General features: G+C 46.0%; 34 protein-coding genes and 1 tRNA gene (1 of these 35 running past the window's edge). 13 read left to right on the forward strand and 22 right to left on the reverse strand.

The window, feature by feature from the left end:
• Positions 1-132: 132 nt before the first annotated feature.
• From A3860_RS30530 to A3860_RS30550, 5 genes are all read right to left on the reverse strand, one after another.
• On the reverse strand, positions 133-2355 hold the full coding sequence (locus A3860_RS30530) for a TonB-dependent receptor (RefSeq protein WP_081153855.1): 2223 nt from the start codon (positions 2353-2355) through the stop codon (positions 133-135).
• 96 nt (positions 2356-2451) lie between these two features.
• The gene (locus A3860_RS30535; RefSeq protein ID WP_143774336.1) at positions 2452-2991 is read right to left on the reverse strand and encodes a hypothetical protein; all 540 of its coding nucleotides are present in this window, start codon (positions 2989-2991) and stop codon (positions 2452-2454) included.
• A gap of 77 nt (positions 2992-3068) precedes the next feature.
• Positions 3069-7460: a hypothetical protein gene (locus A3860_RS30540; RefSeq protein WP_081153859.1), complete on the reverse strand. Its 4392-nt coding sequence runs from the start codon at positions 7458-7460 to the stop codon at positions 3069-3071.
• 438 nt (positions 7461-7898) lie between these two features.
• Positions 7899-9332 carry a tail fiber domain-containing protein gene (locus A3860_RS30545; RefSeq protein WP_081153861.1) on the reverse strand — a complete coding sequence of 478 codons (1434 nt, stop codon included), beginning with the start codon at positions 9330-9332 and terminating at the stop codon, positions 7899-7901.
• A 559-nt stretch (positions 9333-9891) separates the two neighbouring features.
• Positions 9892-9966, reverse strand: a tRNA-Val gene (locus A3860_RS30550).
• A 234-nt stretch (positions 9967-10200) separates the two neighbouring features.
• Between A3860_RS30550 and A3860_RS30555 the strand changes: the two genes are divergently transcribed.
• From A3860_RS30555 to aat, 3 genes are all read left to right on the forward strand, one after another.
• Complete coding sequence (locus A3860_RS30555; protein ID WP_317043513.1) at positions 10201-11019, forward strand: helix-turn-helix transcriptional regulator; 819 nt, start codon at positions 10201-10203, stop codon at positions 11017-11019.
• 1158 nt (positions 11020-12177) lie between these two features.
• Positions 12178-12474 carry an ATP-dependent Clp protease adaptor ClpS gene (locus A3860_RS30565; protein WP_081153867.1) on the forward strand — a complete coding sequence of 99 codons (297 nt, stop codon included), beginning with the start codon at positions 12178-12180 and terminating at the stop codon, positions 12472-12474.
• A 133-nt stretch (positions 12475-12607) separates the two neighbouring features.
• Positions 12608-13261, forward strand: a complete 654-nt coding sequence (gene aat, locus A3860_RS30570) for a leucyl/phenylalanyl-tRNA--protein transferase (RefSeq protein ID WP_081153935.1) — start codon at positions 12608-12610, stop codon at positions 13259-13261.
• Positions 13262-13334: 73 nt separating this feature from the next.
• Here the strand turns inward: aat and A3860_RS30575 are convergent, their stop codons facing one another.
• The gene (locus tag A3860_RS30575) at positions 13335-13832 is read right to left on the reverse strand and encodes a hypothetical protein (protein ID WP_081153869.1); all 498 of its coding nucleotides are present in this window, start codon (positions 13830-13832) and stop codon (positions 13335-13337) included.
• A gap of 180 nt (positions 13833-14012) precedes the next feature.
• A complete protein-coding gene (locus A3860_RS30580; RefSeq protein ID WP_081153871.1) occupies positions 14013-15380 on the reverse strand; it encodes an exonuclease domain-containing protein in 1368 nt (455 codons plus the stop codon).
• A gap of 1230 nt (positions 15381-16610) precedes the next feature.
• Here A3860_RS30580 and A3860_RS30585 point away from each other — a divergent pair.
• Together A3860_RS30585 and A3860_RS30590 are read left to right on the forward strand one after the other, a co-directional pair.
• The gene (locus tag A3860_RS30585; protein WP_081153873.1) at positions 16611-19250 is read left to right on the forward strand and encodes a valine--tRNA ligase; all 2640 of its coding nucleotides are present in this window, start codon (positions 16611-16613) and stop codon (positions 19248-19250) included.
• A gap of 133 nt (positions 19251-19383) precedes the next feature.
• Positions 19384-19902: a phosphatase PAP2 family protein gene (locus A3860_RS30590; RefSeq protein ID WP_245843668.1), complete on the forward strand. Its 519-nt coding sequence runs from the start codon at positions 19384-19386 to the stop codon at positions 19900-19902.
• 203 nt (positions 19903-20105) lie between these two features.
• Here the strand turns inward: A3860_RS30590 and A3860_RS30595 are convergent, their stop codons facing one another.
• Positions 20106-22910 (reverse strand): TolB family protein, encoded by a 2805-nt coding sequence (locus tag A3860_RS30595; protein ID WP_081153875.1) that lies wholly within the window; start codon positions 22908-22910, stop codon positions 20106-20108.
• A gap of 204 nt (positions 22911-23114) precedes the next feature.
• Here A3860_RS30595 and A3860_RS30600 point away from each other — a divergent pair, with 204 nt between their 5' ends.
• The gene (locus tag A3860_RS30600; protein ID WP_143774338.1) at positions 23115-23852 is read left to right on the forward strand and encodes a PrsW family intramembrane metalloprotease; all 738 of its coding nucleotides are present in this window, start codon (positions 23115-23117) and stop codon (positions 23850-23852) included.
• Positions 23853-23866: 14 nt separating this feature from the next.
• Positions 23867-24364 (forward strand): GNAT family N-acetyltransferase, encoded by a 498-nt coding sequence (locus A3860_RS30605; RefSeq protein ID WP_081153879.1) that lies wholly within the window; start codon positions 23867-23869, stop codon positions 24362-24364.
• Positions 24365-24450: 86 nt separating this feature from the next.
• Here the strand turns inward: A3860_RS30605 and A3860_RS30610 are convergent, their stop codons facing one another.
• Entirely contained in the window at positions 24451-25227 is a 777-nt protein-coding gene (locus A3860_RS30610) for a queuosine precursor transporter (protein ID WP_081153881.1), read from the reverse strand.
• 344 nt (positions 25228-25571) lie between these two features.
• Between A3860_RS30610 and A3860_RS30620 the strand changes: the two genes are divergently transcribed.
• On the forward strand, positions 25572-28187 hold the full coding sequence (locus tag A3860_RS30620) for a YfhO family protein (RefSeq protein WP_081153885.1): 2616 nt from the start codon (positions 25572-25574) through the stop codon (positions 28185-28187).
• A 63-nt stretch (positions 28188-28250) separates the two neighbouring features.
• Positions 28251-29189 carry a glycosyltransferase family 2 protein gene (locus A3860_RS30625; protein WP_081153887.1) on the forward strand — a complete coding sequence of 313 codons (939 nt, stop codon included), beginning with the start codon at positions 28251-28253 and terminating at the stop codon, positions 29187-29189.
• 91 nt (positions 29190-29280) lie between these two features.
• Here A3860_RS30625 and A3860_RS30630 read toward each other — a convergent pair whose 3' ends face one another.
• The 7 genes from A3860_RS30630 to A3860_RS30660 all read right to left on the reverse strand — a co-directional run bounded on the left by A3860_RS30630 (position 29281) and on the right by A3860_RS30660 (position 41658).
• The gene (locus A3860_RS30630) at positions 29281-30030 is read right to left on the reverse strand and encodes a LytR/AlgR family response regulator transcription factor (protein WP_081153889.1); all 750 of its coding nucleotides are present in this window, start codon (positions 30028-30030) and stop codon (positions 29281-29283) included.
• Between the two features lie 150 nt (positions 30031-30180).
• A complete protein-coding gene (locus A3860_RS30635) occupies positions 30181-33066 on the reverse strand; it encodes a sensor histidine kinase (protein WP_081153891.1) in 2886 nt (961 codons plus the stop codon).
• 9 nt (positions 33067-33075) lie between these two features.
• Positions 33076-35973, reverse strand: a complete 2898-nt coding sequence (locus tag A3860_RS30640) for a sensor histidine kinase (RefSeq protein ID WP_081153893.1) — start codon at positions 35971-35973, stop codon at positions 33076-33078.
• 9 nt (positions 35974-35982) lie between these two features.
• Positions 35983-38880, reverse strand: a complete 2898-nt coding sequence (locus tag A3860_RS30645; protein ID WP_081153895.1) for a sensor histidine kinase — start codon at positions 38878-38880, stop codon at positions 35983-35985.
• Complete coding sequence (locus tag A3860_RS30650; RefSeq protein WP_081153897.1) at positions 38877-39881, reverse strand: glycosyltransferase family 2 protein; 1005 nt, start codon at positions 39879-39881, stop codon at positions 38877-38879. Before A3860_RS30650 ends, A3860_RS30645 begins: the two co-directional genes overlap by 4 nt.
• Positions 39881-40831, reverse strand: a complete 951-nt coding sequence (locus A3860_RS30655) for a glycosyltransferase family 2 protein (protein ID WP_081153899.1) — start codon at positions 40829-40831, stop codon at positions 39881-39883. The genes A3860_RS30650 and A3860_RS30655 overlap by 1 nt, the downstream gene beginning before the upstream one ends.
• Before the next feature lie 11 nt (positions 40832-40842).
• Positions 40843-41658 (reverse strand): FkbM family methyltransferase, encoded by an 816-nt coding sequence (locus tag A3860_RS30660; RefSeq protein WP_158085417.1) that lies wholly within the window; start codon positions 41656-41658, stop codon positions 40843-40845.
• Between the two features lie 105 nt (positions 41659-41763).
• Between A3860_RS30660 and A3860_RS30665 the strand changes: the two genes are divergently transcribed.
• The 3 genes from A3860_RS30665 to A3860_RS30675 all read left to right on the forward strand — a co-directional run bounded on the left by A3860_RS30665 (position 41764) and on the right by A3860_RS30675 (position 50567).
• Positions 41764-42567, forward strand: a complete 804-nt coding sequence (locus A3860_RS30665) for a class I SAM-dependent methyltransferase (RefSeq protein WP_081153903.1) — start codon at positions 41764-41766, stop codon at positions 42565-42567.
• Positions 42568-42575: 8 nt separating this feature from the next.
• Positions 42576-43751, forward strand: a complete 1176-nt coding sequence (locus A3860_RS30670) for a glycosyltransferase family 9 protein (protein ID WP_081153905.1) — start codon at positions 42576-42578, stop codon at positions 43749-43751.
• A 186-nt stretch (positions 43752-43937) separates the two neighbouring features.
• On the forward strand, positions 43938-50567 hold the full coding sequence (locus A3860_RS30675) for a LamG-like jellyroll fold domain-containing protein (protein ID WP_081153907.1): 6630 nt from the start codon (positions 43938-43940) through the stop codon (positions 50565-50567).
• 145 nt (positions 50568-50712) lie between these two features.
• Here the strand turns inward: A3860_RS30675 and A3860_RS30680 are convergent, their stop codons facing one another.
• The 3 genes from A3860_RS30680 to A3860_RS30690 all read right to left on the reverse strand — a co-directional run bounded on the left by A3860_RS30680 (position 50713) and on the right by A3860_RS30690 (position 53377).
• Positions 50713-51534 (reverse strand): LamG domain-containing protein, encoded by an 822-nt coding sequence (locus tag A3860_RS30680; protein ID WP_081153909.1) that lies wholly within the window; start codon positions 51532-51534, stop codon positions 50713-50715.
• Positions 51535-51649: 115 nt separating this feature from the next.
• Positions 51650-52459 carry a LamG domain-containing protein gene (locus A3860_RS30685; RefSeq protein WP_081153911.1) on the reverse strand — a complete coding sequence of 270 codons (810 nt, stop codon included), beginning with the start codon at positions 52457-52459 and terminating at the stop codon, positions 51650-51652.
• Between the two features lie 153 nt (positions 52460-52612).
• Positions 52613-53377: a menaquinone biosynthetic enzyme MqnA/MqnD family protein gene (locus tag A3860_RS30690; RefSeq protein WP_245843669.1), complete on the reverse strand. Its 765-nt coding sequence runs from the start codon at positions 53375-53377 to the stop codon at positions 52613-52615.
• A 59-nt stretch (positions 53378-53436) separates the two neighbouring features.
• Between A3860_RS30690 and purB the strand changes: the two genes are divergently transcribed.
• Positions 53437-54783, forward strand: coding sequence for an adenylosuccinate lyase (gene purB / locus A3860_RS30695; RefSeq protein WP_081153915.1), 1347 nt, complete (start codon positions 53437-53439; stop codon positions 54781-54783).
• A gap of 68 nt (positions 54784-54851) precedes the next feature.
• Here purB and A3860_RS30700 read toward each other — a convergent pair whose 3' ends face one another.
• The 3 genes in view from A3860_RS30700 to A3860_RS30710 are tightly spaced (at most 49 nt apart) and all read right to left on the reverse strand, a layout consistent with a single transcriptional unit that may run on beyond the window.
• Positions 54852-55700: a TylF/MycF/NovP-related O-methyltransferase gene (locus A3860_RS30700; RefSeq protein ID WP_081153917.1), complete on the reverse strand. Its 849-nt coding sequence runs from the start codon at positions 55698-55700 to the stop codon at positions 54852-54854.
• Between the two features lie 49 nt (positions 55701-55749).
• Complete coding sequence (locus tag A3860_RS30705) at positions 55750-56772, reverse strand: GNAT family N-acetyltransferase (RefSeq protein WP_081153919.1); 1023 nt, start codon at positions 56770-56772, stop codon at positions 55750-55752.
• Between the two features lie 43 nt (positions 56773-56815).
• Positions 56816-57671, reverse strand: partial view of a peptide chain release factor 3 gene (locus A3860_RS30710; protein WP_081153921.1) — the 3' portion only. Its footprint extends 740 nt past the window's final position; 856 of the gene's 1596 nt are visible here — the last part of the coding sequence; its start codon lies beyond the right edge, outside the window — the gene reads right to left on this strand; its stop codon occupies positions 56816-56818.

Consider the following 57671-nt stretch of genomic DNA (forward strand, 5'->3'; position numbering starts at 1 on the left):
CACGGGCTTTGCACAGCGCGATAGAAATCTGTCCAGTTGACCCGTCTAAAATTTACGAGCCCTTTCAAATCATTGGATTTGAAGGGACTTTTTGGTTCGAAATATTCTTGAATTTGGAATACGTCTGGTCGGTTAATTGAAATTGTATCTCAGCTCCAATCCTCCAAACACCACGGTGTTCAGTGGTGCAGGTAAATAGGCATCGGGCAGTTGGTTTACAAAGATCATTAACGGGTATTGCACTTTGGTAATGTTGTTCACCCCGAAAGATGCATCCAACTCAAAGCGCCTCATAATATTCCGGTGAAAACCAATTTTACCATTAAGCAGGTTGTAGGAAGAACTCTTGTTTGCTCCATCAGATGTAATGAAAACATCACTTCTGTAAGAATACATCATGCTTGCATACAGGCCGGGCTTTGTGGTAACGTCAATCCCCGCATTTGTCGTGATCTTTGGCACTCCGGCCACTGATTTTTTGCTATAATCTGTTGTGGTGATATTACCCGTGGTGGTACCTGTTTGAAATATAAAGTTATTGCCATAGTTAAAATCTGACCAGGTAAGGTTGGCAAAAGGGGCCACGCTGGTAAACAAACCGTGACCGTCTTTCACTACAAACCATTTTAACGAAGTTTCCATTCCGTTGTGAACCTGATCTCCGCCATTCACTACATAACTATAAGCAGTTGTAGTGCTGTTCAGCTGCACGGCAACTGTCGTCATCTTGTTGCTGAATTTTGTATGGAACAGGGAGAGCTGATAAGCCAGCCTGCCTTTATACAGGGCGCCTTTTGTTCCTATTTCAAACTGATCGCCCACCTCGGGTTTCAATGAACTGTTTATTCTACCGGAAGCCGGCGTAGCAGGTGCCGTCACTACCGGCGTGGTGATAAAAAAGTAAGCGCTTGCCGGGGCTTTATATCCCCTGCTGTAAGCTGCATATACAGACAGTTCCTCGTTAAATACTTTGTTGATCGCTACATGGGGCGATACCATTTGCTTATAGGAGGTATCGTAGTGCGAAGGTTTGGCTGCTGTTTCGGGGTTGAAACGATCATCCAACGAAACTCGCTGGCGGCTTACGCCCACGCCTGCAGTCAAAGAAAACTGGTGTGGCAAAGCAAGGGTCCATTCGGTAAATAAAGTTGAAGTACCTGTTACCGTGAACATGTTCGATGTAGAGGCGTTAACCACCCAGTAAGGTTTTCCCAATACCCAGGGCGTGGTGGTGGTATCTGCAGGGTTTTGTTTCATATTATAACCCACGGTTTGCGCCACCTGGCCCTGCATTTCAATACCGGTGATGCCGCTTAATGAAATGGCGTCGTTCAGTAAAAATTTTGTTCCGAATGAAGAACGGAAGCCATAGTTTACCGCTGTTTTATCGGTCCACCCGCCGGCAGAGCTGGCATCGCTTCTGTAACCCGAGCCAAAAACAGCCGTGGTATTGTATATGCTTTCATTGAAATTATACGTATGTTCCATTCCGCCCCTGAAGCTGGAAACATGGCTGTGTCCGTTCCTTTTTATATATTCAATATTGCCAGAATAGTCCTTAGCGGCATATTGATCAAGGGTGAGTTCGCCCAACCGTTCATCATAGCTGTTTGTATAGCTGAAATAAGTGCTTAGCCTTTGTTTCTGATTCAATTCAAATTCCGTCAGCACGTTTACAAAGTCTTTGTTTGATCTGTTATGCATAGAAAAGCCATCCGATCTTTGTTTGGCGTAGCTTACTAACAGGGCCGAATGATCGGTTGCGGTTTGCACGCGCGTAGTATATCGCTGCAGGCCATAATTGCCCACCATAACATCCTGCTGAACGGCTGTCTTCCCTTTTTCGGGTTGAACCATTTTCAAATTCACTACACCGGCGATCGCCTGGCCGTACAACGTACCCGCAGGGCCTTTGATGATCTCTACATTGCCAATTGAACCATAATCTATATCATCCAATAAAGTAATGCCTTCTGCATCTGTTACGGGAATGCCATTAAGATACACTTTGTAGCCCTGCCCGTCAAAATTGCTGCTGATGCCCCGTGCACCACGTGTACCATTGCCATAGCCGCGAATATTGAACTGTTGCCCACCCGATACACTTCTGCGTTGCATCGATACGCCGGGCACATTGCCATTAATGGCGTCATCGAGAAAAATGCCCTGCCCACGCTTTAACTCGGTTGTTTTCAAAGTGGCGATGGATGCAGGCTGATACAGCAAAGATCTATTCTGCCCCGCTGTGGCTGTTATCTCCACAGTATCCAATACTTTTCCTTTTATTGTGTTTTGTGAAAAGGCAGTTGAGAATAAGAAATTAAAGAATGATAAAACAACAAGAGTACGATTCATAATAATATTTTAGAATAAGGCATGGTTATTTTACGATTACCAGTTTTTTAGAGATCACTTCTCCTTTATTACAGATAGATAAAGGTTTGTCTATATCTACACAGCATCCGGCAATTTCAATTCCACCTCATTACCAACAGAACGAACTACTGTTTTTGTTCCTTGTCTGCCCTGCAGCAGCATGTGGCCGGGCTTTATTTTTTGCGGCGGGGGCGCCTGCTTTTCTGCAGGTGTCAGATCCAGGCGCCATAATACATTTCCTTTGGTTAGGATAATCAACACGTGCTCTCCATTGGCTTTTTTTATGCCAGCGTCAACAGATGTGTCTGCAACCGGCATGGCGATAATGGAATAGGTTTTACCATTTTTCCAGGCCTTAAGCCATTGTATTGGCTTTGTGCTTTCAATATAAATCGTGTATAAAGTATCCGGCCCCTGGTGCGTTGGATTGCCCTGAGGATCTACCGCCACAATACCCGGCAAATGTTCAGCCCTGAATGCATAGATGTTCTTAATGCCATCCTTCAGTTGCGCGCCGGCTGTACAACCCGTTAAAATGGTCAACGTCAAAAAAATAACTACGGCCGGAAGTTTGCAAACCCAACGATGGTGTATTATTATAAATGGTAACCTCATCGTATTTCGGAATTTTTGGATTTAGGGATTTTGTGATTTAATTAAATCCCCAAATCGCTAAATCGCTAAATCAGAAATCAGAGTTTTAGTACTTTATTCACGTACAATCTACCATCTGCAAAAGTTCGCAACAAATAAATTCCCGGAAACAGGCGAATACCGGAAAGATCAATTCTTATGAGATTAGAACTTCCGTATTGTTTCCTGAATACAGTAACCCCTCTTAAATCTACTAATTCAAATTGTACGTTCGATTGTGGCTGTTTAGCAAACCGTACGTCTATATAACTATGGAACGGATTGTTCAACACCCAAACCTTTTGATGGTTATTGGGATTTAGTATCAGCACCTTGTCGCTAAGAATATAGCTGCTATCCGTCCGCACTATCTTCAGCCGGTAATAATTCACATCGTCTGCATGCCTGTCGGTAAAATAATAGCTACAGACCGATGCATTCCGACGAAAGGCATTTACCCTGCCAAGTTTGGTGAAGTCTACTCCGTTTTCTGATTTCTGCACTTCAAAATAATCCAGGTTGGGTTGTACACTGGTTTTCCAATGTAACAATACATTATCGCTATATAGTTTACCTTCAAAATCAAGCAACAGCAGTTTTAAAGGACTAACACCCGGAATACCCGCACCAAAACCCGCCGCGCCGCCGGAGAAGGTATAGCTCAATGTATAATCATTGCCATAAGATCCATGCACCGGTGTAACCACAGTTACCTTACCTGCCACCGATGGATCGGCAGGCGTTACCTGGTTGATGGGCACATTGGCTTTAACAAGCTGGATGCTATCCCACGACTGATGCATAGCCGCTTCCCATGCAGCTTTTTCATCTGCACTATAATACAATGTCAGCTGATATTGTCCGGATGTATCGGTAGAAGATGGGGTAATATAAAATGTTTTATTCATAAGCCGGTTAGCCGCCGAATCGCTCCAGAAAGGTGTGGCGCCCAATCCTGCCCGGTCAATAGCAACAGAGGTGCAACCAAAATCAAAACCGTTCAGCGAAGTAAGCCGGGCCATCAACTTGCCGTTTGTGCTGTAATAATAAATGCTATTGTCGGGCGCCAGGTAATTGGTTGATCCTGTATTGACGGTTGTTTCAATTGTTACACCGGCCTGAATGCCTGTTAATATAATATCCGGACGGATATAAAATCCACTTACAGAATTATAAGCAGCATCCAGTGAACATCCTACGCCGGTAGACGTCCGGTTCCAGATGCCCATCACATCAGTAGTGACGTTGGTGGAAACATAATCGCCGCTGCCTGAAAAAGCAGTTCCATTATCATAACAAATTTCAACAAGCAAATTAGAAGTGCCGTCCCAATAAAATGGTGTATTAAAAGTAAAGGTATTCATCCCTTGTACGGTAGAATAAGTTTGTGAATAACATACCGTAGCACCTGTTTCAAACACCAGTGAGCCTAAATTCGTACTCGTTGTATTCTTTAATGAAATAGTAAGGTTCGAATCAGGCAGCGTACTTGTTTTCGTTAACACATTAAAGCCTAACGAAGAAATATTTCCCGCTTTAAAACCCATGGCCGTGAGCTCGGAAGCAAGATAGATATACTGGCTTTTCGCTTTCTGGAAGCTGCTGCGGAAAGGTTGAATGTAGCCGCCCGACAGATCGCCGGCTCCTATTGTAGCTGTGCGCACAGCACCAGGCATCAGGGGCGCCGCATCGTTATCAGCAATAAAAAAAGTATATGAAGTACTGCCGGGGGGTACCAATGCATTGGTATGGCCGGCAATAGTATAATTTAACGTAAAAGACTCCGTGCTTTCTATATTGCCATCGTCGTACACCCTGATAGTTATATGCTGTGCCGTTGAAGAATCGGTAGCAAACGTTATTTTATTGGAAGGCGATGTAAAGCTGCCATTGGCAGTAAAATCGAAATCAATGCCCTGTTTAGCACTGCCGCCCGCTGCTACTGTTACAGTCGCTGTAGCATCGCCAGTGGCCGGCATATCTATCGTCATGTTCACCGTGTAATCAGTGTACCCACGGCAACCTGCGGTGGCTGAAGTTGCTTCCTGTTGTGTTGTATAGGGATATGCAAACCGTACAAACGGAGCAGTGGCCGGGATGGTGGTGGTCCACAAACCGCGACCATGGGTCGCAGCGGCCAGAGTACGGTCGCTTCTCCGGAACTGCAGCATATCTGTACGTACAACGGGGAAATTGGCGTCCTGTGTCCATACCGTGGCAGATCCGTTGATCAGATCCGTTTCGTAAACACCCATATCGGTAGCAATGATGGCCTGCGTGTTATCGTCGGGATAAAACATAGCCCACCGCACGGGAATATCGGGCAGGTTACCTGAAATATTGCTCCAGCCCGAACTGCCACCACCTGTAGTGGTCACCCACACATGAGCCGATCCATAGTTGGAAAACGTAGCAATCAGGTTGCTGTCATTAGTACCCATAGCTACACACGAAACGGTGGAAGCTGCACTCATGCTGCTGCCGGTAATATCGGTAGCCACGGGTGAAGCGGCATTAGCATTATCGACCTGTAAAATTTTTGTAGAACCGGTTCCCAGAAATATACGGTTCGGCGTATAGGGCGAAACAGATACATGCGTAACCAGACCCGATGCAAGTGCAGCAACGGTAACAGGCGTGAACGTACTGCCTGTTTGCGGGTTTTCCCATCGCACATACTGACCTGCGTTGCCCGCTGTATACATTTTATTATTCAGGTCGTCGTAGTCGGTTGGATTGATGAATCGCCCAACTGTGCTGGAATAATTAACAGAGCTCCAGGTACTACCGCCATTGGTGCTGCGCCTGTACTGGCTATATACATAAGATCCAAACTGGTATTGCGGCTGATCCTGATCGATATGCACAAAGGCGCCGTCGCCACCGGTAATTTCAATGGAACCACCCAAACCCGGGCTGGTTAGCTGGTGGCAGCCATTATCCTGCGCCCCTGCCAGAAAATAATTGGTAGTACCGGGATGTATGGCGCAGGAATAGAACTGTTTCAATCGCAGCCCCACATTGCGGTCGCTGAAAGTAGTGCCGCCATTGGCCGAATAAAATATACCGCCGTCGCTGCCTACCAATACCTGGTTGCCTGCCCATGCCACAATGTGTTGATCGGCATGAACATAATTGCCCGTAGTACCTACCCAGGCAGATATGCGCGACCAGGTAGCGCCCCCATCAGTGGAACGGTAACAGTTCAATCCGCCCGCAATGACATTATTAGGGTTGGCAGGATCTGCGCCGATAGCCAGGTTATACCACCCCTGCCCCGAGCTGAGATCGTTGGTACCTGAAGCAGCAGGTGGAGAAGTAGTTGTTGGTGACCAGTTGGCGCCACCATCAACCGATTTATATATCTGCGGTGTTTGAAAGGCAGCGTTCGCATTCAACACATATAAGGTATTGCCGGAGCATGTTATTTCGCAGTTGTATTGCACGGGCGTGAACGAAGTTGTGGGTGCCGTCCAGGTAGCGGATGTAACCGTGGCCGGGTTATCGGTAAAGCGATAACCGGCAATAGAAGCTGCCGTATTGTAATAACCACATACAATATGCATTCTGCCGGTGCTGCTCAATTTCATTTCGGTTACCCGTGCGCTTAGTCCGGAGGGCGTTATATTGGTCCAGGTATTACCGCCATCAGCAGAGCGTTGAATGCCTGCGCCGCTTCCAATAGTAGCAACATAGACATTACCTAACGTGTCGCAAATAACCTTCGACACGTTCCAGAAGTTGGTTGTGGCAGGCAATACACTCCAGGTTACGCCGTGATCGGTACTTTTCCATACACCGCCACCACGAACTGCATCGGCATTAAAAGCCTTCTCGCCGGTACCGAAGTACATGATATTTGGATTGGAAGGGTCCTGGCAAATAGAAGCGATGGCGAGGTTGCCAAAGAAGTCATTCACCAGCGACCAGCTTGCCGGCGATGCAGTAATATCGTTCGTTTTCCAAACTCCGCCGTCGATACCCCCTACCCACACTGTTTTGTGGTTGGTATCTGCAATGTCGACCCATATGGCGCGCATACGGCCGCTGGTAGCACCATTGCCGGCACGTGTATTTCCGTTGCTGGGGCCGGTGGCGTCTGTATTAGGACCTCTTTCGATCCATGTTAGTGAAGAAGCGGTAGTGAGGCGGCCGGTGGTTTGCATTTGCCGGCTTCGTTTACGCATCAGCTCGTTGTAGGCATTAACAAGTCTGTACTTAGGTACATAGCCGAGCGATACATCTTTTGTCTTTTCAATTTCCTGTTGCTGGGCTTCCCAAATTCCATCTTCATCTTCTTCTTTCCCTTCCGTTCTTTCGTCGTCATCATCTTCATTATGATCTTTTCCGTCATATGAATCTTCGTAATGGTGTCGTGCCTTTAGCTGATAAAGGCTAACGCCTGCAACACCAACAGCAGCGCACAGGCACAACAGGATAATTTTTCTCATAAGTAAGGTTGTTACTGGGGATTAGTGCAGTCAGGATAAATTTAAATAATTAAAGTAATTCAACGATGCACAAACGAAAAAAACAAAGAAGAAGTAAGAGGGATTAGTGTTTTTTGTAATAGGTGGGCGCGATTCCGAAAACTCATCAGCAATTTTTCCGTTCCCAAGTGTTGTATTATATTGATGAAAAAAATAATTGCTTTCACAAAGCACTGACGAACCTGCATGAGTTTATTGATGTACCATGCTACACCTCACGGACTTTGCACAGCGCGATAGAAATTTGTCCAGCTGACCCGACTTTATGCGATTTTGCTTGATTTTGAACGAATGCAATCAATTATTATCAGGAACAGGCACTACCACTTTCGGTTTGGGATGGTAAAGGGGGATAGAAAACATTTCTATTTTTCTATTGTATCCCCCTCCCCTACCTATTTATTTCGTTAAGATCATCTGTTTGGTGTCTATTCGCTGACCATCTACTGTTAGGGTGTAAAAATAACTACCGGCAGCCAGTTCCCCGGCATTTATAGTTACCTGACCTTCGCCATAGCTTTTCAGGGGAATGTTTTTTAATATTTGTCCGTTTACAGAACTTACAACCAATTGTGCATATTTGATCGTGGGCGGAAGATAATAACTGATTACTGTATTATTATTAAACGGATTAGGGCTGTTTTGTTTTAAAGCAGGCAAGGCGCTGTTGATGGAAGTTGCAATGATGCTGTTCTTCAGGTTGGTTAGTTGTTGCAACATATCATTGACCTGGGATTGCAGCGCAATGATTTGTGCTTTTAAGCTATCATTCACATTACTTAATTCCTGCACCGACTGCACCAATGGCGTTACAAATTCTGCATACCGAAGCCCATAAACATCATTTTCGTTCTTAGGTTTGTCTACACCGTCAAAGTCATATCCTGCTTTTTCAGCGGCAGCAACTACATCCTGGGCAATAAAACCGGTATGAAGAATTTTTTCACAGGCAGTAATGGCTGCATCCATTTCGGGCATGTTCCGTTTTTTTCCATCCTTATCAGTAATTCCATTCGGATGCAAAAATTTGTTAAGCGCCGAAGTGTTAAGAGTATAGGTAACGGGTTTCAACAGCTTAATAAAAACCAGCCCCGGTACATTGGATTGTATATTGGATTTAAATCTTCCATCCGAAAGTGTTGTCCAGTCTACTATACCGCCTATACTTGTAACAGCTGAATTACCAAACCGCATTTGGTTAGAGGCTAATATCGTTGCGGTATTTCCTATTGCCGTTGAATTTGAATAGGAGGCCCAGGTATTAAAATCTGCCGCATATCCTATTGCTGTATTAAAGTCGCCGCCTTCAGATTTGCCAAGTGCATTAGCGCCAAATCCCGAATTACCTGTACCGATAGTATTATAAAGTGATCCATAACCGGAAGCCGTATTATCAGTACCACTAACATTCAAGACTAATGATGATACGCCGGTTGCTGTATTGAATTCGCCATCTGCATTCCAGTACATTGATTGAGAGCCAACACCTACATTGTAGCGGCCTGTATAATTATGACTCATGACATCATCGCCCAGTGCAATGTTTGAGTAGCCGGTTGTATTCAAAATTAAAGCCTGGTATCCCATTGCAACATTAAGCGTTCCGGTAGTGTTATCACGTAACGAATGAAGACCAAGTGCCGTGTTTTTTAAATTGTAATCAATTATACCCGAAGCCAAGTTATTTGTTCTGAAAACGAGTGGCTTTGCATCGGTGGTACCAATAAAATTAGTAGCAGGATTAGTGCCGGCATTCCCTGTAAGGCTCCATTGCGCCTGTGCGGCAGTGGCCATTAATAAAATAGCAACTAACGTTGTTCTTTTCTTTCTCATAGTTAAGTGAGTTGATAATTAAGGTTTAGGATAATAAAAGAAAGTGCTGGTACTGTGTTAACAGTAAACCTTCCTATATTTCATTATTTAGTAGTGAGTTTAACAGTATACCCTTAGGAAAATTCCGCGGAAACAAAATCAGAAGCGTTCCCAGGTAAGTAGGTATGAACGTGATTGTTATTACTGCCGTAAATTATACTAAAAAAATCAATAAGCAACTAATCATTATAGTTGTACATTTAAATTTCTTTCGGCATGCGGATAAAAGAGATGAACACGGCAGACATATTTTAAATTCCGCCATAAACACAAAGCTTCAACGTAGTAACCTAATCTGATACCAGGTAAAAGGCTTTTACAAGTATCACATGCGAGTGGTAGACCTTCTCTTAGCGGTCAATTCTTTCTTATCACGAAGACGGATAGTGAACTCTGGTTGTTGTTCAGGCAAGGGGCTAACAAATCCCCCAACTTTTCAACCTGATCCGATGCGCTGAGCCAACTAAGCTAAACTCATCCCAATAAAAAAAGGCTCACATTTCTGTGAACCTTTTTTCTGTGGGAGTTGACGGGCTCGAACCGCCGACCCTCTGCTTGTAAGGCAGATGCTCTGAACCAACTGAGCTAAACTCCCTTATTTTTTTGCTTGTTAACTATCAACACTTTAGAACTTGTTTCCCAATCTTTTTTTCTTCGCTACCCTTATTCCGTTTTGGGAGTGCAAAGATAAGGGTTGTCGAATTTCCGCCAAATTTTTTTTGCCCTGATAATGAATATTTTTTGCATTTTTTTGAACGGGAAGCACCTCCACAAAAAATCTATAACTTACAGCTATCCTTTAAAAATCTTACCTATTCATTTTGCTAAAATGAACTATCGCATTATACTTCCGCCAGAAAATTTAAAGCCCTTCGTGAAGTACTTCTGGGTACTGGAAAATAACAATAATGCTGCCGTAACGTTTAGTCCGCTCGCCGATGGCTGCCCCGGCATTATGTTTCAACCTGCCGATAAAGGCTTATTTTCTATTGAAGATCAAAAACAACCTGAAATATTCCTGTACGGACAAACCATTGAACCAATAAAAATGGAACTATCAGGAAAGGTAGATACGATTGGCGTAATATTCCATCCCCATGCCCTGCAATCGGTTTTCGGCATCGATGCCCATGAGCTTACCGGCACCTGTGTTGATCTGGGTCTGTTGCAACCCAAAAAAGAACGTTCATTGCTTGAAAAATTGCAGGCCGCAGCAACAGTGGAAGAAAAGATCAGGCTGCTTTGCGGCAGTTTGACTAACTCTTTACAACATACCGGCGATAAACAGGATGCCGTTATCAGGCATGCCGTGGCGGAGATCCTTCGCGGCAAGGGGGATGTTTCTTTTGCCACATTACAACAACAACTACGGCTTACCGAACGAACGCTGGAACGCCGGTTCAAACAGGCGATCGGGGTCTCGGCCAAATTGTTCTCCCGCATCAGCCGGTTCCAGCAATCACTCAGCCAACTCCGGAATAGCAACTATCAGAAATTATCTGATATCGCCTATGAGAACGGGTATGCCGATCAATCGCATTTCATTCGAACCTTTAAGGAGTTCACCGGTGTTTCGCCTTTTGATTATCGAAAACAGCTGAATGAAGTAGCAGAAAATTTTGCCGCACATAATAAAGAGGATGAATAGCCGCAGCTATTCAAAAATTTTATATAACTTTAAATACCTGTTTTCATTGGCATTATCGCAGAAAATTCTTTTGAAAAATCGAGGCAGGAAATCGAAGGTCAACAAGGACCAGCCCCAACAGGAATCCATAAAACCTTCCAGCAATTCTTAAAACCCTTCAGCAATTCGCAAAAGCTTCCCGCAATTCAGAAAAGCCGGAAGGAACTCGCAAAATCTTTCAGGAAATCAGAAAAGCCGCAGGGAAATCGCAATTCCTTCCGGGAATTCAAAAAAGCTGTAGGGAATTCGTAATTCCTTCAGGGAAATCAAAAAAGCTGTAGGGAATTCGTAATTCCCTCAGGGAATTCAGAATAGTTTGTACAAAATGGTGATAATCAGCTTACCGATGGCTTAAAGTTGAAAACTTTATAAATAAAATACGTAACTATAGACCTCATATTGCTTACCTGACCATTAAAATACGCAACTATAGACCTCATATAGCCTACCCCACCAATAAAATGCGCAACTAAAGATCTTATATAGCTTACAAGTCCCAAAAAATATGCAACTATAGATCTTAGATAGCTTACCAGCCCAATAAAGTACGCAACTATAGTTCTCAAATAGCTTACCCGCCCAATAAAACCCGCAACTGCAGGTCTTCCCAATGCACGCTGCCTTAAAAATTGGCAACAAAGCCCCATAATAAACAAACCCTTCCCGCATTACAGTCTGCATATGGTGTCAAACGAAACGACAAAATTCTTTTGTGCCGCAATATTGTTCTTTATGAAGCTACGCCGGTCTTCAATCAGCTCGCATTAACCCCATCCCGTTAAACAAACAGCTAAACGAAAACAACAAAGGAGCACATTTGCGATAAGCCTGCCAATAATCAATAAGCCAACCAATACCCCCAACCACCCATCCTCGTTACCCAATACCCCCTCCTCTACCCGGCAGGCGCCGGTCCATTTCATATCATTAATAACCTGATATGAAGCAACAAAATGCGGGTATTTATGCATGACAGAATGTAGCTTTTTTGCATTTTCCCCGGTTTACCCCCTCTAAATGAGCCAATTACGTGAAAAACACCCATAATTAAAAACCCGTAAATTGGCTTGCGGCGCGTAGGGTATTTTTATAAATTTGTAACGGAATAAACCACATTATATGGTTATCGAAGGATCGGTAAAACCACTTTACGAAGAAGAAACCGATGTGCTTACCACACTCGACGAACCGTACAGTCTTATTGTATGGAACGATGAGGTGAACACATTCGAATGGGTCATTGAAACCCTGGTAGAAGTATGCGGCCATTCAACCGAACAGGCCGAACAATGCGCGTATATCATCCACTTTCAGGGAAAGTATGCCGTAAAACAAGGCTCATATGATGAATTAAAGCCCCAGTGCGATGCCATCACCGAACGCGGCATCGGCGCCACCCTCGAAGTGCTGGCCTGAACCTCAGCCACCGCACAATCAACCTGTTTCGCTAACCTTGCTTGCCATCGATTGCCTTCCCGATTGTTATCGGGGCCCAAAAACATACATTCTCCTTTTTAATTATTTTTACGGCAACCAACCAAGTTCCGGCATGCCATTATTCGCTTTGGATAAAGAGATCATTTTTCCGCCTGTTCATCTGGCCGAGCCTGATGGATTGCTGGCTGTTGGCGGCGACCTGTCGACCGAACGCCTGCTGCTCGCTTACAGCCAGGGCATTTTTCCCTGGTACGAAGGACAACATATTTTATGGTGGTGCCCCAATCCGCGTTTCATTTTAACCCCCAATACCCTGAAGGTGAGCAAAAGCATGAAACAATTATTCAAAAAACAGGCTTTTGAATTCTCCATAAACCAGGCATTCGAAGAGGTTATCAGTAATTGTAAAAGTATAGACCGGGCCGGACAAAGCGGCACATGGATCACCAATTCCATGAAGGAAGCCTACATACGGTTACACCAGCAGGGTTTTGCGCACAGCGCCGAAGTATGGCAATACGGTAAACTGTTGGGCGGTTTGTATGGAGTACGATTGGGAAACGTGTTCTTCGGCGAAAGCATGTTCAGCAAAGTAAGCAATGCCAGCAAATATGCATTCATAAGCTATGTGCAACAGCTACAGGAGGAAGGTGTTCAGCTGATCGATTGCCAGGTATACACCGAACACCTGGAGAGCCTGGGGGCGCATATGATAGCCCGGGAAGATTTTGTGCAATTACTACAAATGCTGATACCGCAACCATAGCCAAACAACGGGCAGCCGGCCATTAACCAAAGCGTTAAAACAGTTGATCGCCAACTGCCCATTGATAGTGAAGCTACTTATAGTAGGTAGCCACTGAATAATGTTTCAGGGAAGTTACTTTCAGCTGATCATCTTTCACATACACTTTTTTGTACTCACGAAACTGATCGTGGTTATCCATAAAACCAACGATACATGAATATTTATCGCCCCCTTTTTGGATCACCGGCTTTGGCACGGTGCCAACGTTGGGCAAATTCAATGTATCGTCACCTTCCATTTCTTCGTACTTTAATTTCATAACGTACTGAAAGGTTTTGGTCGTTTCATACAGCTTTACAGAAAAATACCAATCGTTTAACGGGTTTTCCGTTTTTTCTTTGTACTCCGCTACCGGTTCGGCACTCACCGTTGTGCGGTACATGGGAACATTTACAGGAGGTGGTGTTTTAATGGCCGGCGTCTCTTTTTTTTCGGCCCCATTGGCCCCCGCGGCGGCTACATTGTCGGGTGCTGTCTCATGACACCCTGCTGCGAGCAAACAGCATAATAACAAATTGCATCTTTTCATAGTGTGGGTTATTTGAACAAAAAATAAATAAAAACAGGAACCTGAAAAAGCGTTGTCGCAAAATGTTCACAAGTTTAATACCAAAATAAGCCCATGACGAAAAATTACGCATAGATAATGCAGTAATTACGGGGAGAATAAAGAATTAAAAAAAGAAGCAGTGCAGCAGGAGAATGGGAATTAAAAAGAAATTTTCTTATGCGGGTTCCGCTCTGCATATTGGTACACCAGTCCTCGAATGTAATCATTCTCGGGGTAGCGCGTGAGATAGGTCTTTAATTCTTCGCGGCTGGTAATGCCCACCCCTGCAGGAATATAGCCCATGCCATAGAACTTTCCTTTTTCCATCAGTATACAACTCTGTTCATCGCGTTCATGACCTGCATCCACCACGGCAAAACTCGGCAACCATTCTTCCAGCCATTCCAGGGCTTCCCCTACCCGCTTGTTGTATGCAGCAGCCGGTTCCCTGTGGTCACAGGCGCCAAGGCAGGTGGAGTCTTCTGTTCCCGTACATGGCCCCGGCGCGGTTTGCATAAAACATAACTTCGAACATAAAGAAAATCGTTGAATCAATTGCCTCACCAGCTGATGCCCTTCGGTAAGCAGGTTGAAAGTATACAGCGGTTGCATGTGCTTTTTCTTTTTATCGATGGCCAGCCGTAAATAGCCGCCACCATCTTCAAACATATACAACCCAAAAGAGGGGGTGAACCGTTTCTGGCTGTTATTGAATTGGGGCCATAACCGTTTTATCTCAACGCTTTCAAGGATAAAAGCCATGAGTTCGGTACTGCACGACTTATACGTAATGCTGTATATATTCCGCAAAAAATCCTGCCGCTGTTTACCTGCGCCATTATGCGTGAAGTGACTGCTGACGCGGTATTTCAGGTTTTTCGCCTTTCCCACATAGATCACCTTGCCGGTTTGATTATGAAAATAATAAACCCCGGGTGTATACGGCAACTGGTCAACCTGTTCTTTAGGCAAATTGGGCGGCAATGCCTGTTCCTTTGCACCGCGTTTAATGAACTGCTGTATATGTGGCTCTGCGTTATGTTGCAGCAGGTGTTCAAACAAACGCACCGTGGCATCGGTATCGCCACCCGCGCGGTGCCGGTTAAAAATGGTGATATCAAACTGGCGGCAAAGATTGCCTAAACTGTAGGAAGGCAGGCCGGGAAAAACTTTTTTCGACAGGCGAACGGTGCACAGCTTGTTACAGCTGAGCTCGTACCCTGCTGTGTTGAAATGATGCTTTAAAAAAGAGTAATCGAAATTTACGTTGTGCGCTACAAAGATCTTATCGTGCAACAGCTCGTACAGTTGCGGGGCCAGTTCATCAAAAGAAGGAGCGCCGGCCACCATATCATTACTGATGCCCGTTAAAACCTGTATGTAATATGGAATGGTTCTTACCGGCCTTATAAGGCTTTCAAAACGTTTTATAACAGATTGTCCATCATGTAACACAATAGCAATCTCTGTTATATCGTTATTTGAAGCGTACCCGCCGGTAGTTTCTATATCAACGATAGCGTACATAGATTAATCGTAAAGTTACAAAGAACGAACGAATCCGGCCAATTGGCGAATGAACAGTCTTTAATCCATAATAAACTGATTATAAGCCAGTTTATAATCCTACCCCATGAGTGTTTAATCCGTTTCCCACATTGTTAAACCTCAAAAAAATCCGTTGTCTATGCAAAAATTCAACATGCATGATACCGGAGAAAAGAGGACTATGGTTGCAGTAGTGGTTTTATTCTTCGCTGCACTGGTTCTGTTTTCTTACTGGTATACCCAAAGCTAATTGCTTAACCATCATCTGAAGTACAGCGTCCTTTAGTATGAAGCGCACGGAATTAGCTGCAAGCAACAAGTGTAAAAGCTCAGGCGCAGATGACCGTCACAAAACACGCCCTGCAAGCTTATCCGCATGAAACAACACGAGCTGCCAACCACAAACGATCAGCTTTAAGCCATTTTGTGGGCACTACTCTCCTTGTGCTTCATACTTTTTTCCAGGACATTAGACCCCATTCCGGGAAAAAATCCCAATTTGAACAACTATCTATAACGGTTAACCCCTATTTATACGTTTTAGGTCCTACTTATTACAATTACACCTGCCATAGGCCCGGTATTTTCACCATTTTATATATGAATGATTTGCAGTTTTAAACGCTGTGTATTACATTTGTAGTGGCTTTCATCACAACGCCTGGCATTTTTATATCTAACCGGATTATATCCTTCCTGAATCACCGAGGCTTTATTAACTTTTTACCCTTGACTTCGTAAGCCTGTGAAAACCGATTGCATGATCGTACTACGGATTTATAACTCTAAAAAAAACGTAGCGTATGAAAAAATCAGAACATCACTTTCATCTGGGCGAAAATGGTAAGGTAGCATTATTGGCAATAGGTTTTCTCTGCTTTATTATGCTGTTGTCATACCTGTATTGGTATGCCTAAACCTTAGCCAAAACCTTACTGGAACACAAAAAGCTTTCCGATACCTAATGGTATTGGAGTGAGAGACATTTTGTAAGCATTCTGCGGAGAGGCGGGGTGCTTTTTTTGTAGGCGCTCCTGCCCCCTAAAAGGGCAGCCGTTGCTGTTTTTTCATTACACAGAACCTATTGAACCTCCTTCAGAATCTCATGTTCAATTCCTCATTTTCCATTCCTTATCCCATCATCCCTGCCTCCAATTTATCCCGGTCAATTTCCTACCTTTGCCCTCCCTTAAAGGAGATTACATATCTATGGAACTAAGCAAGAACTATCAGCCCGAAGTGGTGGAGGACAAATGGTATAAACATTGGAAATCAAAGAGATATTTCAATAGCACCCCCGATGAACGTAAATCGTTCACCGTGGTGATACCCCCGCCCAACGTTACCGGGGTGTTACACATGGGGCATACGCTCAATGAAACCGTACAGGACATCCTCGTGCGTAAAGCCCGCATGAGCGGCCTCAACGCCTGCTGGGTGCCCGGCAGCGACCATGCCTCTATTGCCACCGAAAGCAAAGTGGTGCAAATGCTCGAAAAGGAAAAAGGCATCAAAAAAAGCGACCTCACCCGCGAAGAGTTCCTGAAATATGCGTTCGAATGGAAAGAAAAATACGGCGGCATCATTTATCACCAGATAGAAAAACTGGGCTGCAGTGTTGACTGGGACCGGGTTTCCTTTACCATGGACCCCGACTATTACAAAGCCGTTATCAGGGTCTTTGTTGACCTCTACAATAAAAAAATGATCTACCGCGGCGCCCGCATGATCAACTGGGACCCCGCCGCCAAAACAGCCTTAAGTGACGAGGAAGTAGAGTACAAGGAAGTTCAGGGTAAGCTGTATTACGTCACGTATCAGGTTGCCGATGAAAACGGCTCCCCTTTAGGGGCCGGGGGTATTACCATTGCCACCCAACGCCCCGAAACCATTATGGGCGATACGGGGGTATGCGTAAACCCCAACGACGAACGCTTTGCCCACCTCAAAGGCAAAAAAGTGATCGTTCCCCTGGTGAACCGCGCCGTTCCGGTGATCTTCGACGAATATGTTGATCCCGCCTTCGGTACCGGCGCCCTGAAAGTTACCCCCGCACACGATATCAACGACTATAACCTGGGGCTCAAACATAACCTCGCGGTTATTGATACCCTGAACGAAGACGGTACGCTGAACGAGGCCGCACAGGTTTGCGTGGGCATGGACCGCTTTGCTGCCCGTAAGAAAGTAGTGGAAATGCTGCAGCAACAGGGTCTGCTTGTAAAAGAGGAAGAATACACTACCCGGCTTGGCTTTTCGCAACGCAGCATGGCCGTGGTGGAACCCCGCATCTCGACCCAATGGTTCGTAACCATGCGTTCCCTGGCCGGTAAAGCCCTGGATGCCGTAAACAGCGGGGAAGTAAAAATTCACCCCGGTGACAGGTTCACAGCCACCTACCGGTACTGGCTCGAAAATGTAAAGGACTGGTGCATTAGCCGCCAGCTGTGGTGGGGGCAGCAGATACCAGCCTTTTATGCGCCCGATGGCACTTTCGTGGTAGCCGAAACAAAAGAAGCTGCACTGGAAATTTTCAATAAGCAATCGGCGGCCCTTTTGACCATTGACCAACTTCGCCAGGATGAGGACGTGCTCGACACCTGGTTCTCGAGCTGGTTATGGCCTATTGAAGTGTTCAAAGGCATTACCAACCCTGGTAACCCCGATATCAATTACTACTATCCTACTTCGGTACTGGTAACCGGGCAGGACATCATATTCTTTTGGGTGGCCCGTATGATCATGGCCGGCATGGAATACATGGATGTAAAACCCTTCAGCGACGTATACTTCACCGGTATGGTGCGCGATAAACAGGGTAGAAAAATGAGCAAAAGCCTCGGCAATTCGCCCGACCTGCTCGAGCTCATCGACAAATTCGGCGCCGATGCAGTTCGCTTTGGCATCATGATCGCTTCCCCCGCCGGTAACGACCTGCTGTTCGATGAAACCTCACCCGAACAGGGCAGCAAATTCAATAACAAGATCTGGAATGCGCTGAAGCTGGTGAAAATGTTTGAAGCAAAGGTCAGTTCAAGCGCAAGCGGCGAAACACCTTTTGCCATCACCTGGTTCGAGAACAGGTTACAAGAGGCCAAAGCTGAAATTGAGCAACACTATAAAGACTTCAAGCTAAGCGAAGGCTTAAAAACACTGTACTCCCTTATTTGGACCGACTTCTGCAGCTGGTACCTCGAATGGGTAAAACCTCCTATGGACCAACCCATCGACAAAGCCGTGTATGAAAAAACGGTTTCGTTTTTTACCGAACTGATGCAACTACTGCATCCGTATATGCCGTTTGTTACTGAAGAAATATATCACCTGCTTGAGCCTCGCACCGAAGACCTGTGCGTAAAACAGTTTGCACCGTTGCAATCGTTCGAAGCCGTTGCCTTGCAGGAAGGAGAACTGCTGAAAGATGTGATCACCGGTTTGCGCGATGTGCGGGCGAAGAACCAGATAAAACCAAAGGACCCTATTAAGCTTTATATACAGGGTGAAAACAAGGAGCTGTTCAAAGCCATCGAGGCAATCCTGAAAAAACAGGTAAATATTGAGCAAATAACTTTTGTTACAGAACCTGTAGGGCAAACTATTACAGCGGTTATTGGTAAGGATAAATTCTATATTGAAACTGAACGGGCTGTAGATACCAGCGCCCAAAAAGAACAGTTATTAAAGGACCTGGACTACTACAAAAAATTCCTTGAATCAGTTAATAAAAAGTTAAGCAATGAAAGGTTCACACAATCTGCAAGGCCAGATGTCGTTCAATTAGAGCAAAAGAAAAAACTGGATGCTGAAGAAAAGATCAAGGTCCTTGAGGAGAGCCTGTCAAACCTCTAGCGTAGCAACAAAACAAACGACGGTTAATTTTATATTTAAAAGCATACTGCTCACTGCGGTATGCTTTTGCTTTTTTAAACCGTGCTGCCTGGCGCAGAAATACAACCTCGACCAGCAGGTTTTAATTGAACTGATGGAGCACCGCACAGATGGCGCCACCAAAGTATACCAGGGTATTTCCAATACCACTCAATATGTATCCTTTGCAGTACCGGCAACCGTGCTGGCAGTTGGCCTCATCGATAACAACAAAACCACCCTCAAAAAAGGATTGTACCTGGCTGAGTCGGCAGCCGCCGCTACCTTTATAACCTATGGAATGAAGTATAGTTTTCAGCGGCAACGCCCTTTTAAGGTAACGCCCGATCTTACATCAACGACTACTCCCCACGACCCTTCGTTCCCCTCAGGACATACCTCAGTAGCCTTTGCAACGGCCACTTCGCTGTACCTGGCCTATCCCAAATGGTATGTGGCAGTGCCTGCCTATACCTGGGCCGCCTCTGTTGGCTTTTCCCGCATGTACCTGGGCGTACACTATCCCAGCGACGTACTGGCCGGGGCAGTCATTGGCGCCGGAAGCGCCTGGTTGATGTATAAAGCAAACAAGTGGTTATTTAAGAAGAAACCGGCTTTAGTACCGGAATTGTAATTACCGTTATCAAATATAAGTTACAGGTTACAAGTTTCCAGGAAACGTTACCAGTTACCGGTTTCCGGTTACCGGGCAAGAAATTCAGAGAGCCCGATTTTAGGCAGACTAATCGACATTCAAGACCTGGCACCTGGTAACTGGCCTCCTGGTAACCTGAAAATTGTAACCTGTAACGTCAACCTACATCCTCCTAAGGAACTTTATCTACTCAAAAGATTAATCGGTAATATAAACTCCCATTGGTTGGGGGCCAGTCCCATCAGCGCGCCATCGACCAACCGGCTGTACCTGAAACCGAAACTTACCGGGTATTCGTTCCACCATTTGGTATCGAAGTACAATTCAGCTCCATACGACCTGAATTGCAGGTGTCCATTATACCGGTAATATTTGATATCGGTATAATCATAAAAGCCGTTGGCCCGCAGGCGCTGGAAATACACAAGGTTGCCGATGCCCATATCAGGATACAGGAGTGGAAAATGATAGTTCACCCCGAATTTATACATGGCAGGCCACTGATAATAGTTAATACCTTCATACCCGCGCGACATGGGAAAGCTGTTACTGAAACTATAATCCCTGAGCGTATCGCGTTTTTGATAAGCTGCCGTAAGCACCAGGCTATGCGTGCGCGCCACACCGGGCAAATACAGGGCGCCGCTTGTTAACCATTGATATCCGCTATAATTATTCACTATGGTACGAAAACGCGATACCAGGCTTAGCCCCAACCGGGGATAAATTTGTTGTTTGGCCACCTGCGATTGCAGGGTGAAAGTAAGCGACGCATCGGCAAATTCAAACTGCTTATCGGCATACTTCGTTTTGGCATATTCCGTATAATTAACCTGGTGATGGTTAATGCCACCCGCAATGCTTAACCTGCGATAAAACCTTCCGCCATTAAAGGTAAAGGGGAACTGTAAGCCCAACCGGCCATTCAACTCGTTCCAGGTTGTTACGCGGGGGCTGTCATTCTGCCTGCGATCGAAGGTTTCGGCAACGCCCAGTGTTAAATAAGGAAACCAGGCCCCGTAAATAGCAGTAGCCCCTACTTCTTTGAACTTTTCATCGGTATTATAATTGAAATAGATCTCGGTTTGCAACGTGTTCAGCACATTCTCCCCTATCAGTGAAAATGTATAATCGGGGTCGCTGATATAGGGCCGCCAGCTGTGAAAATTGATGAGGTGAAACGATTTGTGGTATTTGCTGATCGGGAATGCATGGCTGGTATCAACCGGCAAAGGCTGGTCCTGTTGTAAGGAATTGAGCTCGTAAGCAAACAAAGGGCTCGTGAGCTCATCATCCCCCGCCGGCACCCATTCAGGGGTAATGGCGGTAACATGATAGCCGGCCGCGGTAAATGACGTATAAGCGGCTTTATTGTTCAGCATGCTCAACTGGTAATTACCGGTGTTGGAAACCATATTCCACCGGAACAATTTTTTATTCACCAGGGCAAACATATTATCCCGTTGCCGGTATGCGCCCGTAAAAAGTATGGTATCGCCATTTACCGAAGGGAAGCCTACTACATGCATTGAATACGGCAACAGTTCCTCAATTGTGCCATCATTCACATTCACCAAACCCAGCGTGGAAGCACCGGCTTTGTTACGCAGCACCGATACCACCGTATTCTCTTTATAAAATTTGGGATGGCTATAGAACAACCCTTCGGGGTTAGGCACTATTTTCAACACCGCGCCTGAGGCAGCATTCACCAGATGCAGGGCAGCGGCGCCACCGGGTTGTACGGCTACGGCCACTATCGTTTTGCCATCGGCCGAAATATCGGGCGCAAAATACGACGAGTGGTGCGTGATGGTTTGCTGAACGCCTGTTTTAACATTCAGCACTTTCAGCACACTGTAATCCTTCCAGGCCCAGCGCACATCGCTTTCATACGCCGCATACACGATCTTTCCGTTGCGGTAACTGAAATAATTATCGAGCGAAATATCTTTGGTGCGCAGGCGGGTATCTTCGCCTGTTGCCACATTACGTATAAAGAAGGCCGGTATTTTTTTATAACTGTCCTTTACCAGTACGATGGTATTATCGTTTATCCATTGCGGAAACTCTTCATCACCGGCGAAATGTTTTTGCTGCCGCGCCCAGTTGGTCACCGCATCGTTACTGTTAACATCAATAAATGAGCTGAAGTATTTCAGGGCCTCCTGGCGAAAGGCAGTATAAGGTACGCCGCTGTATTTCTTTATTGCACGTTGAAAAGGATAAAACACGCCGTTGAACCGCGCCGCATCATCCGTTACCTTCTTCCAGAAATCGACGCCGTATTTTTCGCGCCCATAGGCCACTTCCATATACCCCAGACGGTAATGATCGGGCACAAAATCGCGCAACGAACCATTGCGCAGTTTCATCCAGGAGTAATTTTTATGGGCCATCCATAACGACCGGTAATCATTAAAGAAGAACGGTAACCGCCCCCTGCCCTGCTGGCTTTTCAGCGTTTCCTGGTATACAGCATCGCCTTCCCAGAACCAGTTGGGCACCGCAGCGCTGTTGGCCATGGCCAGCCCTTCCTGCCCAAACAAATAATAAGCCACCCGCGACAACCCCTTGCGGAAATTATTGAATTGCATCACGTGCCGGTATTCGTGCAGGGCCAGCGTATGGTACCAGGGCGTGGCGCCCAGCTCAAACGGACTTTGCGGTGGCATTAAATGAAACTCACTGCGCCAGGGACCCAATGCCACATAGGCATTGGAGATAGTAGTGTAGGGTTGTAAAACAATGCTCACCTTACGAATGCGGCTGCCAATGGTAGGCAGCGTTTGTTCGCTCAGCTTTTGCGTAGTAGCCGCAATGTCTGCCGCCTGTTTTTCAAGCCCCAGCCCCGCGGGGAAAATAACCCGCAAAGTATCGGTATTGATCTGATTCCATTTTGTTGAAGGAGGATGACCGCCAAATTGTTGTGCCCGTACTAAACCTACAACCGGTAAACAACAAATAAAAAGAAAAAGCTTTCTCATTACTGGTTATATAAGGAGGACTAAATAAGACTGAAAATAAGCTGTTTTTTGTTAATACAGCTAATATTTTCGGCTGTCACCGGTAATGAATCGGCAGTTTGAAATTTGGGTTTTGTAATTTGTGATGTGTATCTTGAGCCCGATTACAATGCCCGGTACCACGTTCTGTTATTCTCTGGGGGGTTTAAAACACATTTTGAAACCATGCTTTCTTTATTAGCTCTGGCTATAGCGCCTGGTGCGGCTATTACAGTATATATTTATTCAAGAGATAAGTACGACCGTGAACCGCTGAAGCCGCTGCTGATCTCTTTTTTGCTGGGCATGGCAGCAACAGTGCCCGCCATTTTTATTCAAAACAAGCTGAAACCGGTGGTGTACGGGCTTTTCCCCGGCGGCAATCTCTGGTATTATATTTTACTTTCATTCATTGTGGTGGCTGCCAGCGAGGAAGGTTGTAAATTCATTATGCTGCGGCTCTATGCTTACCGCCATAAGGCATTCAACGAACCTTTCGATGGCATTATTTACTCAGTAATGGTGAGCATGGGTTTTGCCACGCTCGAAAATATCGGTTATGTATTGAGTTCCGGATTTACAACAGGGATCATCCGCATGTTCTTATCGGTACCCTCGCATGGCGCTTTTGCCGTGTTGATGGGATATCATACAGGCCTGGCTAAATTTGATAAGCCGCGCGGCATACAGCATATGATAAAAGGGGTGTTACTCGCTATCTTCTTTCATGGGGCCTTTGATCTCTTTTTATTATTGCAGAACAACCTGTACTTAAAACAGTATGTGTCGAACTGGCTGTTACTGGCGGGTGCGCTTATTCCGTGGTTTATTGCCATTCGCATGTCGATAAAATCGATCAGGATGCATGAAGACCTGTCGAAACGGCACTTTTACAAAAACAACAATTCAATCACAGAAGTATAATACTTTTGCGGCCTATGATAAATATCCGTTTAGCGAATGTTGAAGACCTTATTACAGTAGAACGGCTGGCGCGGGAAATATGGCCTGTTACCTATAATAGCATTGTTCCGCCTGAGCATCTTGCCTATATGCTCGATCTCATCTATAACAATGACAGGCTGCGCGACCAGTTGCTGAACCAGCACCATACTTTTCTGATGGTGGAGTCAGACGGCAAGCCGGTTGCTTTTGCCCATTATTCCACAATTGAACCCGGCGTAAGCAAACTGCATAAGATATACGTACACCAGAGTACGCAGGGACAGGGCATTGGCAAACAACTGATCGATTATATTATCAGCGACCTGCAATCAAAACCTTATCACACCCTGCGGCTGAACGTGAACCGTTACAACAAGGCCCGCTTCTTCTATGAAAAGAATGGCTTCGCCATCATAAAAGAAGAAGACGTTGATTTAGGCAATGGCGTGTTTATGATTGACTACGTGATGGAAAAGAAACTTGGGCAATAATAAGTAACCAGTTTTCAGTTTGTTAGTTTTCAGTTATTGAGTTAGTAAATTCAGGATTTAACTAACTCAATAACTAACCTCATAAACTAAGAACCTTCCTTTCCCATAGCCGCCAGCTTCATACTCTTGGCCGCATCATGCCCTACGTATTTTTCAATACGTGCTTCAACAAAATAGATAACCGGCGTAAGAATGAGCGCCATCAGGAACTTGTAGATGTAATTCATAACCCCTATCGCCAGCAATTGCTGCCAGGGATATTTGCCGAGGAAGGCGATAAAAAGAACGATATAACTATCTACCAGTTGCGACACAATTGTTGAACCTGTTGCCCGCAACCATACATATTTTTCGCCGGTACGTTGTTTTATTTTATGGAACACGTACACATCAACCAGCTGGCTCACAAAAAAGGCCACCAGGCTGCCAATGATGATGCGCATCCCCTGTCCGAACACACTGTTAAAAGCGTCCTGCATATTGGGTACGCCATCTTTTACACTGCCGGTGATCCAGAAATCGGCGGGCGGCATGCCTATTGCCAGAAAATACATGAGGAAGGCATAGGAAATAAGCGCCACGGCGGTAAGGCTGATGCGGCGTACAGCTTTGGGGCCATAATATTCATTGATGATATCGGTCATTACAAACTCCAGCGGCCATAATAATACCCCGCAGGTCAGGGTAAAAGTGAGGCCCGAATGGCCGAACATTGTAAAATTAGCGGGGGGAAGGCCTAATAATTTCTCGAGGGAAAACAACTTGGTGCCAATGCTTTCGGCGATAAGGGCATTGGCAACAAAAAAAGCACTAAAAAATACAAACAGCTTGGTCGGTTTATCTTTCAGAATAGCATGGATCATCTTGCAAATAATATTATCTGGGGCAATAAAAAAAGAAAATTAGCAATAATAAGCCACCTCGGGAAATGTTTCCATACTGGTTTACGTCGCAGCATAAAGGCAAGTATGAAGCCGTTCACCACACAATTCAGCAGAAATGCGATCAAAACGCCTAAAATGAGCACCAGGGATACGAATTCGCCGGGTTGGCCGGGTGAAAGATGCGGATAGTACTTCATTCCCCATACCAACACAAAGCAAACATTACAAATAAAAGCTACCCGACTGAAAAATATTAAATTTTGCATATAGTCAAGTTCCTGTAAAATTGCATTATTTTGCCCAACTATTAATTATTTGCAATAATGAAGAAAACACTCTGGCAGCAGGCAATGCCACATCTGGTATCCATTGCTATTTTTTTGATAGTAGCCCTCATCTTTAATAAACCGGCGCTGGAAGCTGACACCGTGATGAAGCAGGGTGATATTGCCAACTGGCAGGGCATGAGCCATCAGTCGTTTCAATATAAAGAAAAACATGGCCGCTTTCCGTTGTGGACAACCAACATGTATGGCGGTATGCCGGCTTACCAGATCGCCATGGACGGGCCGTGGACACCTCTTGGCTACATTGACGTGGTGCTGCAGCTGGGTTTGCCCAAACCCATCAACATATTCTTTTTGGCCTGTGTGTGTTTTTATATCCTGTGCATGTGCCTGCGTATTCGGCCCTGGGTGGCTGTTATTGGCGGGCTCGCATTTGCCTATAGTACCACCTTCCCCATTTTCATAGGCGCCGGGCACGATACACAAATGCTGGCGCTTGCTTATGCACCGGCCGTATTAGGCGGTATAATGCTTTTGTTCGATAAAAAATATCTCAGTGGGTTTGTTGTCACCGCAGTGTTCTCAGCCCTGCAAATCATTCAGGGACACCAGCAGGTAACTTATTACATGTTCCTCGTCATCGGCATTATGTCATTGTTCTTCCTCATACAGGGCATTCGTTCCGGAAAAGCCATGCAGCCATTGAAAGCGATAGGCCTGGCCGCGGTAGCCTGTATATTGGGTATTATGATCAATGCCGTTTCCCTGATGACCGTTTACGATTATGCGAAAGAATCAAAACGCAATGGCCAGCTGGTGATGGATAAAAAATCAGCTGCCAATGAGGTTATCAGCAACAATAAGACAAAGGGCCTTAGCAAGTCGTACGCCTTTCAATGGAGCTATGGCGTAACCGAATCATTTACCCTTATGTTCCCCGGCGTTAGCGGTTATGGCAACCATGGCGGCGAAAGGGATGGCGACACCTACGTGTTCCCGCAGCTCGATGAAAATTCAAACGTAGCCAAATACGCCAATGAAAAACTGGGCTGGCCCGAAGAACAGGCTACCCGGTTAAGCGGCTATTTATACTGGGGCGATCAACCCTTTACCGCCGGCCCTATTTACCTGGGCGCCGTGGTATGTATGCTGTTCATTTTTTCAATGGTATACCTCGATGGCAAACATAAATGGTGGATACTGACCGCCGGCATCCTCGGGATTTTACTGGCCCTGGGAAAACACTTCCCGGCTTTAAACTATTTCCTTTTCGATCACTTCCCGCTGTATAATAAATTCAGGGTGCCCACAATGGCATTGGAAATTACCGGTCTGGTGCTGCCCATAGGCGCTGCCCTGGGACTCGAAAAATTACTGTCAGATACCGTAATAGACCTGAAAAAAGTTAAACTGGCCGGCTTTATAACAGCCGGTGTATTTGTAGTGGCCGCCCTGCTGTATTTCACCATGGATTACAGCAGTGAGAACAAACAACGCACCGCTGCCGTAACCCAGTTGATCAGCAGTCCCAACCCCAACAGGGCAGCCTTCGACTCCATTAACAACGCCTTTGCGCCCATGGAAGACAATAAACTCTTTGAGGCGCTTCTTTTTCAGGCAAGGGCCGAACCAACAGCAGCAAAAGGTGTATTGACTGCCATGCGTAAAGACCGCCAGAGTGCCTTTGGCAGCGACATCATGCGTTCGCTGTTATTTGTACTGATCGCCGCAGGTCTTATATTCCTGTTTGTTTATAAACGCATCAATGCACTGGTATTGCTGGCCGGGCTTGCACTGGTAACTGCTATTGACCTGTTGACGTTCGACAGCAAGTACCTGAATAAATTCAGTTACGGCAGCAAGGAAAACTATGAAGCGTCTGAGTTCCCCATGAGCGCTGCCGACCAGGCCATTCTGCAGGATAAAGACCCCAATTTCAGGGTTTTGAATACCACCGTTGGCGATCCGTATACCCAGGATTCACGCACCTCCTATTATCATAAATCAATTGGCGGTTACCACCCGGCGCGTTTGGGTATTTATGACGACCTTATAGAATACCAGCTCAGTGGTTCGCCCAATATGGCGGTGTTCAACATGCTCAATACAAAATATTTCATTCAGCAAACTCAGCAGGGCGGCATGGTCGCTGTGCCCAACCCGAATGCATTGGGTAATTGCTGGTTTGTGCAGCATGTGCAATATGTGAACAGCCCTGTTGAAGATATGAAGGCGCTTAACAATTTTAACCCGGCTGAAACAGCCATCGTTGAAAATGCCTTTAAATCATCATTAGAGGGCGCTACACCAGCCGACAGCCTGGCCACCATTAAACAAACGGCTTTCGATAATGAGGACATTAAATACGAAAGCAATGCCACAGCGGCACATGTAGCCGTGTTCAGCGAGATCTTTTATAAAGACTGGAAAGCATACATCGATGGCAAGCCTGCACCTATTGCGAAGGCCGATTATGTGTTGCGCGCCCTGTTGGTACCTGCCGGCAAACACGCTATTGAATTCAAATTTGAGCCAAAAGTATACAATACGGGCAGCACCCTTACTACCATTGCATCAGCGATACTCACTTTGCTGATTCTGGGTTACATTTTTTGGCTGGTGCGGCCGCTGATCGTTAAAAACAAAAAATAATATTGCATAGCAACTAACAAATGTCGAAGTGAGGTTCACTTCGGCATTTGTTATTAATTGAACATGTCAACACCGGATACCCATACAGGAATAGCCATAGTGATCATCACCTATAACCGGCCTGGCGATGCGCTGGAACTGGCGCAGAACATCAGCCGGCTGCAACAGGTGACCACTTTGTGCAGTGAGGTTATTTTCGTGAATAACAAAAGCACCGTATCGTATTCGGCGCTGGAAGCATTCATTGAACAAAACCCGCAAATTCCTTTCCGGTATTTTATAACCGACGAGAACCTGGGCGTTTCGCGCGGCCGCAATTTCGCCATTCAGCAAAGCACCGCCCCCTACCTGGTATTCCTCGACGATGACGCCCTGTTCCGGAACCTGGATGCCCTGCAATTTATTCCGCAGATCTTTACGCAATCCGTATCAACAAACACTCAGCATGTAGGCATTATTTCGTTCAAGGTATATTACCATTCAACCGGCGAATTACAGCAAACCGCTTTCGCCCATAAACAATTTGAACGGCGTAAGACCTGGCATCATTTTGAAACCGCGTATTTTGTAGGCTGTGCGCATGCCATTCACCGCAACGTTTTTGATAAAACGGGTTATTATCCTGTCAATTTCTTTTATGGGATGGAAGAATACGACCTTAGCTACCGCGCTATAGATGCCGGTTTTAAGATCGTATATGACGACCGGGTGGTTATTGAACATAAAGAATCACCGCAGGGGCGGCTGCCCAATAAAGACAAGCTGCGGGGTATGTGGATGAATAAAAGCAAGGTGGCCTTTAAATTCCTGCCCCTGATCTATTTCTTCTCCACTGCATTTATGTGGAGTTTCGAATACCTGCGTAAAAGCGGTTATCATTTTCCGGGATGGCTGAAGGGATGGGCTGAAATATTTCGTATTCCCTCCACCGAAAAAAGAACGCCCATCAATAAAAACGGCCTCTCCTATTTGAAAAAGGTGGAGGCCAGATTATGGTATTAACGTGAATGGTGAATGGTCAAAGGTGAATAGCTCGTGAATTTTAAAATTAATAACGATCCTGCGCCACCACCTGAATTTTATTGACCACTGACTATTTATAGCCAAACTTACCCAAAAATTCTTCCTTACGGCGCGTAGCCACTTCAATCAGCGCTTCATCGCTCATTTCAATAAGCCCGCCGCGGCCCTTGTGGTATTTCTTTACAAAATTCAGGTTAATGATATGCGAGTTATGGATGCGGAAGAAAATATCGGCCGGCAATATTTCTTCATATTCCTTGATGATGCGCGATGAAATAAATTTCTGATTATCGTTGGTATGCACATAGGTATAACCGCCTTTGGCTTCAAAACGAATGATCTCCGACAACTGAACAAATACCAGTCCGTCGTTATTGGGCAGGGCGATCTTTTGCAGGGAAGAATTCGGTTTATTGATATTGAACAGCAGGTTCTGCAACTGCACGTTTATATTCTTTACCCTGATGCGTTCTTTTGCTTTTATAACGGCGGTTTTCAATTCGTCGATGCTTACCGGTTTTAACAGGTAGTCAAGCGCACTGTACTTGAATGCTTTCAGCGTATAGGCATCAAAGGCGGTAATGAAAATAATTTCAAAATCGATCGGCATGATCCTGTCGAGCAGGTCGAAGGCATTTCCATGTGGCATTTCAATATCCAGGAATACCAGATCGGGGCGTTTTTCAGCAATCAGCGGCATAGCAGTTTCGGCGCTTACGGCCTCGCCGGTTATCCGCACATCAGGGCACGATTCGGCAAGCAATCCCTGTAAAATGCGGATGTTTTTGGGTTCGTCGTCTACAATTAAAGCGTTAATCATACCGCAAAGAAAGAGAATATATTAAATTATGGCGAATCTTATTGTCACGGATGTCCCCAAGAAATTGTGAAAATTTACTTATTGTACCCTGACAACCATCTATTTTTAACCATATGAACCCCTGCAGGGCCGGGTTTATTTTTTATAGTGTTATAACACCGGGAAACTGATGGTCACCCTTGTACCCAGTGCCACCCCGTTACCAGCTTCCAGGTCCTCTATCTGCATGGTGATCTTTTGCTCATGCTCTTTGTTGTACATAGTGATGCGGTCGGCCGTCAGCGATAAGCCTTTCGACTGGTAATTGATGGGTGTAATGCTTTTGTATTCCATAGCCGCCCTGCGTCCTATCCCGTTATCTTCCACCACACAAACCAGGTGATCGCCCACCCGTTTTACGGTAATGGTAACCTTGCCGTTTTTATCGCGGCGGTAACGCAACCCATGCCGTACGCTGTTCTCCACAAAGGGTTGCAATATCATTGGGGGTATATAATGTTCGGCAGGGTCTACATTTTTGTCAATAGCAACCGACCAGGTGAATGCATTTTCCAAACGTGTTTTTTCCAGCTCCAGGTAATTGGAAAGGTAATCCAGCTCTTCTTCCAGGCTGATCTCGGGTTTTGAAGAAAAGTCAAGCGTTTGCCTGATGAGCCGTGAGAACCCCGAAATGAATTTGTTGGCCCCGGTCACATCGGAGTCCATCACATATTGCTGAATGGAGTTTAAACTGTTGAAGATAAAATGCGGGTTCATCTGTGCCTTACGCGATAGCTGCTCCAGCTCGCTGATGCGTTTGCTGATGGCTGTTTTTTCCTGCTCCCGTTTACGAATGCGGCGGATAATGAACCATACCAGCAAACCGGTTCCCGATATAAACAGCAGCCCTATCAATATGCGGAACCAGTTGCGTTCGTACAACCGCTTATCGATGGTAAAGCTGGCCGTCAGCAGCTGGCTATGCACATCGAACTTATTAATGGCCTGCAGCTGCAACAGATAATCGCCCGAAGGTAAGGTGGGATAGCTTAAGAAAGTTTCCCGGGTCTCCTGCCAGGCAGTATCGAGCCCCAGCAACCGGTACCGGTACCGGATATCCCCGTTCGATTTGTAGGAAATACCCACATAATCGAACCGCAACCCGTTCTTGTTATGGGCTATCAGGGCCGGCAGGCTATCTACCGGGCAACTGGCACCGCCAATGGTTACATCGGTGAAGTACAGATCGCAATGCGACTGGTTAATGATCTTTTGTTCATCAAAAAAAGTAATGCCTTCCGGCGTTCCAACAAATACTTTATTACTATCAACATACAGGGCATTTACAATATCGGTGGCGAGGCCGTCACTGGTAGTATATTTTGTGATGGGCATACCCGGCTGGCTGATGTTGATCTTATTGATCCCTTTATCGGTGCCCGCCCATAAATGATTTCCCTCTAAAAACAGGGCGCGGCATACATTACTCGACAGTCCATTATGCCGGTTAATGGTGGCCACTACCCGGCCATCCTTATAGCCTACAATACCATCGCCATATGTGCCGATCCACAAAACCCCGGCAACATCCGGTTGTATAGCGGTGATGCGTGTTTGAAGCGCCAGCGTTTTTTCACCCAGAAATTGCATGCCCCCATCAGGAAGGCGGCAATACAACCCGTTCAGGGTGCCAATATAAACGGTATCATGACTGGCAAATACCGAGGTTGACCGGCCTTTCCATAACGAATCCGAAATTTTCCAGGTACGGGCATCAATTTTAAATACATAATCCTTTCCAGCCACATACAATTTATCACCGTTAAGGCACAGGCCCTTCACAACCAGGAAAGGTATTTCAGCTTGCTTTTTAAAGTCTTCGCCCATTTTATATAACACCGAGCTGGAACCGCAGATGAGGTTCTTTTCCTTATAAACAAGAATGGCATATACAGGATCGGTGCCGGTAAATTTTTGCACAAAAATATTCCCTTTTTCAAACCTTCCTGTTTTCGCGTTGAACCGGAATAAGATGTTGACCTCTGTACCCGCTAAAACGGTTTCCCCATACCGGGTAAGGGTAAAAACCTGAGCCGGCATATTGTCTCGTTTCAGCTTTACATTCGAAACAAACAGCGAGCTTAACTTATACAACCCATGGCCTAATGTACCGAACCAGAAATTGCCTTCGTAATCTTTTAGCATACTGCTTACCGGCAATCCCTGTAAAAAATAACGGGTACTATCAGTTCCTTTCAGGTTATAGATCGCAGCGCCACTGGTGCAACATTCTCCTACCAGGCTGTCATCAATAATGGCAAACCTGATATGGTCTTTTCTATGCTGCAGGGAAAGCATTTTTTTCTGCTCAAAAAATACCTTCTCTTCCCTTTGCCAATAACTGCAACTTACCAGCAAGCGGGCATCCATGGCAAAGTATATGAAATGCTTATCCCTGAACGGAACACCTTCTTTAAAGGTAAAACGGCCCTTGCGGTAATCATAGAGCTTGTTGTTTGCCAATATCCTGAACCCATCATCTTCGCGTGCGCAAATGGTGTTTATCCAGGGCATCGGTTGTGAATCGATGGTATCAATTTCCGACACCCGGCCGCTTGTTTCAACCAGATGCAATTTTTTGCTTTGTATCAGAATATTTCCGGCTTTATCCTCTGCAAAGCGGATCACAAAATCGTCGGGGTGAATACGCCGCAGTACAGGATCATTATCGGGGGAGTGGATCTTTCCTTTGTAGTAATAACAAACAGCCCTTTTGAACGGGGCTATCCAAACCCGGCCTTTTGAATCGGCAAACAATTGAACGATCTCATTATCGGGCAGGCCATCTTCGCGGGTGAAATTTTTGAAATGGGTACCATCGAACCGGCATAAACCGGTTTCAGTGCCAAACCACATGAAACCGGCTGCATCCTGCACCATACAATATACGGTTGAACCGGCCAGCCCATCCTTACTTTCGTAATGGGTGTAACCAGATTCCTGGCCAAAAAGCAAACCAGGCAACACAACCAGAACCGTATATAAAAACAATCTCATAGGTATGTATTAAAACACCGGAAAACTGATGGTCACCCTGGTACCCAGTGGCGCTTGCTCATCGTTTTCCAGGTCATCTATCCGCATGGTGATCTTTTGCTCATGCTCCTGGTTGAACATGGTAATACGGTCGGCAGTCAGCGACAATCCCTTCGATTGGTAGTTGATAGGCGAAACACTTTTATATTGCATCGCCGCTTTGCGCCCCACCCCGTTATCTTCCACTATACATACCAGGTGGTTATTTTCCCTTTTTACGATTATGGTCACCAGGCCGTTCTTATCGCGCCGGAACCGCAATCCATGCCGCACACTGTTCTCTACAAAAGGCTGCAGGATCATCGGCGGTAAATAATGATCCGAAGGCTCAACCCCTTCTTCAATGATCACCGACCAGGAGAAAGTATTTTCCAACCGCGTTCTTTCTATCTCCAGGTAATTGCTCAGGTAATCCAGCTCTTCTTCCAAACTGATCTCTGGTTTCGAAGAAAAGTCAAGTGTTTGTCTTATCAACCGCGAAAAACCGGAGATGAATTTGTTGGCCCCGGCCACATCAGTATCCATCACATATTGCTGAATGGAATTCAAACTGTTGAAAATAAAATGCGGGTTCATCTGTGCCTTGCGCGACAGCTGCTCCAGCTCGCTGATGCGTTTGCTCATGGCTGTTTTTTCCTGCTCCCGTTTACGAATGCGCCGGATGATCAACAATACCACCACACCGGTAACAGCCAGGAATAAAACGCCCAGCAATATACGGAACCAGGTTCGTTCATACAAAAGCTGATCAATGGTGAACCGGGCTGTCAGCAACTGACTTCGTACGTCGAACTTATTTATGGCCTGTAATTGCAATTCATAATCGCCTGAAGGCAAGGCAGGATAGCTTAAAAAGGTCTCTCTTGTTTCCTTCCAGTTACTGTCGAGGCCAAGCAACCGGTAGCGGTACCGGATATCGCCACCCGATTTAAAGGAAATACCTACGTAATTGAATTGTATGCTGTTCTTATTATGCGGAATACTGAACGGTGCATCGGTCGGATAATAAGTTGTTCCCGCTACGGCAATATCTACAAACCGCATCACGCATTGCGACTGGCTACCAATTTTATCTTCCTCAAAGAACGTGATGCCTTCCGGTGTACCCACAAATACTTTTTTACCGGCTTCGTACACCGAATTAATGATATCCGACGCAAGGCCGTCGCTCATCGAATACTTATCGATGTGATATCCAGGTTGCAGTACGCTTACTTTACATAATCCCTTATCGGTTCCCACCCATAATTTGCCATTATCATAAAACAGGGTGCGGGTGAAATTACTCGCCAGCCCATTCTGCCGGGTTATTTGATGTACCAGCCCGTCATTGCGCAAGCCAATGAGTCCGAGGCCGCTGGTAGCTACCCAAACAATATGATTGGCATCTTCCCGCACGGCCGCAATGCGCCCCTGCAGGGCCTTTATTTTTTCACCCAGGTATTGCACCTGTTTATCGGGGGTAATGCGGTACAAACCCGCCAGGGTGCCAATATAAATGGTATCATTATTTGAAAATAAACAGGTAGCCCGTTGCGGCCAAATGGTATCAACTATATTTAATGTCTTTGGCTCAATTTCCAACACGTTCTTATCAGTGGCAACCAGCAGCATGTTCTTATGCCGGCGCATTTCTTTTATCGAAAGATTATACACCACTTTTATAATATTTGAATTTCGGGCAAATGGCGGTTTTACTTTAAATAATGAACCACCGGTACCAATGATCACCAGGCTATCGCTCCATTCAATAATGTTGAGGCGGGGTGTTGAGCAATACCAGACAAAAGCCGGCCGGCCGGCCAAAGTACCACCGGGCGCAAATTGCCTGAACACATCCCAGGAAAATTTTGAAATATTCCAATCTTTGCTGGCCATTTTTTCGGGCAAAAAGTCATCGGGCCTGTTCACCGGATTGGGTACATTCAATACCCCTGCGGCATTAAGCCGGTACACCCCTTTTCCAAATGTTGTGAACCACAGGCTGCCTTCCGAATCTTTCATCATGTTCGACACTACCAGATCGGGCAGATACTGGCGTACACTATCCAGGTTCTCCCGGTCATATACAAATGCACCGAACCGAAAATTTACGCCCAGGTAGCGGTCGTCGAGTACTGCCAGGAAGTAACTCTCTTTTCCATATTTAAACCTGAATTGCTGCACTTTTTTATCCGGCATCGAAAGCAGCGATATGGTATCAAAATTTCGCCGCCACGCCAGCGTTTCACCCCTGATTGCCATGTTGCCGAAATGATACAGGGTATAATCAAGCGTTTTCCATAAGGCAAACCGGTTTTCCTGAAAAATATAAACATTATTATCTACCGCCACCCAAAAACCACCTGCGTTGCGGCGTGCTATCGTAGATATATACCCCAATGGTTTATTACCAATGGTGAATATGGAACTTACTTTACCATTGCTTTGGACAATATGCAATATCGACCTTTCCTGCATCAGGATATTGCCCTCATTATCTTCGGTAAAGCGGTAGATATTATCGCTTATGCGCAGTTTCTTTAGCAGGGAATCATTTTCGCTGGTATGAATAACGCCCTTATAATAATAGCAAACCGTTTTTCTCCAGGGAGTAAACCAAACCCGGCCTTTTGAATCGGCAAACAATTGAATGATCTCGTTATCGGGCAGGCCATCTTCTGTGGTAAAATTCCTGAAATGAGTGCCATCGAAACGGCTTAACCCGGTTTCGGTACCAAACCACATAAAGCCATCCCGGTCCTGCGCTATGCAATACACCGTTGCGCTGGGCAGCCCATCCTTGCCGTCGTAATGGGTGTAGCCATACTCCTGGCCCAATAGCCAACCAGGCAGGCAGACAAGAACTGTATATAAAAACAATCTCATAGGTATGTATTAAAGCACCGGAAAACTGATGGTCACTCTGGTACCCAGCGGCACCTGCTCATCGTCTTCCAGGTCATCTATCTGCATAGTGATCTTTTGCTCATGCTCTTTGTTGAACATAGTGATACGGTCGGCTGTTAACGACAAACCTTTCGATTGGTAACTGATGGGCGACATACTCTTGTACTGCATCGCCGCTTTGCGCCCCACCCCATTATCTTCCACTATACATACCAGGTGGTTAGTCTCCCGTTTTACGGTTATGGTCACCAGGCCATTCTTATCGCGCCGGAACCGCAACCCATGCCGCACACTGTTCTCCACAAATGGCTGCAGGATCATCGGCGGAATATAGTATTCCGCCTTATCGAGGCCAGGTTCAACGGTCACTGACCACGAGAAAGCATTTTCAAGCCGTGTTTTTTCCAGTTCCAGGTAATTGGAAAGGTAATCCAGCTCTTCTTCCAGACTGATCTCGGGTTTTGAGGAAAAGTCAAGTGTTTGCCTGATGAGCCGCGAGAAGCCGGAGATGAATTTGTTGGCCCCGGTCACATCTGAGTCCATCACGTATTGCTGAATGGAGTTTAAACTGTTGAAAATAAAATGCGGGTTCATTTGCGCCTTGCGCGACAGCTGCTCCAGCTCGCTGATGCGTTTGCTGATGGCTGTTTTTTCCTGCTCCCTTTTTCGCACCCGGCGAATAATAAGCCATACCACCAACCCGGTTACGGCCAGGAACAATAAGCCGATCAATACGCGGAACCAGGTGCGCTCGTACAACAACTTTTCAATGGTAAAGCTGGCCGTCAGCAACTGACTGCTTACATCGAATTTATTGATGGCCTGTAACTGTAATTGATAATCGCCTGAAGGCAGCGTAGGATAGCTTAAAAAAGTTTCTCTTGTTTCCTTCCAGCTACTGTCGAGGCCAAGCAACCTGTAGCGGTACCGGATATCGCCACCCGATTTAAAGGAAATACCCACGTAATTGAATTGTATGCTGTTCTTATTATGCGGAATGCTGAGCGGTGCATCGGCCGGGTACCAGGTTGTTCCCCCTACGGAAATATCTACAAACCGCAGCACGCATTGCGACTGACTGGCTATTTTATCTTCCTCAAAGAACGTGATGCCTTCGGACGTACCAACAAATACTTTATTGTTATTTACATATACCGTGTTGATGATATCCGACGACAGGCCATCGCTGGTAGTATATTTGTCAATGGGATACCCGGGTTGTAGTACATTCACTTTACACAAACCTTTATCGGTGCCCACCCACAAATGCCCGTTCTCATAAAACAGCGTACGGCAGATGTTGCTCAGTAATCCATTGTGCCGCGAAATACTGGCAACCAGTTCACCATTGCGCCAGCCGAACAATCCATCGCCTGCCGTAGCCACCCAAATAACATGATTGGCATCTTCCCGCACGGCAGCGATCCTGCCCTGCAGGGGCTTTATATTTTCTCCCAGGTATTGCGGTTTATTACCCGGCAACAACCGGTAAAGGCCGGTCAATGTTCCAATATAAATAGTATCATTATTTAAGAATATACAGGTAGGCCGTTCATGCCAAACAGTATCGGTCACTTTAAAGGACCCCACATCAATTCGTATCACATCTTTATCAGTAGACACTAAAATATTGTTTCCATCCGTGCAAAGGAACTTGACAGAAATTGATGTTATGCAGTCTGTGCGGTGGACAAGATCAGGGTTAACTTTCTCTAAAAAGAATTTGGAACCTACGGCAACATGGCCATCGGGTAACGAAATCATACTGTAGAAGGGTATTTGACTATGCCAGGCAAAATCATGTTGTTGTTCCCATTTACCATTTTCCTTTGAATAATTCCTGATCACATTATACACACTGGCGGCCATCATCCGTTCTTTACTGGTCTTTATAGCATTCACCCAATAAGCATCAAGTTTTTTTTCCTCTATCTCTACAGTCAGCACCTTCGAGGAATTCAACCGGTACGCTCCTTTTCCCATGGTGGTGAACCACAGGTTACCTTCCGAATCCCTGAAACTATTCGACACCGTTATGCCTTTCAAATGATGTTGTAATTTGCCTGAATCATGAAGGTCATACACATAAGCGCCGTTAATTGTACAAATAGCCCCGGAATGTTGATCGAAAATAGCACTGTTCACATATTCACCATATTGCGACAAAAAGTATTCATAGGTCCTGTTGTGCTCAAATGACCTCACCCCTATATCATAAATGCTTTTTCGCCACAACAGGGTTTCATATTTTAACGCGGCATAATTAAAATGCAGGTGGTCATACGGATGGGTAACTTTCGTCCATAACAGGAACCGGTCATTATGAAGGATATAAACATTGCCATTCTGCATTACCCAAAATCCGCCCTCCTTGCGGGTGCCAATGGTAGTAATATAACCCAATGGCCTGGTACCATCGGTAACAAGCGTAACTACCTCTCCGTTGGTTTTAAGAACATGCAGCACGGTTGTTTCCTGGAATAAAATATTGCCGGCATTGTCTTCGGCAAAATGTACCACATTATCATTGATATGCAGTTTTTTTAACACCGGGTCATTATCGCTGTTGTGAATGGTTCCCCGGTAATAATAACAAACCGATTTTTTAAAGGGCGCCATCCACACCCGGCCTTTTGAGTCGGCATACAACTGGGTCACATCATTATCGGGCAACCCGTCTTCCTTCGTAAAATTCCTGAAATGCGTTCCATCAAAGCGGCTTACACCTGTTTCGGTGCCAAACCACAAAAACCCATCTTTATCCTGGGTCATACAATAAACCGTAGTGCTGGCAAGGCCATCCCGGCTATCGTAGTGGGAATAACTAAAGTCCTGGCAGAAGCTGAATAAAGGGAAAAAAAGCAGCAGTAGGTATCTCCATTTCATAATACCTTATAAAAATAAGGCTTATTCGATAATATGACTGGTACAAACCGCCATAACCTGAAAACATTCCGGGCAAAACTGGCAGCCAGGTTAAATTCCCTGAAAGGATTGCGCAAGCGTACCCCGTTCTCAAAAAAACTGCCAATAAATAAAACAGGTATATTGAAGGTATAAGCTGCTAACTGAAATAAAAACCAGCCGGCACCAAACTGTTTGCGGATTCGTACAAAATTCGACAGCATGATCTGCAGTCCCTTGCGGTCGTACAGGTTATAATAGCCTTTACCCGAAGAGCCAAAAGCTTCATTGGCCGATTCGCCCTGCAAATGAATCACTTTATACTGACCGTAAATACACAACTGGCCGGTCTTCCGTAAACGGCTGCACCATTCTGCTTCTTCGGCATACAGGAAAAAATCGGCATCGAGTAAACCTGCTTTATCAATAGCTGTCTTTTTTACCATTAAAAAAGCGCCATTGATCCAGTCTACTTCAACCAGGTTATCCGAATCGGGCACATTCGGTTTTTCTACCTTTACCACATTGCCCAGCCATTTAATGAATTTACCCAGGTATGGCAGCGGCAGCAGGTAATTGAGCCCGCCTTTCATAAAATAATTGCCCGAGATCTGCGGGGTGCCGTCTGCATTCAATAACTGCACGCCGCAGGCTACATAAGGGGAAGCAATGAACTGGCGGTAGCAGTTCTCAATGGCATTGTCAACATTCAATGTATCGGAATTCAACAGCAACACCACGTCGCCCGTCGATTGCCTGATGCCTTCATTATTGGCGCGGGCAAAACCTGCATTATAGGAAAGGGAGATCCATTTTACCTGGGGAAAAGCAGCGGTAATAATGGCCTGGCTGTTATCGCCCGATGCATTGTCAACCACGATCACTTCGGTTGGTATGGCCTGGCGCCCCGTGAATACGGTACGTAGGCAATCAACGGTCAATGCCGGGGTTTTATAATTGACAATGATGATAGAAATAGCCATTACGGGCGCAATTGGTTACGATGTAAAAGATAATGTACGACCATACTGAGCTTCGAAAACAGGCCATTGCCCAATAAGCCCCGCGGTATCTTCTTTTGCCAGCCGATCATAGAAACCAGCACGGGATGTATGGGTCCGTTGTAACCTGCCGTGCGGATCTCTTCTTCCCGCGTGATCTCGAGGTTGCGCATCAACCGCCACCAGGCATCGTACACCAGGATATTTTTCAGCACGCCAACAGGCAGTTTATTCAACAGGTGAAAATTCTCCGGCACCTCCACTTCCCGCTTCCTGAAGCAATCCTGTGTAACCTGGTGTTCGCCCATACCCACATTGATCAGTATTTCAGGAATATGTACAGGACGTGCAGTTTTAAAATACCGGATGTAGAAATCAATATCCACCACCCATTTTACTTTATTGTCGTAAAAAAACTGCTTATCGTTTGGATGCAATATCACGCTGGGCGGGCCCACTACATTACTCGAAAACAAAACGGCAGGTTGTTTCAATAATTGTTTATACCTGAAAGAATTGATGTGTACTTCTTCCATGCGCCCGCTTTGTAACCAGTTATTACGGAAGGCGCAGAAAAAAAAGGTGGCGCCGGGATTACGCTGAATGGCGTCGGCGAACCGTTGCAAACTGTTTTCACCGGCCAGCCAGTCGTCGTCGTGAATTAATTTGATCCATTGCCCCACAGCCCGCCTGATGCCTTCGTTCCAGTTCTCGGGAGTACCCAGGGCAACCGGATTGCGGAAATATCGAATGGTTAGCAAATGCGCGAATTGCGTAACCAGGTTCTTTACCGAATCGTCGGGACTATCGTCAGTAATGACCACTTCAAAATCCCTGAATGTCTGGCGGGTCAGGGAATCGAGTAAGCGTTTTAAAAAATCGATATGCTTATACGCCGGAATACAAACAGATATAAGAGGAGACTCCTTCATTACTGTTCTTGTTATTTTACCGGAGACCAGTTATAGTTCCTGTACTTTTTAAAATGTGCAATTTCCTTATCGCACAGCGCGGTAAAGATGTCTTTATCGCTTTCATGAATTACACAAAGATCGCCATAAAAAGCACCGCGCCGGCCTGCGAAATAATGCAGCATATGCTGCAACAACGCCTCATCGGCGATGTCGATGCCTGCAATGAAATCGCCATAGCTCATGTAGATAAGAGCATATCTGTAACCGTTTGCCCTGAACAGGTCGAAAATGGCGTTGTACTGCTGATCATTTTTTTCGAGCAGGAAGGGATCGTATTCAAAAAAAACAACAGGCTTCGCCCGTTGCAAATAGTTCGCCGCCCCTTTTATGATCAGGCTGTCGTAGCCATCGGTATCTATCTTGAATAATTTCGCGTTCGCAAAAGCAGGATTGGCCTGTAAAATATCGTCGAGCGACATTTGCTTCACCGGAGTAGCGGAAGGTTCAATATAACCTGTGCCCCGCTCTCTTTTTATTTGAACATTGCCCGTACCGGAAGAGCTTCCTACAATACCTTTAAACAGGCTCACACCTTTTAATGTCTTGCTGTTTTCCTCGAGTATTTTGAAATAAAAATCATCGCCTTCAATACACAATACTTCTGCCTGCACACTGTTCCTGAAAAAGGCTACCGTATCGCCAATATTGGCGCCAATATCAATAATATTGAAATCCTTATATTTTTGGCCGATGGTTTCAGCAAGGCGGGTAGTATTGAAGCCAAACTGTTTAAAACCCCGCATTGCATGGAAAAGCGGATGTGAGAGCGGAGATTTTATTATCACATTGCCAACATGGATATTTACTAATGGATCATAAAACCGCGCAATAATTTTCCGGATTGAAATCATTTGAAATCCTTGTGCTATTTTTGTACAAACCTGCAAATTATGAATCTTTGGGTCAAGAAAAAAATCAAAAAGTACCTTAGAAAACTGAACGTTGAGACTGATACATTCAAAACAATTAGCCCGGAAGTTGCTAATATCCTTGCCCGAAATACAGACCCCAGCCAGGTTGAATCCTTTGTTGCCGGTTTAAAAAAGCAGGGCGCCCCTGCCTGGTTCGAGAACACCACTACCATTACGTCCAAAGAGATTTTTCAGCATAATAACAAGCCACTGCCCTGCTGGTTGGAACGCGATTATAACCCACAGGACGACTGGCTGAACCACCCCTCCTACTATCCTTTATACTTTAACCTGTTTAAATCCTTCTCTAAAAACAGCCAGCAGGTGAATCTGCTCGAAATAGGCGTACGCTCCGGTTATATGTCGGCCGTATTTGCCAAAGCGGTAAAATGCCCATCCAATTACGTTGGTATAGACCCTAACCTGTACCTGCCCAACGGGCTCGATTATGCCGCCGCTACCTGCAAGATCATGAATACTGCCAACCCGCAGTTTCATTATATGCTTATAAACGGTTATTCGTGGGATAGTAAGATCATGAAGAGCCTCGAGTTAAGCCCCAAATACGACATCATTCACATTGATGGCGACCATACCAAAACAGGTAAACTTATTGATCTGCATCTTTGCTCGCACCTCACCAACGAAAATGGCATTGTACTGGTTGACGATTTCCTGCACCACCAGTTTATTCAGGAAAGCGTATACCTGGCCATACAGGCCGGCTGGTATAAGAAAGTGTTTTATGTTGACAGCTTCAGAGGCATGGCCATTTTACAATAAGCAGAAAAATGATTAAACAGGTTACGGATAAGATCAGGGGCGCATACAAACTCGTATTTAACAATACCCTGTTATTCTTCGCCACTACCGGCAAACGGAAACATAATCCCTCATCGGTTTTGATCATCAAATCGGAACAGATCGGGGATTATATTTTATTCCGCAACTGTCTGCCCTGGTACAGGACAATACCAGGGTTCGAAGACCATTCCTTTACCTTATGCGGCAACAGCGCCTTTAAATCGCTGGCCCTGCAATTCGATGCCCAACACGTAGATGGGTTCGTGTGGTTCGACAGAACAAAATTCCTCACCAGCATGCGGTATAAATTCCGCATCATGCGAACCATTTACAAAGAAGGTTTTGAAGTAGTGATCAATACCAATTATTCGAGGCACCCGCAACTCGACGATCTGTTGTCATTTGCCACCGGTGCTGCACAAAAGATTGCCATGGAGGCCAACTTAACCCACCGGAAAAAATGGCAAACCTGGCTATACGATAAGCATTATACCCGTATCATCGGTTTGCCCGTACAAAATTTTTTCGAGTTCGACCGCAATATCAGGTTCATTGAAACCCTGAGCCAGCAGTCATTATCCATCGCCCTTACCCTTGAAAAAGACAAGCTGCCTCCCACTCCGGTTGCAGCAAAAGGGTTTATCATCATATTCCCTTCCAGCAGCGAACCCGTAAAGATCTGGAACATTGAAAACTTTATCGGTATTGGAAAATATTGCGCAGAAACAAAAAATAAAAAGATAATCCTGGTTGGCCACGGCAAAACAGATGAAATGCTGAACAATAAATTCAAAGCAGCTTTACCCCTAAACATTCAGGAAGATTATACCAACCGGCTATCCCTTACGGAGCTTTGCAAACTGGTGTCGCAGGCCGACCTGGTTATAACCAACGATACGGCCATTTTGCATATGGGGGCAGCCCAACAAGTACCAACCATTGGACTGTATACCGGTACCCATTTCGCCCGGTTTGGTCCATACGACCGTAAACGCTTTCCCCATGTTATTTGTATTTACCCCAAACAAATAAACCATTTTGTATATACGCAAACGGCTGAACTGGCAAAACAAATAGAACAGGCCAGCCCTTACCCCATCAATGATATCAACTATAATGATGTTATTGCTGCAATTGACGAGCTGGCGCCCTCACCACAATAAGGCATCCTACCTGAACACCTGCACACTTATTGCCCAAAACAACACGCCTATTGCCAAAACTGCGCGGTTATTAACATTTCGGCCATCATATAGAATTAACCCTATATTTATGCATTTTAATGGCCATAAACTGTACCAACAGCAAGGGCCGTTGAATACTATTGAGAAATTACCCCCTAGACTTACATGAAATATTTATTACTAACTGCATTACTTTGCTCTTTATATTTTAATGCCGTTACCCAGGTGAACCTAAACCAGGGACTCATCGCCTACTATTCGTTCAATGGCACCGCCAACGATGTAAGCGGCCAAAACAATAACCCTACTTATAATTCCACTACTTTAACAACCGACCGGTACGGTAATGCCAACAGTGCGTGCAATTTTGACGGCATTGACGATTATATAATAGTACCCGGCACTGCAGGCATGAACACGGCTACGGCCATGACGGTAGCCATGTATTTCAACACCGAACTCACCACGCTGCAAAACCTCATTGGCAAGATCGGTTATTACAGCGGTGAAGGCGCCCAGTTTCAGGTGGCCATTAACTTCAACCTGTATCCCGGCATTTTATATGGGGTAAATAACCCGGTAGACATTTGCAACTCACAGATCGCCCTGAACTCGGCCTATGTAAATACCGGGGGAACGGTACCCACTAACCAGTGGCATTGCCTGGTGTGCACCTATGAAGCAGGCGTGCAAAAGATCTACCTGAATGGCTTGCTGGTCAGCACGAATAACACTTCTTTCAACACGCTCAGGCAATGTACCAACTCAGATATTCAGATCGGTACGTGGTGGCAAAATGACCAGCTACGGTTTAAAGGGAAAATGGATGATATTCGCATCTACAACCGGGCCCTGAACCAAACCGAAGTAAATGCGCTGTGCCTTGCCAACCTGGTGCCGGTCACCGCCTCTTTCACTGCTCCGGATACGGTGTGTGTAAACACACCGGTAACCATCACCAATACCAGTTCCAACGCCACCACCAATTACTGGTCGTTTTGTACCGGTAACCTGAATGCGCCGCCCGTGGGAGCCAACTTCAGCAGCCTGAACAGCAATCTCACTTCGCCCGTGTATATCGACTATGTACAGGAGAATGGAAACTATTATGGCTTCATGACCGATAACTATACGGGCCACTTATTCCGGCTCGAATTCGGTAACAGCCTGCTAACCCCACCTGCCGCCATTGACCTGGGCGATTTTAACAGCAAAATACCCGATGCAGCAGAAGGCATACAGGTTGTAAAAAATGAAGGAAAATGGTACGCTATTATCGTTGGCGGAACCCTTGCAAACGGCACCACGCCCTGCATTCTGAAAGTTGAATTCGGCGCCAACATTGCCAATAACGCACCCGTGGCAACCAATTGGGGTAATATCGGCAACCTGGCCTACCCACACGATCTGTATTTATTCAGTGATAATGCCGGTGTTTGGCACGGGCTCACGGTTAATAGCGATAACAGTACCATTACCCGTTTCAATTTCACTAACAGTTTCGACAACACCCCAACAGCCGCGAACCTGGGTAATATCGGGAACCTCAGCGGCCCTACGGGTATCCATGCTATTAATGACAACGGCAACTGGTATGCCTTTGTTGCCAATGCAAACAGTAACACCCTTTCAAGACTTGATTTCGGCAACTCCCTGTTCAATGTGCCAACCGGCACAAACCTGGGCAATATCGGAGGCCAGTTCCATACGCCATGGGATATACAGATGATAAATTATTGCGGCGAACTGATCGGGTATGTGATCAACGCCAACACCAGCTATAACAGCCTCATCAAATTGAACTTTTCCACTGTAACCAGCCCCCCCACAGCAACAAGTTTTGGCAACATCGGCAATATGAATTTCCCCCATTGCCTTTCCAAAATATTCAGAGCAGGTGCCGATCTGTACACCTTTGTGCCGAACGTTAGCAACCAAACACTGACCCGGTTGCAATTCACCGGTTGCAACAATGCCAGCGTTCCCAATTCAACCAGCGCCAACCCCGGTACAGTGACCTACAACACCCCGGGCACTTATAACATTACGCTTACGGTTGATGACGGACTGCCCACGCAAACTTCGATCTGTAAACAGGTGGTTGTTTTAGCGCCGCCAGTGCATACGCCCACGCAGGCAATATCGCTTTGTGGCGGTAACCCTGTGAAAATAGGTACGGGGGTACAAAATGCGCAGTATACCTGGAATACCGGGGCCACCACCGATTCTATTGCAGTAAATACGCCGGGCATCTACTGGGTGCAAACAGACCGGTACGGCTGCAGTAACAGGGATAGCATGGTGGTAACCTCATGCGACCCTTGCGCCAACTGGTTAAGCGTTCCTAACAAACCTTCTTACGTCAACATCGGCGACCTCGATATTCCCGGCAACACGGTCACTGTTGAAGCCATGATCAACCGTACAGCAACCTATTCAGGTGGTTTGCTGTATGCCGGCGATGTGGTCTCCAAACACCATGACCCCACCGATGTAAACTACCTGTTGCGGCCAAACACGGCCGAAATAACTACCACCAATGGTTATTACCGCACACCCGATGTTTGTGAAATAGATCTGAATAAAACGTACCATGTGGCCATGGTATACGATGGCAGCACCCTGAAGTTTTACCGCGACGGCTTTTTAATGAGCCAGGTTGCCGCCACAGGTAACCTCATACAAAATAACTGGCATACGCAGGTAGGGTTGTACGATGCGCTGGTACTGAACACCCAATTCATAGGTTATATTAATGAAGTGCGCATCTGGAATGTTGCCCGGTCGCAGGCCCAGATCCGCCAGTACATGAACACTCCGCTTCCTTCGCCCACCACCCAAACCGGGTTACAGGCTTATTACACCTTCGATAACCTGTTGAACAAACAGGGGAACGCCACCTGGAACGGCACATTGGGCGGAAGCGCAACCATAAATGCCACCAACCCCAATTGTACCTATACTCCTGATTCCTGTAAGGCGGCCATCGCGCAATTCACCACACCAGATACCGTGTGCGTAAATACGCCGGTGAATATTACCAACCTGTCGTTAGGCGCCTCCACCTATTACTGGAACTTTTGTGTAGCCGACGTTAATACGCCACCGGCTGCAGTGAATATTGGCAACCCGAACAACCTGCTCGCCGGGCCGGTATTTATGGATTATGTATATACCAATGGTAACTACTACGCGTTTGTCGTGAATTATAATCAGGCCCGGCTGGTACGGCTCGATTTCGGTAACAGTTTGCTCAATCCCCCCTCAGCAGTGGACCTGGGTAATTATGGCGGTTTATTGCAAGTCACCGCCAATGAAGGAATACAGGTAGTGCAGGATGGAGGCAACTGGTATGCCATCATCGTTGGCGGCAATGTCAATGTAGGCCAGCAACCCCGCATTCTCAAGATCGATTTTGGTACCAATATTACCAGCCCCGGCACCCCTACCAACTGGGGCAATGTTGGCAATTTAATGAACCAACCCATTGACCTGCATGTTTTCAGGGAAGGCGGCAACTGGTATGGCTTTACGGTGAATGCAGAGTTCAATACCATTACCCGGTTCAACTTTGGCAGCAATTTTAATAATGCCCCCACCGCCACAGACTTGGGTAATATCGGTGGGCTGAAATACCCCACCGGTATTTACGCCATTAACGACAATGGTTACTGGCGCGTGTTTGTTGTGAACGGTGGCGATAACCAACGCAATGGCACCGCTTCTTCGCTCACCCGCCTCGATTTCGGTTCCTCCCTGTTGAACACCCCAACAGGCGTAAACCTCGGCAATCCCGGCAATATGTTGCATCACCCGCGCGACTTCACCATTATGAAATTTTGCGGCCAGATCGTCGGGTTCGCCGTAAACGGCAACCCTTCGTATAACGACATTGTACGGCTTAATTTCAGTAACGATCTTACTGTAACACCAACCATCACCTCATTGGGCAACCTGGGCAATCTGAATTTCCCACATTCCATTTCCAGGCTGTTCCGCGTTAACGATGAAGTATACACCTTCATCACCAACGTTGCCAACAATACCATTACCCGCTTACGGTTTCAGGGTTGCGCCAATGCCAGTGTCTCCAGCTCTACATTACAGGATCCCCTGCCCGTCACTTATTCGAGCCCGGGAACCTATAATATCAACCTCACCATCGATGATGGTTTGCCAACCCAAACCAGTTATTGTAAACAGGTAGTGGTGCTCGATGTTCCGGCACATACGCCCACCAAAGCACTTGATCTCTGTACCGGCGATTCTATAAAGATCGGCACCGGTATAAAATATGCGCAATATACCTGGAACACGGGGGCAAAAACTGATTCCATTACAGCGAAAACAGCCGGCACTTACTGGGTACAAACAGACAGGTACGGATGTACCAACCGCGATAGCACAGTAATAACGGCCCTTGCCAAACCAGTAGTTAACCTGGGGCCCGATTTAACATTATGTGATGTAAAAAATGTATTGCTCGATGCCGGTAACGCCGGCGCCGGATTCCTGTGGCAGGATGGCTCTACGGCACAAACCTTTACAGCCAATAGTTCCGGAAAGTATTACGTAAGGGTGACCAATACCCAGGGATGTGTGAACAGCGATACAATATCCCTTTCAAAAGTAACGGTGATACCGGCCGACCTGTATTACAAACAGGCTATTTGTAATCCGCTGGCTGTTCAGTTTTACGGCACAGGCAATAACCTGTCGAATGCGTACTGGGTATTTGGCGATGGCAACTCGGCCACCGGCAACCTGAACAGCGCCAATACGTACGCCGCCTTCGGGAATTATACCGTGAAATTCGGTTATGAAACCAATGGCTGTAAAGACACCATCACCCGCACCATTGCCATTCAGGTAACCAATGCCGACCTCATTCTTACGCCCGATACCACCATCTGTTTCAACACCACCAAACAATTGCGCGCCCAGCCGGCCCTGAGTTTCTGCTGGTCGCCAGGCACTTTCCTCAATAATGCGAATGTGACCAACCCGGTCACCAGCACACCGGGAAAAATAACCTATTATTATACAGCCGAGGTTACAGGAAATAATCTAATTACAAATGGGAATTTCAATGGTGGTAACAGCGGATTCACTTCGGGCTACAGCTTTGCCAATCCCAATGTGACCGAAGGACAATACTTTGTTGGCGCCAGTCCGCAAACCTGGAACCCTTCGCTCAGCACCTGTACCGACCATACTACCGGCAACGGAAATATGCTGTTGGTGAACGGCGCACCGGTAGCGAATGTAAATGTATGGAACACCACTGTTGCTGTAACGCCTAATACGAACTATGCCTTCTCAACCTGGATACAGGCATTATACACGCCCAACCCGGCGCAATTGAGCTTTAGTATCAATGGCCGGCAGGTAGGCAGCCCCATCACCGCCAGCCTGCCAACCTGTACCTGGAGCCAGTTCTACACCACCTGGAATTCCGGAAATAATACAACGGCCACTATTGCCATTGTAAATAATAACACCCAGGTGCAGGGAAACGACTTCGCCCTTGATGACATTTCTTTTGCCCCGGTATTTATACAACGCGACAGTGTTATCATTTCAGTAGACACCCCCATTGTAAAAACGAATAACGACACCACAATTTGTATAAATGGAAAAGTGCAATTACAGGCAAGCGGTGCCGCTACTTTTAACTGGACGCCCGCTGCTGGTTTAAATAATACCACCATCAGCAACCCGGTAGCATCCCCGGTTGCCAATACCAGTTACATTGTAACAGGGCAAACCATCAATGGCTGTACGGCCAAAGACACGGTTGCCATTAGTTTGCATGCGGTTCCAACCATTATTACCGATCATGATCTGGTAACCTGCCCCAATACCCCCGTTCAGTTAACCGCCAATACTACCATGGCCACTTACAGCTGGACGCCGGCTGCTGCGGTCAGCAACCCGGCCATTGCCAACCCAATGGCCACAACAGGTACAAACGCTATGTACAAAGTGCAGGTAACCGATGCGTATAATTGCAGTTATAGCGATTCGGTGTATGTACAGGTACGCACCTTCAAATTCTCTGCCGGCATGAACGCTGTTATTTGCAAGGGCTCATCCATTACCATGCAGGCGATTGGCGGCGACCAGTATTTGTGGACCCCGGCAAGCTCACTGAACGATGCCGCCAGCGCAACGCCCATTGCCACGCCCGACACTACCACGTTATACCACGTTACTATCAGGGAAAGCAATTGCGGCACCGACACCACCTTCCACGTACGGATAGCCGTAAACCCTACTCCCGTTGTAAAAGCAGAAAAGATCAACGATATCGATTGTCTGGTACACTCAGCCAAACTGAAAGCATCCGGTTCTGCCGGCAGTTCTTATTTGTGGGCGCCTGCCCGGGGGCTCGACTACCCCACCCTGCCCGATCCGGTTTCCACTGCCGACACCACCACCACCTATTTTGTGACCGGCACCAATCAATATGGTTGCTCAGACATAGATAGTGTTACCGTGTATGTTACTGCAACCGGAAAAGTTTCCTTTGAAGTACCCAATGCCTTTACACCCAATGGCGATGGGCTCAACGATTGCCTGGGTTTAAAAAGCTGGGGCGGCGCTACCATTGAAGAATTTTCCATCTTCAGCCGTTGGGGCGAACGGGTGTTTACCACCAACAAACCAGGCGTTTGCTGGGATGGCCGTTTCAGGGGCGAACCGCTGCCAGCAGGCGGTTACACCTATATTATAAAAGCCAAAACTTATTGTGGAACCATTAAACGATCGGGAATAGTGATGTTGTTAAGATAAGTGAGCCCATCGTAAAATAAAAGAACCCTTTATACAAAAGAAAAAGCCCTTTAAAAAGGGCCTTTTCTTTTGTATGAATTTTGTTTTTGATTAATTCTTAAACGTCTCTGCCCGTTTGTTGATCGCACAATCGGTCAATACGCGGTTATCTTTTATGTATTCGTCTGGGGCGCTGGTCTGCTTCCTGCGAAACGGTTGCGGCCAGTTTGGCAATCTCGCACTCATTTAAAACCCGGTTATATAATCGAACTTCATCCAGTTTTCCATCAATAGAAACAATATCCGCCTTCCACCAGCCACCGATCAGCAGATCGCCGCCAGAACACTTTTTAGCCGTTTGGAAAGTTCTTTTTTTTGTACTCTGCAATACCCCATCAACATATAATTTCTGCAGGCCTTTGCCAAATGTAGCGATGATATTATACCACCTTCCCGGCTGAATGCCCTGTTTGCTATAACAGGCCATCGAGGGATCGTATCCGTAAAGAGTGGAACAACCATCTGCGTTTGATGTAACACCGTAGTTCCAGGCATTGTCATCGGGCTGGCTTTCATGTATACCAAAGATCAATGACTCACCTGTTTCATAATTGATGCGGCTGATAGTTACATTCCTTCGATCAGCGTTATTGACCATCACAAGGAATGATATGGACAGCGAATCTGCATTCAGCTTTTTGTTTCCGGGCACTATCAAATAATCATCTGTTCCATCAAACTCCGCTGCTTTATTAGCCTCACCGTGACAATCCGCCGCCAGGTGAGCCCCGTTCCTTGAAAAAGCATGTAGCCCATTACCACTGGCATCTTTATAATTACCGTTAAAGGGATAATAAGCCAGTAATCCCCGCTTCAGATCCGAAGCACAGGTTGGCTCGGTAACAGGTGCTGGTTTATGTATGATACTGTTTTTTTTGAAAGCCATCAACAGGAGAAGGGCGCCTGCCGATAATACAAGTTTTTTCATGGTAAGGGGTTTCACCGTAAACTTAAAACTTATTACCTGTTACTAAAAGCCCACCTAATAAAAAAGCCCCATTAAAGGGCTTTTTTATTAGGTGCGTTGCTAAAATTAGTTCTTCTTAATTCTTAAACGTTTCTGCCAGCTTGCTGATCTCACAATCGGTCAATGCCCGGTTGTACAACCGAACTTCATCAATTTTACCGTCAATAGATACAATGTCCGATTTCCACCAGCCACCGATCATCAGGTCGGCATTATCGCATTTTTTGGCTTTGGTAAATGTTCTGGTATTGGAAGATTGCAGCACCCCATCAACATATAATTTCATAACACCCCCTACAAAGGAAGCAATGATATTATTCCATCTGCCTGGTTGTATGGGACCATTGCCATAGATAGTGCCTGATGCTGTTGGATCGTAAGAATACAATTTTGAACAATCATCGGTTCCCGGCACCAAGCCAAAACCCCATTTATTATCGGTAGGCTGACTGTGATGTATTCCGTATATCAGGGATTGTCCGGTTTCAAAATTGATCCTGCTTATGGTCACATGGCGGCGGGTATTGGAATTCACCATTACCTGGAATGAGATAGTTACCGTATCTGAATTCAATTTAGCGCTGCCCGGTACTATCAGGTAATCATCTACCCCGTCGAACCCGGCACTACTGTTTGAGCGGCCAAGGAAATCGGTTGTGAGGTAAGCTCCATTCTTCGCGGTGGCATTATTACCGTTACCGCTGACATCATTAAAATTACCGCTGAAAGGATAATAGGCCAGTAGCCCTTTCGACAGGTCTGTTTTACAAACTACCGTAGAATCTGGACTGGGGGTACTGCAATTATTATTTGCGCACTTATCACAATCCTTTTTACAGGCGGCCAGGGAAGCAATGGCCAATAAACTAACAAAAGTTTTTTTCATGCTATTGGGTGTAAAGATTAAGGCCGTAAAATTAATAAACCACCCCACACATTAAAATAAAACCAATAAGCGCGTAGAAAATGGCAAAAAGCGTGTTGATTTGGGCGATAGACGTGTAACTCCCAATCACTAAACGTAAGAAATACGCGTTTTTTAAGCCATCCTGTTTAGAATGCCTTTTTCTTCCATAACAAAAGCTAAAAATTGCTGCAACCCCATTTTCTTTTCGGGAGTAAGCTCATAACTGATGTGTTGGGTATAATAAGCATGCAGGTCAAACACCGGGAAAGGGTTTTCGGCCACGGCCCGGTCAATATGTAGCAGCCCCTCTTTATTGGCGGCATTGAAGTCGGTAATAAAGTCTTGTGGTAAAGGTTTGTTGCTTACCCAGGCGGCGAATACAAAGGGCAACCTGGTAAAATTGATCCAGGCTTCGCCCAGGTCGTAAATATAGGGGGAAACCTTGCGTTGCTCCAGTGCCCGGTCGCCAATGACCACTCCGGCGGTGGTACCCTTTATGGAAGCCCGGTAATCACTCCGGGTATCAACCAGTTCGGGTGCTATTTTCCAGTATTTCCGCAACAGCACTTTGGCCAGCGCCACCGAAGTACGGCTCTGGTAATCGAGCAGTACTTTTTCGATCTTTTCAATGGGCACTTCACTAAAAATGGCCACTGATGCAACGGGCCCCGTACAACCTATACAATAATCGGTAATAATTTGATGCTCTTTCAAATGCGGGATCACCGCCACGGGTACCAGCCCCACATCAATTGTACCCTCAACCAGCATACGCGCCACATTGGCCGGATAATCCTCAATCAACAACAACCTGCTGGCCACCGCCGCCTGCTGAATTCCATATATTAAAGGCTTCGTATTGAGATAATTAACAATTCCAACCTTAATCTTATTCAATTGATTTAATTTTGCGGGCACAAAGGTACTTGACAGGCCTTAATAAACAACAATTGTTCATGGAACTAAACGCACTCACGGCTATTTCACCTGTTGACGGACGCTATCGCCATCAGGTTCAACATCTTGACGACTATTTTTCTGAATTTGCCTTAATCAAATACCGCGTACTGGTAGAAGTAGAGTATGTGCGGTTCCTGGCCGACAAAAAATTCTTCAGGTTAACTGCCCCGCAAAAAAAAGCGCTGCAGGAAATTTGCGAGAACTTTTCCCTTGATGACGCCAAAAAGATAAAAGACACCGAAAAGATCACCAACCACGACGTAAAGGCCGTGGAATATTTTCTGAAAGAAAAACTGGCCGCGATGGATGCCGGCGACATCCGGGAATGGGTGCATTTTGGCCTCACCTCGCAGGACATTAACAATACGGCCATTCCCCTTTCGTGGAAACATGCCATTGAAAATGAATACCTCCCTGCCCTGCTGAACTTCAACCGCCAGCTGTCAATACTGGCCACCGACTGGAAGGAAATTCCCATGCTGGCCCATACCCACGGACAGCCCGCAAGCCCTACCCGGCTCGGTAAGGAGATCATGGTTTTTGTAGAACGCATCGGCAACCAGGTTGAGCAGGTGATCAGTGTGCCGGTAACTGCCAAATTCGGCGGCGCCACCGGTAACTTCAATGCCCATTCTGTAGCATTTCCCGAAAAGGACTGGATCCAGCTGGGCAATGATTTCGTGGAAGGCGTGTTGGGTTTACAACGCCAGCAATTCACCACCCAAATAGAACATTACGATAACCTGGCCGCGCATTTTGATGCCATGAAACGCATCAATAACATCCTCATCGATCTCTGCCGCGACATCTGGACTTATATTTCCATGGAGTACTTCAAGCAGAAGACGGTGAAAGGCGAAATAGGTTCCAGCGCCATGCCGCACAAGGTAAACCCCATCGATTTTGAAAATGCCGAAGGCAATCTCGGTATCGCCAATGCGCTGCTCGAACACCTGGCCGCCAAATTACCGGTGAGCCGCCTGCAACGCGACCTTACCGATTCAACCGTATTACGCAACATCGGCGTACCATTCGCACATATCATACTCGCGATAAAATCAATTGAAAAAGGACTGGGCAAACTGGTGCTGAACAACGGCGCCCTCAACAACGACCTGGAACATAACTGGGCTGTGGTTACCGAAGGCATTCAAACCATTTTGCGCCGTGAAAATTACCCGCAACCGTACGAGGCGCTGAAAGAGTTGACCCGTGGCAAGAATGGCATTAACCAGCAAACCATTCACCAGTTCATTGACGGCCTGAAAGTTTCATCGGCCATCAAGAAAGAGTTGAAGAAAATAACACCGCAGAATTATACAGGAGTGAATCCGGAGTTCTAAGTTAAATTCTGAAAGAAATAGAAAAGCCTCCTGATAAAACCGGGAGGCTTTTAATTTTATTGACCAACTTATACTTTTCTGATTACACAAGTACCTGATTTATCAGGAATAGGAATAACAAACTCTGGTTTATCTTTAAAGAATGCATCAATGGCTACCTTTGCTCCTTTCCAGACCAAACTCGAATAATCGTGCATGATCAGGAAGCCACCTTTTTTCATCCTGGGATAGAAGTAGTTTAACGAATCGGCAATAGGCTTCTCCAGATCACAATCAATATGCACCAGGCTAAAAGAATCTAAATCGCCTACCTGCTTAAGACTTTCAGGGAAGTATCCCTTTACATAAACGATATTCTTATCGGTGCCTACATTCTTTTGAACATACTCAAGAGAAGTATCAGTGAATTGATGTTGATTTATAACCGAATCAATACCCTGAATATCCTTTGCATCAAAGCCCTCGAACGTATCAAACAAATAGCAGTTGGAATTAACTGCAGGATGCCGGGCATACTTGGCCAACAGATAAGCCGAGTTCCCTTTGTACACGCCTATTTCGGCTACGTTGCCTGCTATATTTTCTTCGAGCAAAGAATCTATACAAAGATTCAGGAAATAAAACCGGCCTATGTCCCCGATATTGTTATCATAGTTTCCTGCCATCCATTTTTCAAGATCTTTAAACTCCAGAAAATTGGTTTGTTGCTGGTACTCCCCAAATTTGTGGGAATATCTATCAGGGGTAAACGAGCTATAGTAATTTACCTGTTCTATTTTTTTATGCTGGTTGGCCGGGTATTCTTCTCTAAAAAGCTCTTTATAGAGCTCCATGGTAATTTTGTCGAATTTTTTATGGGATAGGTTCAATAAAGATCTTACGGATTTTACAGCCAGTCTCAGGATGCGTTTTTTCATTTTAGTTTTTTCTTTTATAGCGGCTTTAGAACAGTTGCAAATGTAGAGATTAGATTCGTTTTTCCCACCAGATCATCTCGCCGTGTTGGGCGCTCCTGGTGAACCCGTTCTTCTCCACCACCCTTATTGAAGCTTTATTTAAAGCATGCGTTTCGGCCAGCACAGTATTAATAGCTGAGCGGCCGGCAGCCCATTGTAACAGGCCCTTCACCGCTTCGGTCATATAGCCCTTGTTCTGCTGGGCCGGCATGGTGCCATAACCAATCTCTACGCGCCCATCCTCACCCGGCGGGCCTTTAAAGCCCAGCTCCGCCACGATCAGCCTGCTTTGTTTATCAACCACCAGCCAGAAGGTGTAAAATAAATAATCATTGCCGGTAGCTTTTTCCATATTGGGCAGGGTAAACTTAGCCACCATATCTTTCACCTGCGGGGCAATGGTGCGGCCAAAGGGCGTAAGGCCCAGGGCATTTTCCAACCCGTCGTTTGCCTTCAGGTATAAATGTAATTGACTGGCTGTAAGCGGAAATAAATGAAGCCGTTCGGTTTCTATACAATTGGGATTGCGGCTGGTAAAATAACAGAGGGGTTTATTGCCTTCTTTAATATCGGGCTGTTGTTGAAACCCGCAGCGAAGCAATACTTTCTGCGAGGCAATGTTGGCCGGCTCGGTGATGGCCACTATTAATGGCAGCTTCATTACATCAAACGCATATTGCTTACCGGCCAGTGTTGATTCGGTGGCATACCCCTTCCCCCAATAATCTTTCAACAAGGCGTATCCCAACTGTATTTCACTATGGCGGCGGCTGTCGGTCGTTTCAACCGGAATAATGGCAAAAGAGCCAACAAAGGCGTTGGAGCCTTTTTCTTCCATGGCCCAGCGGCCCATCAGGGGTTGGTGCTGGTACAGGGCCAGGTTCCGCTTTAAAAAAATGGAACATTCCTGGCGGTCCTTGGGCTCACGGATGTACCGCATTACCTCGGGATCACCGTTCAACAGGAAGAAATTTTCTTCATCGTCTGCAGTGTAGCGACGGACAATTAACCGGTCAGTTTCAAATATCACCATAGATTAGCGCAACTTAGCTAATCAGCAAATTAACATATTCCGCCTACACTGCCTCTTTATGGATCTCACTGGTAAAATGAAACTCAATATCGGGGTTATTGCTTCTTTCGGTATTCAGGAACCATTCGCTTTGGGCCAGGTACACCAGGTGGCCGTCTTTATCGGTTGCGATGTTATTACTTTTGAAACGGGTGAAATCGTCGAGCTTTTTGGGGTCGGCGCTGGTGATCCAGCAGGCTTTGTAATAAGGCATGGCCCTGAATTCGCAGCTGGCGCCATACTCCTGCAACAAACGATATTGTATCACTTCAAACTGCAGGTCGCCCACACAGCCAATGATCTTTTTATTACCCCCAAACTGGGTGAACAGCTGGGCCACACCCTCATCGGTAAGCTGTAAAAGCCCCTTTTCCAATTGCTTGGTTTTCATCGGGTCTTTATTGATCACCTCTTTAAATATTTCAGGGGAGAAAGAGGGTATGCCGGTAAAGAAAAAATTTTCGCCTTCGGTGAGCGTATCGCCGATCTTGAAGTTGCCGGTATCGAACAAACCCACCACATCGCCGGGGAATGCTTCTTCAATTACATCCTTGTCGCGGGCCATGAAGGTATAGGGGTTGCTGAAACGAACGTCTTTATCGAGCCGTACGTGATGGAAATATTTGTTGCGCTCAAACTTGCCGCTGCACACCCGTAAAAAGGCGATGCGGTCGCGGTGTTTGGGATCGAGGTTGGCGTGTATCTTGAAAATAAAGCCGCTGAACTTGTCGTCGGTAGGCGGAATATCGCGCACCGAGGTGGGGCGCGGCCGCGGAACGGGGGCAATGCGGATAAAGGTATCCAGCATTTCTTTTACCCCGAAGTTGTTGATGGCGCTGCCAAAGAATACCGGCGCCACT

The organism is Niastella vici (assembly GCF_002077945.1).
Classification (GTDB): domain Bacteria; phylum Bacteroidota; class Bacteroidia; order Chitinophagales; family Chitinophagaceae; genus Niastella; species Niastella vici.

Coding starts and splice junctions, on each gene's coding strand:
- A3860_RS30640 (WP_081153893.1), bottom strand. CDS start 35,973: ATGAGATTGTTTTTATATACAGTTCTTGTCTGCCTGCCTGGTTGGCTA.
- aat (WP_081153935.1), top strand. CDS start 12,608: ATGCCATTATTCGCTTTGGATAAAGAGATCATTTTTCCGCCTGTTCAT.
- A3860_RS30565 (WP_081153867.1), top strand. CDS start 12,178: ATGGTTATCGAAGGATCGGTAAAACCACTTTACGAAGAAGAAACCGAT.
- A3860_RS30580 (WP_081153871.1), bottom strand. CDS start 15,380: ATGTACGCTATCGTTGATATAGAAACTACCGGCGGGTACGCTTCAAAT.
- A3860_RS30625 (WP_081153887.1), top strand. CDS start 28,251: ATGTCAACACCGGATACCCATACAGGAATAGCCATAGTGATCATCACC.
- A3860_RS30605 (WP_081153879.1), top strand. CDS start 23,867: ATGATAAATATCCGTTTAGCGAATGTTGAAGACCTTATTACAGTAGAA.
- A3860_RS30530 (WP_081153855.1), bottom strand. CDS start 2,355: ATGAATCGTACTCTTGTTGTTTTATCATTCTTTAATTTCTTATTCTCA.
- A3860_RS30620 (WP_081153885.1), top strand. CDS start 25,572: ATGAAGAAAACACTCTGGCAGCAGGCAATGCCACATCTGGTATCCATT.
- A3860_RS30630 (WP_081153889.1), bottom strand. CDS start 30,030: ATGATTAACGCTTTAATTGTAGACGACGAACCCAAAAACATCCGCATT.
- A3860_RS30645 (WP_081153895.1), bottom strand. CDS start 38,880: ATGAAATGGAGATACCTACTGCTGCTTTTTTTCCCTTTATTCAGCTTC.
- A3860_RS30650 (WP_081153897.1), bottom strand. CDS start 39,881: ATGGCTATTTCTATCATCATTGTCAATTATAAAACCCCGGCATTGACC.
- A3860_RS30655 (WP_081153899.1), bottom strand. CDS start 40,831: ATGAAGGAGTCTCCTCTTATATCTGTTTGTATTCCGGCGTATAAGCAT.
- A3860_RS30595 (WP_081153875.1), bottom strand. CDS start 22,910: ATGAGAAAGCTTTTTCTTTTTATTTGTTGTTTACCGGTTGTAGGTTTA.
- A3860_RS30535 (WP_143774336.1), bottom strand. CDS start 2,991: ATGAGGTTACCATTTATAATAATACACCATCGTTGGGTTTGCAAACTT.
- A3860_RS30545 (WP_081153861.1), bottom strand. CDS start 9,332: ATGAGAAAGAAAAGAACAACGTTAGTTGCTATTTTATTAATGGCCACT.
- A3860_RS30575 (WP_081153869.1), bottom strand. CDS start 13,832: ATGAAAAGATGCAATTTGTTATTATGCTGTTTGCTCGCAGCAGGGTGT.
- A3860_RS30590 (WP_245843668.1), top strand. CDS start 19,384: ATGGAGCACCGCACAGATGGCGCCACCAAAGTATACCAGGGTATTTCC.
- A3860_RS30555 (WP_317043513.1), top strand. CDS start 10,201: ATGAACTATCGCATTATACTTCCGCCAGAAAATTTAAAGCCCTTCGTG.
- purB (WP_081153915.1), top strand. CDS start 53,437: ATGGAACTAAACGCACTCACGGCTATTTCACCTGTTGACGGACGCTAT.
- A3860_RS30685 (WP_081153911.1), bottom strand. CDS start 52,459: ATGAAAAAAACTTTTGTTAGTTTATTGGCCATTGCTTCCCTGGCCGCC.
- A3860_RS30635 (WP_081153891.1), bottom strand. CDS start 33,066: ATGAGATTGTTTTTATATACGGTTCTGGTTGTGTTGCCTGGTTTGCTT.
- A3860_RS30600 (WP_143774338.1), top strand. CDS start 23,115: ATGCTTTCTTTATTAGCTCTGGCTATAGCGCCTGGTGCGGCTATTACA.
- A3860_RS30705 (WP_081153919.1), bottom strand. CDS start 56,772: ATGGTGATATTTGAAACTGACCGGTTAATTGTCCGTCGCTACACTGCA.
- A3860_RS30610 (WP_081153881.1), bottom strand. CDS start 25,227: ATGATCCATGCTATTCTGAAAGATAAACCGACCAAGCTGTTTGTATTT.
- A3860_RS30670 (WP_081153905.1), top strand. CDS start 42,576: ATGATTAAACAGGTTACGGATAAGATCAGGGGCGCATACAAACTCGTA.
- A3860_RS30665 (WP_081153903.1), top strand. CDS start 41,764: ATGAATCTTTGGGTCAAGAAAAAAATCAAAAAGTACCTTAGAAAACTG.
- A3860_RS30680 (WP_081153909.1), bottom strand. CDS start 51,534: ATGAAAAAACTTGTATTATCGGCAGGCGCCCTTCTCCTGTTGATGGCT.
- A3860_RS30700 (WP_081153917.1), bottom strand. CDS start 55,700: ATGAAAAAACGCATCCTGAGACTGGCTGTAAAATCCGTAAGATCTTTA.
- A3860_RS30585 (WP_081153873.1), top strand. CDS start 16,611: ATGGAACTAAGCAAGAACTATCAGCCCGAAGTGGTGGAGGACAAATGG.
- A3860_RS30540 (WP_081153859.1), bottom strand. CDS start 7,460: ATGAGAAAAATTATCCTGTTGTGCCTGTGCGCTGCTGTTGGTGTTGCA.
- A3860_RS30675 (WP_081153907.1), top strand. CDS start 43,938: ATGAAATATTTATTACTAACTGCATTACTTTGCTCTTTATATTTTAAT.